General features: G+C 60.1%; 52 protein-coding genes and 2 pseudogenes (2 of these 54 cut by a window edge). 26 read left to right on the plus strand and 28 right to left on the minus strand.

Going from position 1 to position 57,671, the window contains the following annotated elements; genetic code table 11:
- From H8B20_RS04625 to H8B20_RS04685, 13 genes are all read left to right on the plus strand, one after another.
- On the plus strand, positions 1-289 hold the 3' end of the coding sequence (locus H8B20_RS04625; protein ID WP_210622469.1) for a GspE/PulE family protein. 1,418 nt of this gene lie to the left of the window's left edge; only the last 289 of its 1,707 coding nucleotides appear in the window; its start codon lies off the left edge, out of view; the stop codon is at positions 287-289.
- Positions 270-1,073 carry a hypothetical protein gene (locus H8B20_RS04630; RefSeq protein ID WP_115146744.1) on the plus strand — a complete coding sequence of 268 codons (804 nt, stop codon included), beginning with the start codon at positions 270-272 and terminating at the stop codon, positions 1,071-1,073. The genes H8B20_RS04625 and H8B20_RS04630 overlap by 20 nt, the downstream gene beginning before the upstream one ends.
- A 1-nt stretch (position 1,074) precedes the next feature.
- Entirely contained in the window at positions 1,075-1,620 is a 546-nt protein-coding gene (locus H8B20_RS04635; RefSeq protein WP_210622470.1) for a PilN domain-containing protein, read from the plus strand.
- A complete protein-coding gene (locus tag H8B20_RS04640; RefSeq protein WP_042559800.1) occupies positions 1,607-2,155 on the plus strand; it encodes a GspMb/PilO family protein in 549 nt (182 codons plus the stop codon). Before H8B20_RS04635 ends, H8B20_RS04640 begins: the two co-directional genes overlap by 14 nt.
- On the plus strand, positions 2,155-2,673 hold the full coding sequence (locus H8B20_RS04645; protein ID WP_210622471.1) for a hypothetical protein: 519 nt from the start codon (positions 2,155-2,157) through the stop codon (positions 2,671-2,673). Before H8B20_RS04640 ends, H8B20_RS04645 begins: the two co-directional genes overlap by 1 nt.
- The gene (locus tag H8B20_RS04650; RefSeq protein ID WP_210622472.1) at positions 2,670-4,517 is read left to right on the plus strand and encodes a secretin N-terminal domain-containing protein; all 1,848 of its coding nucleotides are present in this window, start codon (positions 2,670-2,672) and stop codon (positions 4,515-4,517) included. Before H8B20_RS04645 ends, H8B20_RS04650 begins: the two co-directional genes overlap by 4 nt.
- A 2-nt stretch (positions 4,518-4,519) precedes the next feature.
- Positions 4,520-4,993, plus strand: coding sequence for a type II secretion system protein (locus tag H8B20_RS04655; RefSeq protein WP_042559797.1), 474 nt, complete (start codon positions 4,520-4,522; stop codon positions 4,991-4,993).
- Between the two features lie 5 nt (positions 4,994-4,998).
- Positions 4,999-5,373 (plus strand): type II secretion system protein, encoded by a 375-nt coding sequence (locus tag H8B20_RS04660; RefSeq protein WP_007919395.1) that lies wholly within the window; start codon positions 4,999-5,001, stop codon positions 5,371-5,373.
- Positions 5,348-5,887, plus strand: a complete 540-nt coding sequence (locus H8B20_RS04665) for a type II secretion system protein (protein WP_042559796.1) — start codon at positions 5,348-5,350, stop codon at positions 5,885-5,887. Before H8B20_RS04660 ends, H8B20_RS04665 begins: the two co-directional genes overlap by 26 nt.
- Positions 5,884-6,276, plus strand: coding sequence for a curli production assembly/transport protein CsgE (gene csgE, locus H8B20_RS04670; protein WP_047300537.1), 393 nt, complete (start codon positions 5,884-5,886; stop codon positions 6,274-6,276). The genes H8B20_RS04665 and csgE overlap by 4 nt, the downstream gene beginning before the upstream one ends.
- Entirely contained in the window at positions 6,273-6,704 is a 432-nt protein-coding gene (locus tag H8B20_RS04675) for a curli assembly protein CsgF (protein ID WP_047300538.1), read from the plus strand. The genes csgE and H8B20_RS04675 overlap by 4 nt, the downstream gene beginning before the upstream one ends.
- 29 nt (positions 6,705-6,733) lie before the next feature.
- Positions 6,734-7,606, plus strand: coding sequence for a CsgG/HfaB family protein (locus H8B20_RS04680; protein WP_047300539.1), 873 nt, complete (start codon positions 6,734-6,736; stop codon positions 7,604-7,606).
- Positions 7,607-8,499: 893 nt separating this feature from the next.
- On the plus strand, positions 8,500-8,877 hold the full coding sequence (locus H8B20_RS04685; RefSeq protein WP_210622473.1) for a DUF6124 family protein: 378 nt from the start codon (positions 8,500-8,502) through the stop codon (positions 8,875-8,877).
- Between the two features lie 173 nt (positions 8,878-9,050).
- Here H8B20_RS04685 and H8B20_RS04690 read toward each other — a convergent pair whose 3' ends face one another.
- The 6 genes from H8B20_RS04690 to H8B20_RS04715 form a co-directional block, all read right to left on the minus strand.
- Complete coding sequence (locus H8B20_RS04690; protein WP_210622474.1) at positions 9,051-9,335, minus strand: type II toxin-antitoxin system RelE/ParE family toxin; 285 nt, start codon at positions 9,333-9,335, stop codon at positions 9,051-9,053.
- On the minus strand, positions 9,325-9,531 hold the full coding sequence (gene relB, locus H8B20_RS04695; RefSeq protein WP_042559790.1) for a type II toxin-antitoxin system RelB family antitoxin: 207 nt from the start codon (positions 9,529-9,531) through the stop codon (positions 9,325-9,327). The genes H8B20_RS04690 and relB overlap by 11 nt, the downstream gene beginning before the upstream one ends.
- A 276-nt stretch (positions 9,532-9,807) precedes the next feature.
- Positions 9,808-11,259 (minus strand): curlin, encoded by a 1,452-nt coding sequence (locus H8B20_RS04700; RefSeq protein ID WP_210622475.1) that lies wholly within the window; start codon positions 11,257-11,259, stop codon positions 9,808-9,810.
- Positions 11,260-11,287: 28 nt separating this feature from the next.
- Positions 11,288-11,752, minus strand: coding sequence for a curlin (locus tag H8B20_RS04705; RefSeq protein WP_042559788.1), 465 nt, complete (start codon positions 11,750-11,752; stop codon positions 11,288-11,290).
- 81 nt (positions 11,753-11,833) lie between these two features.
- Positions 11,834-14,065, minus strand: a complete 2,232-nt coding sequence (locus H8B20_RS04710) for an Ig-like domain-containing protein (RefSeq protein WP_210622476.1) — start codon at positions 14,063-14,065, stop codon at positions 11,834-11,836.
- A gap of 35 nt (positions 14,066-14,100) precedes the next feature.
- Complete coding sequence (locus tag H8B20_RS04715; RefSeq protein WP_210622477.1) at positions 14,101-15,447, minus strand: hypothetical protein; 1,347 nt, start codon at positions 15,445-15,447, stop codon at positions 14,101-14,103.
- 421 nt (positions 15,448-15,868) lie between these two features.
- On the opposite strand from H8B20_RS04715, the gene H8B20_RS04720 reads away from it, so the two are divergent.
- From H8B20_RS04720 to H8B20_RS04740, 5 genes are all read left to right on the plus strand, one after another.
- Positions 15,869-17,317, plus strand: coding sequence for a sensor histidine kinase (locus H8B20_RS04720; protein ID WP_210622478.1), 1,449 nt, complete (start codon positions 15,869-15,871; stop codon positions 17,315-17,317).
- Positions 17,318-17,553: 236 nt separating this feature from the next.
- Entirely contained in the window at positions 17,554-20,361 is a 2,808-nt protein-coding gene (locus tag H8B20_RS04725; RefSeq protein WP_210622479.1) for a multicopper oxidase domain-containing protein, read from the plus strand.
- Entirely contained in the window at positions 20,358-21,461 is a 1,104-nt protein-coding gene (locus tag H8B20_RS04730; RefSeq protein WP_210622480.1) for an SCO family protein, read from the plus strand. Before H8B20_RS04725 ends, H8B20_RS04730 begins: the two co-directional genes overlap by 4 nt.
- 104 nt (positions 21,462-21,565) lie before the next feature.
- A complete protein-coding gene (locus H8B20_RS04735) occupies positions 21,566-23,059 on the plus strand; it encodes a sensor histidine kinase (RefSeq protein ID WP_210622481.1) in 1,494 nt (497 codons plus the stop codon).
- Entirely contained in the window at positions 23,028-24,464 is a 1,437-nt protein-coding gene (locus tag H8B20_RS04740; protein ID WP_210622482.1) for a sigma-54-dependent transcriptional regulator, read from the plus strand. Before H8B20_RS04735 ends, H8B20_RS04740 begins: the two co-directional genes overlap by 32 nt.
- 123 nt (positions 24,465-24,587) lie before the next feature.
- Here H8B20_RS04740 and H8B20_RS04745 read toward each other — a convergent pair whose 3' ends face one another.
- Entirely contained in the window at positions 24,588-24,938 is a 351-nt protein-coding gene (locus H8B20_RS04745; RefSeq protein ID WP_042559780.1) for a hypothetical protein, read from the minus strand.
- A gap of 156 nt (positions 24,939-25,094) precedes the next feature.
- On the opposite strand from H8B20_RS04745, the gene H8B20_RS04750 reads away from it, so the two are divergent.
- Positions 25,095-25,892 carry a class I SAM-dependent methyltransferase gene (locus tag H8B20_RS04750; RefSeq protein WP_210622483.1) on the plus strand — a complete coding sequence of 266 codons (798 nt, stop codon included), beginning with the start codon at positions 25,095-25,097 and terminating at the stop codon, positions 25,890-25,892.
- Between the two features lie 138 nt (positions 25,893-26,030).
- Here H8B20_RS04750 and H8B20_RS04755 read toward each other — a convergent pair whose 3' ends face one another.
- From H8B20_RS04755 to H8B20_RS04835, 17 genes are all read right to left on the minus strand, one after another.
- Complete coding sequence (locus tag H8B20_RS04755) at positions 26,031-26,723, minus strand: GNAT family N-acetyltransferase (protein WP_210622484.1); 693 nt, start codon at positions 26,721-26,723, stop codon at positions 26,031-26,033.
- A gap of 113 nt (positions 26,724-26,836) precedes the next feature.
- Complete coding sequence (locus H8B20_RS04760; protein WP_210622485.1) at positions 26,837-27,628, minus strand: ChbG/HpnK family deacetylase; 792 nt, start codon at positions 27,626-27,628, stop codon at positions 26,837-26,839.
- On the minus strand, positions 27,600-28,787 hold the full coding sequence (locus tag H8B20_RS04765; RefSeq protein ID WP_210622486.1) for a GNAT family N-acetyltransferase: 1,188 nt from the start codon (positions 28,785-28,787) through the stop codon (positions 27,600-27,602). Before H8B20_RS04765 ends, H8B20_RS04760 begins: the two co-directional genes overlap by 29 nt.
- Positions 28,788-28,791: 4 nt before the next feature.
- The gene (locus tag H8B20_RS04770) at positions 28,792-29,481 is read right to left on the minus strand and encodes a GNAT family N-acetyltransferase (RefSeq protein WP_210622487.1); all 690 of its coding nucleotides are present in this window, start codon (positions 29,479-29,481) and stop codon (positions 28,792-28,794) included.
- Positions 29,482-29,549: 68 nt separating this feature from the next.
- Complete coding sequence (locus H8B20_RS04775; RefSeq protein ID WP_210622488.1) at positions 29,550-31,469, minus strand: hypothetical protein; 1,920 nt, start codon at positions 31,467-31,469, stop codon at positions 29,550-29,552.
- A complete protein-coding gene (locus H8B20_RS04780; protein ID WP_210622489.1) occupies positions 31,466-32,770 on the minus strand; it encodes a lipopolysaccharide biosynthesis protein in 1,305 nt (434 codons plus the stop codon). The genes H8B20_RS04775 and H8B20_RS04780 overlap by 4 nt, the downstream gene beginning before the upstream one ends.
- Entirely contained in the window at positions 32,767-33,768 is a 1,002-nt protein-coding gene (locus H8B20_RS04785; protein WP_042559775.1) for a polysaccharide deacetylase family protein, read from the minus strand. The genes H8B20_RS04780 and H8B20_RS04785 overlap by 4 nt, the downstream gene beginning before the upstream one ends.
- Positions 33,769-33,783: 15 nt before the next feature.
- Entirely contained in the window at positions 33,784-34,920 is a 1,137-nt protein-coding gene (locus H8B20_RS04790; RefSeq protein WP_210622490.1) for a glycosyltransferase, read from the minus strand.
- Entirely contained in the window at positions 34,913-35,881 is a 969-nt protein-coding gene (locus H8B20_RS04795) for a glycosyltransferase (RefSeq protein WP_210622491.1), read from the minus strand. Before H8B20_RS04795 ends, H8B20_RS04790 begins: the two co-directional genes overlap by 8 nt.
- Positions 35,878-37,251 carry an O-antigen ligase family protein gene (locus tag H8B20_RS04800; protein ID WP_210622492.1) on the minus strand — a complete coding sequence of 458 codons (1,374 nt, stop codon included), beginning with the start codon at positions 37,249-37,251 and terminating at the stop codon, positions 35,878-35,880. Before H8B20_RS04800 ends, H8B20_RS04795 begins: the two co-directional genes overlap by 4 nt.
- Positions 37,248-38,339: a glycosyltransferase family 4 protein gene (locus H8B20_RS04805; RefSeq protein ID WP_210622493.1), complete on the minus strand. Its 1,092-nt coding sequence runs from the start codon at positions 38,337-38,339 to the stop codon at positions 37,248-37,250. Before H8B20_RS04805 ends, H8B20_RS04800 begins: the two co-directional genes overlap by 4 nt.
- The gene (locus H8B20_RS04810) at positions 38,336-39,928 is read right to left on the minus strand and encodes a GumC family protein (protein ID WP_210622494.1); all 1,593 of its coding nucleotides are present in this window, start codon (positions 39,926-39,928) and stop codon (positions 38,336-38,338) included. Before H8B20_RS04810 ends, H8B20_RS04805 begins: the two co-directional genes overlap by 4 nt.
- Before the next feature lie 16 nt (positions 39,929-39,944).
- Positions 39,945-40,967, minus strand: a complete 1,023-nt coding sequence (locus H8B20_RS04815; RefSeq protein WP_200617046.1) for a polysaccharide biosynthesis/export family protein — start codon at positions 40,965-40,967, stop codon at positions 39,945-39,947.
- Positions 40,968-40,988: 21 nt separating this feature from the next.
- Positions 40,989-41,636 carry a CpsD/CapB family tyrosine-protein kinase gene (locus tag H8B20_RS04820; protein ID WP_042559768.1) on the minus strand — a complete coding sequence of 216 codons (648 nt, stop codon included), beginning with the start codon at positions 41,634-41,636 and terminating at the stop codon, positions 40,989-40,991.
- Positions 41,636-42,382: a sugar transferase gene (locus H8B20_RS04825; protein ID WP_042559767.1), complete on the minus strand. Its 747-nt coding sequence runs from the start codon at positions 42,380-42,382 to the stop codon at positions 41,636-41,638. Before H8B20_RS04825 ends, H8B20_RS04820 begins: the two co-directional genes overlap by 1 nt.
- An 18-nt stretch (positions 42,383-42,400) precedes the next feature.
- A complete protein-coding gene (locus tag H8B20_RS04830; protein WP_210622495.1) occupies positions 42,401-43,438 on the minus strand; it encodes an NAD-dependent epimerase in 1,038 nt (345 codons plus the stop codon).
- Positions 43,435-44,787 carry a UDP-glucose dehydrogenase family protein gene (locus H8B20_RS04835; RefSeq protein WP_210622496.1) on the minus strand — a complete coding sequence of 451 codons (1,353 nt, stop codon included), beginning with the start codon at positions 44,785-44,787 and terminating at the stop codon, positions 43,435-43,437. The genes H8B20_RS04830 and H8B20_RS04835 overlap by 4 nt, the downstream gene beginning before the upstream one ends.
- 388 nt (positions 44,788-45,175) lie before the next feature.
- On the opposite strand from H8B20_RS04835, the gene H8B20_RS04840 reads away from it, so the two are divergent.
- The 6 genes from H8B20_RS04840 to H8B20_RS04865 all read left to right on the plus strand — a co-directional run bounded on the left by H8B20_RS04840 (position 45,176) and on the right by H8B20_RS04865 (position 52,267).
- Positions 45,176-46,873 (plus strand): sulfatase-like hydrolase/transferase, encoded by a 1,698-nt coding sequence (locus tag H8B20_RS04840; protein WP_210622497.1) that lies wholly within the window; start codon positions 45,176-45,178, stop codon positions 46,871-46,873.
- Between the two features lie 198 nt (positions 46,874-47,071).
- The gene (locus H8B20_RS04845) at positions 47,072-47,725 is read left to right on the plus strand and encodes an ABC transporter ATP-binding protein (protein WP_210622498.1); all 654 of its coding nucleotides are present in this window, start codon (positions 47,072-47,074) and stop codon (positions 47,723-47,725) included.
- Positions 47,722-50,193 carry an FtsX-like permease family protein gene (locus H8B20_RS04850; RefSeq protein ID WP_210622499.1) on the plus strand — a complete coding sequence of 824 codons (2,472 nt, stop codon included), beginning with the start codon at positions 47,722-47,724 and terminating at the stop codon, positions 50,191-50,193. Before H8B20_RS04845 ends, H8B20_RS04850 begins: the two co-directional genes overlap by 4 nt.
- Positions 50,183-51,250, plus strand: coding sequence for a lipocalin-like domain-containing protein (locus H8B20_RS04855; RefSeq protein WP_210622500.1), 1,068 nt, complete (start codon positions 50,183-50,185; stop codon positions 51,248-51,250). Before H8B20_RS04850 ends, H8B20_RS04855 begins: the two co-directional genes overlap by 11 nt.
- Positions 51,251-51,413: 163 nt before the next feature.
- Complete coding sequence (locus H8B20_RS04860; protein WP_210622501.1) at positions 51,414-51,596, plus strand: hypothetical protein; 183 nt, start codon at positions 51,414-51,416, stop codon at positions 51,594-51,596.
- 86 nt (positions 51,597-51,682) lie between these two features.
- Positions 51,683-52,267, plus strand: a complete 585-nt coding sequence (locus tag H8B20_RS04865) for a hypothetical protein (protein ID WP_200617057.1) — start codon at positions 51,683-51,685, stop codon at positions 52,265-52,267.
- 342 nt (positions 52,268-52,609) lie between these two features.
- Here H8B20_RS04865 and H8B20_RS04870 read toward each other — a convergent pair whose 3' ends face one another.
- Positions 52,610-53,437: a glycosyltransferase family 2 protein gene (locus H8B20_RS04870; protein WP_210622502.1), complete on the minus strand. Its 828-nt coding sequence runs from the start codon at positions 53,435-53,437 to the stop codon at positions 52,610-52,612.
- 229 nt (positions 53,438-53,666) lie between these two features.
- Between H8B20_RS04870 and H8B20_RS04875 the strand changes: the two genes are divergently transcribed.
- Positions 53,667-54,479, plus strand: coding sequence for a VanW family protein (locus H8B20_RS04875; protein WP_210622503.1), 813 nt, complete (start codon positions 53,667-53,669; stop codon positions 54,477-54,479).
- An 88-nt stretch (positions 54,480-54,567) separates the two neighbouring features.
- Here the strand turns inward: H8B20_RS04875 and H8B20_RS04880 are convergent.
- The 3 genes and pseudogenes from H8B20_RS04880 to H8B20_RS28195 all read right to left on the minus strand — a co-directional run.
- Positions 54,568-54,734, minus strand: a pseudogene (locus tag H8B20_RS04880) (RHS repeat-associated core domain-containing protein); the annotation flags it as partial.
- Positions 54,735-54,867: 133 nt separating this feature from the next.
- Positions 54,868-55,362: a DUF2247 family protein gene (locus tag H8B20_RS04885; RefSeq protein ID WP_210622504.1), complete on the minus strand. Its 495-nt coding sequence runs from the start codon at positions 55,360-55,362 to the stop codon at positions 54,868-54,870.
- A gap of 6 nt (positions 55,363-55,368) precedes the next feature.
- Positions 55,369-57,671, minus strand: a pseudogene (locus H8B20_RS28195) (RHS repeat-associated core domain-containing protein) (its annotated part continues 850 nt past the right edge of the window); the annotation flags it as partial.

Consider the following 57,671-nt stretch of genomic DNA (forward strand, 5'->3'; position numbering starts at 1 on the left):
GCGCGCTTCGGGCCTTGATCCACAAAAAGTCGATCACTACCACTTCGTTCACGGCAAAGGCTGCGGCCACTGCCGGGGCAGCGGTTACCGCGGGCGCACGGCGATTGCCGAGCTGCTGCACCTGGACGACGAACTGCGCCAGATGATCGTCGAGCGCCAACCGATTACCAAAATCAAAGCCCTGGCGTGTGCCCGTGGTTTGCGCCTGTTGCGCGAATCTGCGCTGGAGCTGGTGGAGCAAGGTCGGACCACGCTGGAGGAGATCAATCGTGTCACTTTTATCGCGTGATCAATTTGTCGCCGTGCTCGGCGCCAGCGGTGTCGGCCTGGGGCAGCGGCGGGGCAGCGACACCCTGTGGCTGGGCAGCGTCGGCTACATCGACGAAGGCTTCCAGAGCTACGCGGTGGCGCTGGATACTCTGGACCGTCTGCTCGGTGAGCATGCCCGCGCCGGTGCCGAGTTGAGCGTGGTGATTTCCAGCCACTTCTGCCGGTTCTGTCTGGTGCCGTGGAGCGCGCATATCAGCAGCCCTGAGGAACTGCGCGGCTTCGCACAACTGTGTTTCGAAGACCTGTTCGGCGCGCCGACGCAAACCTGGGGGTTAGTGCTGTCCGCCGAACCGGCAGGGTGCGACCGCATCGCCAGCGCCTTGCCGCAAGACTTGCTTGATCGCCTGCGGGCCTTGGTCAGCGGTCGGCGTCTGCGCCTGCATTCGGTGCAGCCGTATCTGATGACGGCGTTCAATCGTTTCGACAAAAGCCTTGAGGCCGGCGACTTTTTGTTCGTCGTCGCCGAACCGCAACGCAGCGTCCTGCTGCTGGCGCGGGAAGGGCGCTGGGCCGGCGTGCGTTCCGTGGGCGGCAGCGACAGCGACGCAGCGCTCAATGCCTTGATCGGCCGCGAACGGCAATTGCAGGCGTCGACCAGCGAACGCGCCTTCAACGTTTATCTGCATGCACCGGCGCGCCTTGATGCACAGCCGCAAGTGGCGGGCGTGCAATTGCGCACTCTCGAAGACAACTCGATGACCGTGCGTGACGGCTTGTACGTCATGTCCCGGGCGGTGGCCTGACATGCGCGCCCTGAATCTCGACTTTCAGCCACGCCCACGTTCCGGCCCGTTGGGCTGGAGCCTGCTCGGCGGCGGTGTGTTGTTGGCGCTGCTGTGTCTGGGCGTGCAACAGCATCTCGATGCACAAGCCGAACTGCAGCAGGGGCACCTGCAAACCACCCAGCGCCAGCTCACCGGCGACAGCGTCGCCAAGACCATTCTCAGCCCGGCCGAAACCCGCGAGCAAGCGCAGAATCTCGCTGAAATGCGCAAGGTCTCGCAGCAGTTGCGCCGCCCTTGGGAGCGTCTGTTTGCGATGCTCGAAAGCATGCCGCGCGACGACATTGCCTTGCTGACCCTGACCCCGGATGCACGCAAGGGGCAAGTGCGGATCAGCGCTGAAGCGCGTGATCTGCCGGCGATGCTGGATTTCCACAAGCGCCTGGAGGCCAGTGACGAGCTGTCCGACGTGTCGTTGCTCAGCCATGAAATCGTCGTCAAATCGCCGGAACAACCGGTGCAATTCAATCTGTCGGCGACTTGGGAGATTGGCGATGCGAATCCCTAGACTGATCGTTCACGAGTATTTGCAAGGTCTCGGCCTGCCGGGCCTGGCCGGGCTGGCGCTGGTATTGATTGCACTGGCCTGGGCACTGGGCGGCTTGCTGCCGGGCTGGCAATCGTTGCAGCACCTCAGCCAACAGACGCAGGAAGCCAGTGCCTACCTGGCCAAGGTCGAGGACGGCAGCATCGCGCCGCCGGTGGTGCCGCAACGCCAACTCGATGATTTTCGCAACAAACTGCCGGCGCAGCCGCAGGCCACCGTGGCCATCGACCGCATCTACGCCCTTGCGGCGCAAGAACACATCACCCTGGCGCGCGGTGAGTACGCCCTCGGTATCGATCCGAAAACCCATCTGGCGCGTTATCAGATCCTCTTGCCGGTGCGCGGCAGTTACCCGCAACTGCGCCGCTTCCTGCATGCCTTGCTCGGCCAGTTGCCGGCGGTGGTGGTGGAAGACGTCGAGTTTCAACGCAAGAAGATTGGCGACACCGACCTCAACGGCCGGATCCGTATGACCCTTTATCTGTCGAGGTCGTGATGAATACCAAGCGCGTGACGGGTTGGGTGGCGTTCTTCGGCGTGACGGCCGCGCTGGCCTGGTTGCCGGAATATTTTTCGCCGAGCGACGACGCGGATTCGACTGATGTTGCCGTGGCCACCCCAGCGAAAACCGCCGCCCGTGGCGCCTTGCCGGCCAGCAACACAAAGGCCAAAACAGCGGCCATCAAGGACCTGACCCCAGCGGGCGATCTGTTCGCCGGGAAATCGTGGAAGGCCGCGCCAACCCTGGCCACGGTCACCGAAACAGCCGTCAACCTTACACCCGTGGTGCAAGCCCCGAGCCTGCCACCGGTGCCGTTTCAGTTCGTTGGCAAGCTGCATGACCGCAGCGACCTGCAGGTGTTTTTGCAGAACGGCGAAAAAATCTACGTCGTGCGCAACGGGGATGTGATCGACGACACCTGGAAGATCACCGGTATTTCCGATCTGGAACTGAGCCTGGTCTACCTGCCTTTGCATTTGTCGCAGACCTTGTCTGTGGGGAGTACGCAATGAACCGATCCCGTTTGCTGATGAGCCTTGGCCTGTGTGCGGGGCTGACCGCGTGCAGCTCCGCGCAAGTGGCCAACAAGGAAGCCGCCGACCTGATTGATCAGGGGCAGTACGAAGCGGGTCTGGCTCGGGTCGAGGAAGGCTTGCGCGAGAACCCGCGGGATACCGAACTGCACCTGCTGCTCAACAGCGGCCGAGCCAAGGCAATCACCGCACTGCTGACCTCGGGCGACACCGACCGCTCACGCCGCGATTTCGTTTCGGCCCGCACGGCTTACAGCCGCGTGCTGACCATCGAGCCGAACAACCGGCGCGCCCAGGATGCGCTGCGTCAACTCGAATACCTGCGCAGCATGGACGAGAAGCTCGAACTGGCCCGGGGTGACCTGCGTCGCGGCGACATCTACGGCGCCGATCGCCAGGTCAAACAGATCCTCGAACTCGACCCGGCCAACGAGGGCGCGCTGGAACTGCAAGGCAACATTCGTCTGGTGCAGAGCCGCAATGTGATTGCCTATCCGCAACTGCGCACCAAGCTCGACCGGCCGGTGACCCTGGAATTTCGCGACGCCAACCTCAAGACCATTTTCGAAGTGCTGTCGCAGGTCGCGGGGCTGAATTTCATCTTCGACAAAGACCTGCGTCCGGACATGAAAGCCACGATCTTCGTGCGTGACGTGCGCATCGAAGACGCGGTGACGCTGCTGCTGCAGCAAAACCAGTTGCACCAGAAAGTGGTCAACGAAAACACCTTGCTGATCTACCCGGACTCACCGCAGAAAGTGAAGGATTACCAGGAACTGGTAATGCGCACCTTCTACCTGACCAGCATTGACGCCAACACCGCGCTGAACATGGTCAAGACCATGCTCAAGACCCGCGACGTGTTCATCGACGAACGCCTCAACACCCTGACCATGCGCGATAGCGAAGATGCCGTGCGCATGGCCGAAAAGCTTCTGCAATCACAAGACCAGTCCAACCCCGAAGTGGTGCTCGAAGTGGAGGTGATGGAAGTCGCCACCCAGCGCATTCTCGACCTTGGCCTGCAATGGCCCAACACTTTCGGTGTGGTCAACAGCGACGGCTCGGCGGTGACCCTGCTCGATCAGCTCAAGGGCATCAACTCCAGCCGCATCAGCATCTCGCCATCGCCGCAAGCCAAGATCAACGCGCAGGACAACGACATCAATACCCTGGCAAGTCCGGTGATCCGGGTCAGCAACCGTGAGCAGGCGCGTATCCACATCGGTCAGCGCGTGCCGATCATCAGCGCCACCTCGGTACCCTCGACTCAGGGCCCGGTGATCACCGAAAGCGTCACTTATCTGGATGTCGGTCTCAAGCTTGAAGTACAGCCAACCGTGCACCTGAATAACGAAGTGGCGATCAAGATTGCCCTCGAAGTGAGTAACGCCACGCCGCTGGAACCGACCCGCCAGGGCACGATTCCGGTGCAGGTCGACACCCGCAACGCGCAGACCACGCTGCGCCTGCACGACGGCGAAACACAGATCCTCGCGGGGCTGATGCGCAACGACCACGGCGCGACCGGCAACAAAATTCCGGGTCTGGGTGATATTCCGGGTCTGGGCCGTTTGTTCGGCAGCAACAAGGACACCGTCGGCAAGTCGGAACTGGTGCTATCGATCACCCCACGGATCGTGCGCAACCTGCCATACCAGAGCCCGTCGGACATGGAGTTCTCCACCGGCACCGAAACCAGCATGCACATTCAGGCCCCTGATCGTTCGCAGAGCTACGTGATGCCGTCGCCTGCCGGACAGCCGCGTGCAGTCGGTGAGTCGGCCGTGGCCACCACCCGTGTCACCATCGAGAAGCCTTGATCATGAACGCCTCCCAGCGCGGTTTCACCCTGATCGAAGTCGTGGTGACGCTGGCCCTGATTGGCTTGCTGGCGAGCATGGCCGCACCGCTGACCGAGACCCTTGTGCGGCGTGGCAAGGAGCAGGAATTGCGCACCGCGCTGTATCAGATTCGCGACGGTATCGACGCCTACAAACGCGCATTCGATGCCGGTTACATCGAGAAGTCGCTGAACAGCAGCGGCTACCCGCCGAACCTGAAAGTACTGGTCGAAGGCGTGCGCGATGTGCGCAGTGCCAAAGGCGCCAAGTTCTACTTTCTGCGCCGTATCCCGCGTGATCCGCTGGTGCCGGCCAAACGTGATGACGAAGGGGGTTGGGGCATACGTGCCTACAACAGTTCGGCTCAAAATCCGCGCGATGGCGAGGACGTTTTCGACGTCTATTCCCACGCCCGCGGCAAGGGCCTCAACGGCATCGCCTACCGCGAGTGGTGAACCTCATGCGCCGCGAAAAAGGTTTTACTTTGCTGGAGCTGATGGTGGTGATGGCGATTATCGCCACGCTGATGACCATTGCGCTGCCGCGCTACTTCAACAGCCTTGAAGCGTCGAAAGAGACCACCTTGCGTCAGAGCCTGTCGGCGATGCGCGAAGCGCTGGATCACTTCTATGGCGACACCGGTCGCTATCCCGACTCCATCGAGCAATTGATCGAACAACGTTACTTGCGCAACGCACCACTGGATCCGATCACCGAGCGCAAAGACCAGTGGGTGCTGATCGCGCCACCGGACGGAGTGGCGGGCGGCGTGGCCGACATCAAGAGCGGTGCTACCGGGAGGGCGCGTGATGGCAGCCAGTATTCCGAGTGGTAAACACGCGCAGCAGGGCGGATTCACCTATCTGGGCGTGCTGTTTCTGATCGTCGTGATGGGCATGGGCCTGGCCAGTGCCGGCGAATTGTGGTCGACCGCTTCGCGCCGCGATCGCGAGAAGCAATTGCTCTGGGTCGGCACCCAATACGCTCAGGCGCTGCGCAGCTACTACCGCAGTTCGCCGGGGCTGGCGCAGTACCCGAAAGAGCTTGCCGACCTGCTCGACGATCAGCGTTTTCCCGAGGCCAGGCATCACCTGCGTCAGCTCTATCCGGACCCGATCGGCCAGGGCGAATGGGCATTGCAACGCGGTTTTGACGGGCGCATCACCGGTCTCAACAGCCCTTCGACCGAGGTGCCGATGAAGCAATCGGGCTTCCCCACGCAGTGGTCGGATTTCGAAGGCATGCAGCGTTATTCGGACTGGCAGTTCGTCGCTGAAAAAGCCTTCCTCGACGGCACCAGTGGCCCGGCCAAGGGGCAGTCGAACCTGCCGCAGGCGTTGCAGCCATGACTCGTCAATGGTGGTGCGCGCTGGCCCTAGGCGTGGTGGCGTGCTGCGCCCAGGGTAGTGAAGAAGACGAATTGATGGGCTTCATCGTCGACGACACGATCTCGCACATCGGCCACGACTTTTATTACTCGTTCAGTGAACGCCTGCGCGACACCAGCCCGATGGATTTCAACCTGGTGGTGCGCGAGCGCCCCGACGCGCGCTGGGGCAGCCTGGTGACCGTGGAATATCAGCAACGCCTGGTGTATCGGCGCTTCCTGCCACCGAACACCGTGGAGCTGAAGGAGGAGGCCTATGCGGCCGCCGACTGGGTTCGACGCCAGGTTGTCCAGCGCAAGCTGGAGGCACTGTTGCAGGACACCACCGACCTTGAGAAGGACGAATTATGAAAACCACAACGTTCTCACGGCGCAGCGGATTCTGGATCTCGGGGTTGTTGGTCGGCCTTGCCAGCGTTGTCGCCGCCCAGGCCACCGAGCTTGTCTACACGCCGGTCAATCCGTCGTTCGGCGGCAACCCGCTCAACGGCACCTGGCTGCTCAACAACGCCCAGGCACAAAACGATTACGACGATCCGGACCTCAAGAGCCGTTCGAGCGTGGCCGGCACTTCGGCGCTGGAGCGCTTCACCAGTCAATTGCAATCGCGACTGCTAGGGCAGTTGCTGGACAACATCTCCACCGGCAACACGGGGAGCCTGTCCACTGACTCTTTTATCGTCAACGTCATCGACGACTCCGGGGCACTGAGCATTGAAGTGACCGATCGAGTGACCGGTGAAATTTCGGAAATTCAGGTGAACGGCCTCAACCCATGACGGGATGACGGTTCCGGGGAGTGCTGGACATGAAAAAAATAATCGCGCTAGGGCTGATGTTGGCGACATTGCAAGGGTGCAGTCTGCGCGAGCCGATGTCGGCCGAGCAGGACACCGAAACCCCGACCCTGACACCACGGGCGTCCACCTACTATGACTTGCTGAAGATGCCGCGGCCCAAGGGCCGCTTGATGGCCGTGGTGTACGGTTTCCGTGATCAGACCGGGCAGTACAAACCGACGCCTGCCAGTTCGTTTTCCACCAGCGTGACTCAGGGGGCAGCGTCGATGTTGATGGACGCGATGCAGGCCAGTGGCTGGTTTGTGGTGCTGGAGCGTGAAGGGCTGCAGAACCTGCTGACTGAACGCAAGATCATTCGCGCGTCGCAGAAGAAGCCCAATACCCCGGTGAATATTCAGGGTGAGCTGCCACCGTTGCAGGCGGCGAACATGATGCTTGAGGGCGGGATCATCGCTTATGACACGAACGTGCGTAGCGGTGGGGAAGGGGCGCGGTATCTGGGGATCGATATTTCCCGGGAGTATCGGGTGGATCAGGTGACCGTGAATCTGCGCGCGGTGGATGTGCGTAGCGGGCAGGTGTTGTCGAATGTGATGACCAGCAAGACGATTTATTCGGTGGCGCGCAGTGCCGGGGTGTTCAAGTTTATCGAGTTCAAGAAGTTGCTTGAGGCCGAGGTGGGTTACACGACTAACGAGCCGGCGCAGCTTTGTGTGTTGTCGGCGATTGAGGCGGCGGTGGGGCATATGGTGGCTCAGGGGATTGAGCGGCGGTTGTGGCAGGTGGCGGGGGATAGTTCTTCGCCTTCGCAGGATGATGTTTTGAATCGGTATTTGAGTCAGAACAAGGTTGATCCGGAGGCTGAGGCTGACGCTGAGTGAACATGGCGGCCTTCGGGCCGACCAGGTTCTTGTTGATTGAGTACATATCCGTTGCTGCGGTAACGGCTGCTTAGGGTTCCGCCCTTACGGCGGGTCACTTTTGACAAACGCCTCAAAAGTAACCAAAAAGTCTTGCCCCAACGTTCGGCCCACTCGCTAAAGCTCGGGGTTCCTTCGCTCCGGGATTGATCCGGGGGCATCGCTTCCGGTTTGCTGCGCTGCACCTCCTTTCGATGTATGCGGCTTCGCCGCACGGCGCTACGCGCCTACGCCCCGGATCAATCCCTGCGCTCAGCCTGCCGACGGGGCCGGTGGATCAAGATCAAAAGCAGCAGCCGAGCTAACGCTCATCCTGTTGAGTGGTGAGGAGCACAGCGTGGTCGGCTTTGAATTTGTGGTGGATTTGCCCCTCACCCCAGCCCTCTCCCGGAGGGAGAGGGGGCCGATGTGTGTGCTTTTCAAAGTCCGAGTTCAACGCGATATTGCACGTCGGCGTACTTCCACCAATCAACTCGGTCAGTCCCCTCTCCCTCTGGGAGAGGGCTAGGGTGAGGGCTACGATCTGAAGTTTGTTTAAAAAAGTGTCTGAATCGGCGGAACCTTCCCACAATGTTTTCAGGTTGTCCGTCGGACGTGCGGTCTCTAGCCTGTGTTCGTCGCTGCCAAATCAGCGACCGGGATTGGAAACCCCGACGTGAACCGAGCGCATTAGCGCTTTTCATGACGTATGCTTGCGCACCTTTATTGTGTGCACTCCGTTATGGCGGCTGTGCGCGGGAGACCTTCGGGTCAACCGGGTTCTCCGTTCCCCGGGTTTCCAGCCTGCGTACAGCTGCCACCTATTCGTTCGGAAACCGAATGGGCCAGCTCCACTTCAGGATCGGAGATTCACCATGAAAAAACCAACCCCCAACCCGCCAGAATCCGAAGCCACCCCCGACACCACTTCCCCCTACGCCTCAGTCGACAGCAAAAAACTCCACGAAGCCGCCGACCGTGCCCTCGATTTCTACCTCAATCCCACCGCCCACATCATGTCCAGCGGCAACGAGCCGGAACCCATGTACCTCGCCAATCCCAGGTACAACACCGAATCCCTGCTCGCCAACGCCAGCGAAACCCTCGGCTCGGCCACTGAAATGCTCAACAACTTCGCCGCCTCGCTGCCTGCTTCACACCGAAAAACGGCCCTCGGTATCGCACAAGTCGTGATGCTGGGTGAGCTGGCGGTGAATCAAGCGCTGGATCACGTCGAGTTGAAGGATGGCTAATTAGATCGTTCCCACGCTCCACTTGGGAATGCAGCTCCTGAGGCTCTGCGTCAAATTCGCAATTTGGAACGCGGAGCGTCCCGAGAGGCATTCCCACGCAGAGCGTGGGAACGATCAAAAAACCGTACCTCCACGGGAAGCAAGGTTTCTTGTGTTGAGACGAGGATGCGATCTTAACCGGGGTCGCGTCGAGGGTACTCCTGACGCGTATGCAAGATGCTCACAATCTCAATTTGCTCCGCCACTTGATAAACGACGAGATAGTTCGGGCTTACCACAATCTCTCGAGTGCCGGGAGAGCGGCCTTTGCGATACAGGTGTGGATGCCAACAAAGCGCAGACGTAGTTTTTACGACGGACTTGTGAAGTGCAGTCGCCGCTACAAAATTTCGCTCGCCAATGTACTTCAGGATTTTCGAGAGTTCGACCCGGGCCTTGGGTCGCCACTTAATCTGCATCAGCGCTTTTGCGCATTGATTCCATCAAGGCATTCATTTCCTCCATCACTTGCTCATGGGGAATACTCGGACGCGGATCATCGAGAGAGGCCTGTACTTCGGCCCGAAACCAACGGTCATAACTCGCAGCCTGCTCCTCGGGATCAAGATCCGAAACAACCGGGCACAGTGGGTCGATCAAAGGCGGGTCGATCATAGAACCTCCGGGTTTGGTACCTCGAAGTCTATTCGTTAATGGTATCGCTGTCGTCGCTGTCTGGAGGAATTGCATGTAGGCCAAGCTCCATGAGGATCAAGTTGTCCCGGCAAATCCTAGAGCCTGCACTTCCGACGGCCAACCGCCAGAACTTGTCAGAAAACTCCCCGAATTTCTGAAAACATTCCGTTTTCCGTAGGACGCAACTCAAACGTCAGCGCAAAAAAAACCGCGACCCCCTTCACCAGAGAATCGCGGCCCATCAACACCCAACCCCTACTGCTGCAACACACTCGCCTGGTTAGCCGACCCAAACTGCTGAATATTCGCCGTTTGCGTTACGCCACTCTGATCGACATTGGCAATGTTGCCCATCCCGCCTTGCGTTACATACGCCACGTTCATGGTGTCAGCCTGTTTGACCGTGATCATGTTGTCGCTGCCATACAGCTGCGCGGTGTACGCCTGGTTGCCGGTGCCGGACTGATCGAATTCTGCACTGTTGCCAGTGCCGTTCGACGAGCCCTGGATCAGGTTGGTGGTGCCGCGCTGATCGGAGATCAGGATGTTGTCGCTGCCGTTCTGATCAAAATACAGCTCGTTATAGGAATCAGCCTGTTTGACCGTGGTTTTGTTGCCAGTGCCGGTCTGGCTGGTGGTCATGATCTGGCCGACGCCATCCTGGGTGAAGTTGGCGATGTTGCCAGTGCCGGCCTGGGTGACGGTGGCGCGCTGGTTGCTGCCGAATTGGCCGCCGGATTGCGGGCCTTTCCAGTTGCTGGCGTAGACCTTGTTGTCGTTGCCCACGGAGGTGGCATTGAGCACGTGGCTGTCGCCGTTCTGGTAGGTGAAGTGCACGTTGCCGTTGCCGACTTGATACAGCGCCAGGGTCGAGTTGACTGACTCGAACTGGTCGGCATAGATCGCGTTGGTGTTGCCGATCTGGGTGACGGCGGCGTTGTTGTTTTCGCCGAAGCTTTGGTCGACCACGGTTTCGTTGCTGTCGCCGTATTGGTTGATGGTGGCTTGGCTGGCCAGTTGCGAGTCTTGCCAGACTTCGCTGCCGTTCATGTTGCCCAACTGGTTGACGGTGATGTTGCCGCCAGTGCCGTTGCGCTGGTCGGCGTAGACGTAGTTATTTTCGCCGGCCTGGTTGATGCCGATCTGCCCGCCGTTGTGGAGGACCTGCTCGGCGGTGCCGTAGTTGGCGGTGCCGTATTGGGTGATCACCGAACTGTTGCCGCTGCCTTCATAGAGTTGTTCGATGTTGGCTTCGTTGCTGTCGCCGAACTGCAAGGTTTTGCCTTCGCTGCCGTTCTGCGAGTCCTGATAGACGAACGAGAAGTTGCCGGTGCCTTGCTGCTGTTGCAGCGCCTGGTTGCCGGCGCCGAAGCCGAGCGACTGGCTGGCGTGGCTGGTGTTGAACGCGCCGACCTGTTGCTGGTTGATCACACTGTTGTTTTCGAACAGTTGCTCGGCGTAACCGGCGTTGTAGTCACCGGCCGCGTCCTGAGTGATGACACTGGTGGCGGTGTCCTGCACGGCAGCAGCGTCGTTGCCCTGACCGAGTTGGGTCTGGGTAGCGCTGCTGAACGGGGCGCCGGTCTGCTTCACATCGGCGATGTTGGCGGTACCGGACTGGTTTTGAGTGGAGAGGCTGTCGTCGGCCATGGCCTGGGCACTGATCATGACCAGGATCGCGGCGGTGAGGGGCGTCAATTTGAACATGATGGAATCTCCAAAGGGTTGCAGTGCTTTAGCGGTATTGCTTGACCGAGACGCTCATGCCGTTGCCCGACTGGGTCACGGCGCTTTGCAGCCCCGCGCCCGCCTGCTCGATGCTGGCGTCGTTGTTGTTGCCGTTTTGCGAAATCTGCGCGCGGTTGTGGTTGCCGTTTTGCGTGATTGAGGCGGCATTGCCGTAACCGTTCTGAGTGATCAAAGCCATCAGGTCGCTGCCTTGTTGCAGGATGTACGCCTCCTGATTGCTGCCCGATTGCACGATCCGCCCGAGCAGCGACTGACCGTTCTGTTGCAGCAGGGCGACGTTGGCCTGGCCGATCTGCTCGATCAGGGCTTGCTGGCCCACGGGGGGTGGCAGTTCGCCGAGGTCGATGCTGGTGGGCGCGAGGTCATCGTTCTCCATCAAATCGTCGGCGCGTACACCCGCACTGGCGCACAAGGCGAGCAGGCAAAGCAGGGCGGCGGTCGGCGTGTTCATGGCGTTGTCCTGTGTGGATGTGGCCGAGCTTTTGCCCCACCCACCCGAAAGTGGGTGGGGCGCATGCCGGTATTAACGGAGCTAGAGCGTGTTCACCGAGACCGTGCGCACGGTGCCCTGGGATGAACGGATGGTCGCCGTCGGGTTAGCCGATGGCACTATCAACGTGTTGGCCAGCGTCAGCCGCCAGCGTCCGGTCACCGGTACCGTGGTCGTGCCCAGCGTTACCAGCCCGGTCGGGGTGGTGACCTGCACGGTAATGGTGTTGCCGGTGGTCACCGATGAGGTGCCGGTGAAGTCCCAGTTGAAGCGACCGCCGGACCGCGCCTGCACCGTCGATGCGGTGACCGCGAAGGTCTCTGTCGCTGGTCGTGGCGACACTTGCACGGTGACGGTCGCCGGGGTCGACAGGGCGCCGAAGCTGTCCCGGGCGATGTAGGTGAACGTCGTGGTGAAGGCGGTGGTCACGGTGGCCGGCGGGGTGTAGTTGATCACCGTGCCGTCGGTGTTGACCGTGCCGCGGCCGACAGCCGGTTGGGTCAGGCTGTTGACCGCAAGCGGTACGTTGCCTTCCGGATCGGTGTCGTTGGCCAGCACGTTGATCGGGATCGCTACGCCCAGTGTGGCGACGCTATCGGCGACGGCGGTCGGTGCCCGGTTTGGCGCGACGGTAATCGTCACGGTTGCCGGGTTGGCCGAAGCCAGGCCTTTGGCGTCCTGTGCTTTGTAGGTGAAGGTTGTGGTCAGTGGCACGTTCACCACGGCTGGCGGGGTGTAGACCACGGCGGCAGAACCGCTGAGTGCGACGGTGCCTTGGCCTGCGGCGGGTTGGGTCAACGCGGTGATACCCAGTGGTGTGTCGCCGTCAGGATCGCTGTCGTTGGTCAACAGGCTGAGGGTAATCGGTACACCGAAGGTGGTGCTGCCGGTGTCGGCGTTGGTGATCGGCGCCTGGTTTTCACCAGTGTCCGGCGCGGTGCCGACGACAACAACCGCCTCGCTATCGCTGCCGCCGGCGGCGGATTTTACCGTCACGGTAGCCGGTGGCTGAGTCAGGTCGGCGACGGTGATCCGTTGCAGGGTGCCGGTTTTCGACAGGCGTCCGTAACCCTGGGCAACCATGTCTGGTACCGCGACTTCATCGGTCGAAGTGGCTTCGATCAGCAGGCTGTGGTTGGCCCAGTTGTAGCGCGCGGTCTGTATTTTCACCACGTCGGTGAGCTTGGCCGATACGGCGGTTGGACGTGTGGTGCCGGTCGGGTTGGTCGCGGTCACGACGATGACTGGCGGCACAGTCCCGCTGCCCAGACGTTGGCCGAAGAACAGTCCATTGTTGTCGCCCAGCATATCGGTCTGGCACGGTGTCTGCGGTGGGCCGGGCAGCAGCGCAACGCTTTCGCGAAAACACAGGGTCGAACTGTTATCCGCCTTGGCGAATACTTCGGCACGCACGCCAGCGGCGGTACGGCGATAGGTGGCGCGGTCGATTTCGACCTGGGTTTGCTGGCGGTTGTCGAGCACCTTGCCAGACAGGCTGAACACACTGGACTGGATGGTCCCGGCCGGCCCGGTGATGCGCACGAAGTTGGTGTTGAACGGGCTGCCGGTCACCGCTTCATTGAGGTTCGGGTCGCCGACGTAGGTTTCGGTGGCGCCGGTGTCCGGGTTGACCTCGGTGTAAGGGCCGTTGACGCTGCGCAGGAACGGCCCGATCGCGCCGGTGAGTGCACCGCTGAAGTTGCCCGGCGCACCAATGCCGATGTCACGGGTGATGTTGATCGCACGTCGACCGGGTGTGGTGACGTTGACCGTTTCCACGCCATACGGGTGGGTGATGGTGTAGGTACCGGCGCTGGGTACCGAGACACGAATGCGGATCCGCGCGAAGCTTGCCTGATCACCGTCGATCGGATTCTCCGAGGCAAACGCCGCTTCTATCCCGGCCACGTACGCTTCCAGTTCATAGCCGCTGTTGCCGATCTGCGGGATCGTCGTTTCTGCCAGGAACCAGAATGCTTCCGGCGGCCAGTTGTCAGGGAAAATCATCGGCTGGGCGTCGTCGTAGATGCCCGGCTCGGCCAGCAGAATGCACATGTAGGCCGGTGGGACGCTGGCCGGCACCCGCGAGCTGGCAGCGCGTGACTGGCAAAGCTCCATCGACAGTTGATTGTTGTCCTGATACCACATCGGGAATTTCCCGGTGGCGAAGGTGTAGGGGCCGGGGTCGACGGCGGCGAGTTGCGCGTAGGCACTGCCGGTCAGCGAGAGAGTCAGCCCGAGCGCGTTGAGCGCGAAGCGTGGCCACTTGTTCATGATGCCTCCTGATACGGATCTGGGCATGTGAGCGTTCATTGCACGATGACCACTTCTTCGGTATCGCTGCCGCCGTTGGACGACGTCACCAAAACCCTGGACGGTGGAATCGGCGAGATCCCGGTGGCCAGGGTTTTCACCGCGCCGTCGCCGCCCAGCGCACCGATGGCGGCGCCACTGCCGGAGGAGGCGGTGAGTACGGGGGGCGAGGTTTCGTCGCTGGTCGAGGCCACCACGGTCAGTTGCCCGGAGCTCAGGCTGTACTGGGCGCTCTGGATAATCACCAGATCGGTCAGGACCATCGGCAGGGTGGTCGGCGTGCTGCTGGCGATCGCCAGATGGTTGTCGGCGGTCACTTGCAACGTGGTCGGCAAGGTTGGGTTGACTGAGGACTGCGCGTACCAACTGCCGGTGCTGTTGGCTTCGGTCATGTTCAGCACTGGGGTGCTGCTGGTGATTGCTGCGGTGCCGGGCGCAGGCGGCGCAAGGACGAACACGTCTTGCTGGGCCACAGGCGTGCTTTCACCGGCCTTGCGCGAGTAGGTGCTGCGCTGCGTGATCATTGGCGTTGGTCGCACGACGGTCGACAACTTGCCGGAGACCGCAAACGTGGTCGTGCGCAAATCCAGACCGTTAGGGCCTTCGATCCGTACGTAGTTGGTGTTGAACGGACTGCCGGTGACCGGCTCACTGAGGTTCGGGTCGCCAATGAATTGTTCGGCGGCGCCGGTCAGCGGATTGGTCTCGGTGTACGGCCCGTTGACGCTGCGCAGGAACGGCCCGATGTCACCCTTGAGCGCACCGTCGTAGGTTTGAGGGGTGCCGATGCCGATGTCGCGGGTCATGTTGATCGCGCGCCGGCCGGGTGTGTCGATGTTGAACACTTCGACGCCGTAGGGGTGGGTGATCACGTAGGTGCCGGCGGTCGGCACATCGACCCGAATGCGCACGCGCGCGAAGCTGACCTGATCGCCTTCGACCGGCTCTTCGGCGGCGAACGCGGCTTCGATGGCGCTCACGTAACCGAGGTCGATCCCGCGTGCCGCATCGACCAGTGCAGTTTCGCCAGTGAACCAGAACGCTTCATCGGGGAAGTTGGTGGGGAAAACGATTGGCTGCGCGTCGTCGAACACACCGGGGGTCGGCAGCAGCGAGCACATGTACGAAGGCGCGCCGGGTGCGCTGGGCACTCGCGAGCTGAGCGCTTTGGACAGGCACAAATCGAGCGTGCGACCGTGGGAGTCCTGATACCAGCTGGCGAAACCACCGTTGGCCGGGGTGTAGGGGCCGGGGTCAACAGCAAACAAAGCGGCCTGTGCGATGCCCTGAGCCAAGGCGCTCACGACCAGGACGGTCGCGGTTTTGGACAGTAAAGGGTGCATGAGTTAAGCCCTCTATCAAAGTACCTGCCCCTTGGGGGTGGGTCAGTTGCAGAGGGCCTGTACACCTTCCATGCCAAGGTCTGTCGAATGGGCTTGAAAGGCCCGAATTAGAGGGGTTATGGCGCTTGGAGGCCTGGCAGAGGCCCGGGCTGTATAGGGCGTCAGTCCCCAGCATTGGGGCCGGTGGGGATCAATGCCGAAGGCCAGTCGAATGCAAACCCTGTGGGAGCCTGGCTTGCCAGCGATAGCGGACTTCCAGCCCCGAATATGTCGCCATACGCACCGCCATCGCTGGCAAGCCAGCTCCCACAGGGTCTTGTGGTGTTTGGGCCATCAGCGCAAGCAGGCGCGTGGCCCCGCATTCGGGCAAACACCCAACCGTGGGCTATAACCCTATAGGGAAGTTTCGGGAAGTCGCGCCATGAACATGCAGTCGAAATCACTTCCAGTCGATGAGAGCAGCCTGCGGCCAGGCCCGCGAACGAAGCCGTTCAATCTGTTGCGCTGGTTTTCGTTGATCAGCATGGCGGTGATCGGCACGGTCGCCGTGGCACTCGGTGCGGTGTCGACACGATTTGTGATTGAGGAAAGCGTGCAGCGCGATGCGTTGCTCACGGCGCAGTTTATTCAGGCCATCGCTTCGGCCGAGGTACGCCACGTTTCGATTCCCAATGTGCGGACGATGGGCGAGCTGCTTGATCCGCTACAGGACAAGGATTTTCCCGACGTCAACCCGCAAGCGCGGGCTGATGCGCGAGGCGAGTTTCTTGATCACATCGAGCATTTGCCTGACGTGATCCTCGCCAATATCTACTCGCTCGACCGGCGAGTGATCTGGTCAACCAACCCCGAGCTGATCGGCACCAGCATTCACGCCGACGAAGACCTCGATCGGGCCTTCAATCAAAAGATTCCGGTGTCGGCCAGCTATCACGGCGTCGAAGAGGACCGCGCCGAGCAGAAATTCGTCGTGCCGCCGCAATACATCTTCATCGAGAACTACATCCCGCTGTTCGACGCCGAAGGCAAGAACGTCACGGCGATGGTCGAGATCTACAAGGAACCCAAAGACCTGATCGCGCGCATGGAGCGCGGCATGGTCCTGATCTGGCTGGCCACGGCCCTTGGCGGCGGGCTGATTTATCTGGGCTTGTACTGGATCGTGCGGCGCGCGGCGATATTGTTGGCGGCGCAGCAAAAGCAACTGATTGCCAACGAAACATTTGTTGCGCTGGGCGAGATGTCCTCGGCAGTGGCGCACAGTCTGCGTAACCCCTTGGCGACCATCCGCTCGAGTGCCGAGCTGGCGCTGGAGTTCGATGCTGGGCCGGCGGAGAAAAACATCAAGGACATCATCGGCCAGGTTGACCGCATGTCGAAATGGGTGAGGGAGCTGCTGCAATCCCTGCGGCCACTCAACGATGATCCGGAGCCGGTAAACCTGGTGGCGGCTCTGCATGAAAGTCTGGTCGCCTTCGAGCAACAGATTGCCAAAAACCAGGTACAGGTGGCGTTTCGTCCGCAGAACACGCCGATGGTCCTCAGCCAGCCGGTGCAACTGACGCAGATCCTCAACAGCCTGCTGGCCAATGCCCTGGAAGCGATGGACAAGGGCGGCACGCTGACCATCAGCCTTGAGCCGGTCGACAACCGCAGCGTCAGCGTGGTGCTCAGCGACACGGGCAAAGGCATGAGCGAAGAGCAACGGACCATGGCCTTCCGGCCGTTTTTCACTACCAAACAGGGCGGGCTCGGCGTCGGCCTGGTGCTGGTCAAACGGATCATGGAGCGCTATGGCGGTGGTGTGACCCTCGACAGCCGTGAAGGCGAGGGCACCTCCGTGCGTCTGGCCTTTCAACGCGTCCCCTGACGACAACTTTCCCGTAGAGGGGGTGCCGAAGGCTCGGGCCGCGTTCGGCAGCGGCTGCACAGGTTTATAGACGCCGAAAAAATTTATGAACTTCCCCCATCAATGGGTGTCAAGCCCCAGTCGCCGGGGAGTGGGGAACACCCCAGCGCTTCCAAATGCCTGTTACAACTGGAAATAATTTATTGGCGCAGTAGTTGCAAAACACCATCACCCCTTCCCGAATGAGGCGGCTGGTGATGGACAGAACGACGCGCTACCCCGACAAGCTGTTCCTGCTGACGCCGTTGAGCGTCTTCCTGATGTTGACCCTGGGCCATGTCGGCGGACTTGGAGCGAGTCCGATTGATGACGAAAACCAGCCCGAGCCTTCCGACCCTTCGTCTTACAATGACGAGCCTGAAGACCGCGCCGGCGCCCTCAACAATCTGCTGACCCTGCCCGAGGCCAACGAAGACTCCTTCGATCTGCCCGACGGCGTCAAAGGTTCACGGGACACGCCGCGCGCTGAAAACATCCTGCCGCCCACCGTGCAAACCAGTTTCAACTACCCCACCAACGGCAAGCCGAGCCCGCTTTACGGTGCGCAGCCGTTTACTCAGCAACTGGTGTTGTTCGAAGAGTTCGGCCCGGAAAAACTCGATCCGACCACCCCGGCTGCGCCGCTCGGCTTTCCGCCGGCAGCGATTGGCCCGGCACCGGCGCAGGATCCGAACAACATCGCGCGCAGCGCGCCACCCGGCATCGCACTCGACGCGTTCTTGCGCCAACCGGGGCTGACGCCGTTTCCCAGCCAGTTTGCCAACGTGATCGACCGCAATCCGTGGCAGGCGCAGATCGAAGTATTCCTCAACCGCCATATCGGTTCGTCCGCCGAAGGCCGGCCACCGGGCAAAGGCTGGTCCCACCAGCGCTGGAACGAGTTCTACCCGCAAGTCGCCTACAAAACCGTGCAGACCGGTGCGCGCCTCAACGGCGGCCTGCGCGACAGTCGACAAATGCACGGTTACGCCGTGGGCGAATTCGGCCCCGGTGGCCTGTATCACAACGTCGCCGGGATGCCGCTGACCGATGGCACCGCCAAAGGTGTCGACCCGCGTTTCCACCCGGCCATGCCCGCGCAAAACCACAACTCGGTCTGGACGTTCGACGGCACTTTACCGCCCAAACTGTTGATGGTGCGTTACGGCCAACCGGTGCTGATGCGTCACTACAACGGCTTGCCGATCGACCCTTCGGCGAACCGTGGTTTTGGTCTGCACACCATCAGCACCCACGAACACAACGGCCATGCACCAGCGGAAAGCGACGGCTATGCCAACGCGTTTTTCTTTCCCGGCCAGTTCTACGACTATCGCTGGCCGATCCAGCTCGCCGGTTACGACAGCATCAACACCAAGGCTGAAGACCCGCGCGCAGCGTTCCCTTGCGCACCGGGCGAAACCCTGTGGGTCAACGACCTGCAACCAGGGAAAAAGACCTGCGACCACGGCACCATCAAGATCCGTGGTGACTGGCGCGAAACCATGAGCACCCACTGGTTCCACGATCACATGCTCGATTTCACCGCGCAGAACGTCTACAAGGGCAACGCGGCGATGATGAACTACTACAGCGCGCTCGATCGCGGCAACGAATCGGTGAACGATGGGGTCAACCTGCGCCTGCCCAGCGGCAGCGCCTTGCCGTGGGGCAACCGCGACTACGACGTCAACCTGGTGTTCGCCGACAAGGCCTGGGATCAGCAAGGTCAGTTGTGGTTCAACCCGTTCAACACTGACGGCTTCATCGGTGATCAGATGCTGGTCAACTGGCAGTGGAAACCGGCCCTCGACGTGCGTGCGCGCAGCTATCGCCTGCGCATCCTCAACGGCTCGGTGTCGCGCTACTTCAAACTCGCGCTGGTGCGCGAAATCAAGGGCACCAGCGGCGAATACCCTGGGCCGAAAAACACCGGTGTTTCCTATAGCCGCGTGCCGTTTCACATGATCGCCAACGACGGCAACATCATGGAGCACAGCGTGCCGTTCGACGGCTCGATGGATCTGGACGCCGATGGCGACAAACAGAACCACAACGCGATTCTGCCGACCCAGGGCATCGCCGAGCGCTTCGACATCATCGTCAACTTCGGCAAAAACGGCATCAAGCCCGGCGACAAGCTGTTCTTCGTCAACCTGCAGGCGCACGACGACGGCAAAGGTCCCAAAGAAGTGGTCCCGCTGGCCGACGTGCTCTCCGAGAAATATCTGGCAGTGATCAAGCAGACCAGCAAAGGCCCGCAGTGGGACAAAGGCGATCCGGCGGTGGGCAAAGTCTTGCAGTTCAACGTCAAGGCGTTCACTGGTCAGGATCTGGCCATGGACCCGGCAGCTTACGAACCGGCCAAACCGGGCAAGGCCGAAGGTATGGTGATGATCCCGCTGAAGATCCACCGCGACAACGCTGCCGACAAGGCGCTGCTGGCCAATGCCCGTCACCGCACCTTCACGTTCGGCCGTACCGATGGCACCGATCTGGCGCCGTGGACGGTCAAGACCGATGGCGGTTTCGGCTTCCACATGGACCCGCGCCGACTCAACGCCTCGACCAAACTGGCCAGCGGCCCGACCGATGCCGGTATAGCCGGGTTCGGCACCCTCGAGGTGTGGAACATCAAGGCTGGCGGCAAGGGCTGGAGCCATCCGGTGCACGTGCATTTCGAGGAGGGGATCATCCTCAGTCGGGGCGGTAAAGCCCCGCCGGAATGGGAAAAATGGGCACGCAAGGACGTCTATCGCATCGGTTCGGAAAACGACGGGCTGGACAGCGTGGAGATGGCGATCAACTTCCGCGAATTTGCCGGGACGTACATGGAGCACTGTCACAACACGCAACACGAGGACAACTCGATGCTGCTGCGTTGGGACCTGGAAAAACCAGGTCAACTGCAACTGATGCCGACCCCACTGCCGAGCTGGGATGGCGTGCGCTACGTCAACTCCGCCGCGCTGCCGACCTTCCGTACTGGCGACGGCTTCGGCCCGCAAGTGGTGGTCAAGCCATGAACCGCCGGCACGGTGACAGCCAACCGGTGCATACCCCGCACTCCCGGGCGCTGGGCATGCACCTGGTGCTGGTGCTGGTGGCCTGCGTGCTCGGCAGCCGCGTGCTGCTCGCGCATCAGGCCAGCGTCGACGCAATGGCCGCGACCAGCGAATCCGCCACCCCGTGGGGTGGCGACTATTTCCCCAATACCCTGCTGATCGATCAGGACGGTCAGCAGGTGCATTTTTTCGATGACCTGATCAAAGACAAAGTGGTGGTGATCAATTTTATCTTCACCTCGTGCAGCGACTCCTGCCCACTGGAAACCGCACGTTTGCGCCAAGTGCAGCAACTGCTGGGAGAGCGGGTCGGACAGGACATCTTCTTTTACTCGATCAGCATCGACCCGCTCAGCGATACGCCCGAAGTGCTCAAGGCGTACGCTCAACGGTTCAAGGTCGGGCCTGGCTGGAAGTTTCTCACCGGCGAGTTCACCGATGTCACCGAATTGCGCAAGAAACTCGGGCTGTTCATCGACGGCGTCGACAACGGCCGTGCCAAGGATCACAACCTGAGCCTGATCGTCGGCAACCAGACCACCGGGCGCTGGATGAAAGCCTCGCCCTTTGAAAACCCGTGGATTCTCGCCGATCAACTGGCCAACACCTTGCAGAACTGGAAGCAGGCCAGCGTCGAACAAAGTTACGCCGATGCGCCACAAATCCGCCCGCCGAGCAGCGGCGAAGAACTGTTCCGCACCCGCTGCGCTTCCTGTCATAGCCTCGGCCCACAGGATGGCGAGGGCATCGGCATGCGCAATATCGGCCCGGATCTGCTCGGCGTGACCCGTCAGCGTGACCCGGTCTGGCTCAATCGCTGGATCCGCGAACCGGATCGGATGCTGGCGGAAAAAGACCCGATTGCCCTGCAACTGTTCGAACAATACCAGCGTATTTCGATGCCTAACCTGCGCCTGGACGAGCTGTCGGCGCAGTCGATCATCGATTATCTGGACGACGAAACCGAGCGTCAGCACCCCACCGTTCATCCGATCGCCGACGGTGTGTCAACGCCTGTAAAGCCAGGTTCCTCAGGCGCAACGGTGAGCCGTATGCAATAGCGGCAAATTAGCATCATTGAACCGTGTGTTGCGGTCATTGCCACCTACACTCACACGTACCGGCGGCCGCAACCTATTTGATACAAGCACTCCAGGGCACGTCCATGCAGCGACTGGAATCACAAAAAATATCGACTCCGAGCGCAACGGCAGAGGCCAGCAGAGGCTGGCGCGGGCAGTTCAATTTGCTGCGCTGGTTTTCGCTTGGCAGTTTTCTGATCATCGCGGCCGTAGCGCTGGGGTTGGGCTATATCTCCACGCGTTTCGTGGTCACCGAAAGCGTTGAGCGTGATGCGCTGCTCACCGCGCAATTCGTCCAGGCCATCGGCGCAGCCGAGATGCGCCACGCCAAAATCAATCCGAACCGCACCATGGGCGAAATGCTCGACCCACGCGAAGACAACAGTTACCCCGACGTCAATCCGGGGGTGCAAGCTGCGGCGCGCATTGAGTTTCTCGATCATGTCGAACATTTGCCCGACGTTCTGCTGGCCACCGTTTATGCACTCGATCGCACGATCATCTGGTCAACCAACCCGGAGCTGATCAACGTCAGGATTGAAGACGATGAAGAGCTGGACGAGTCGTTCGAAATGAAAGTCCCGGTAGCCTCCAGCTACCACAAGATCGACGACGAGAAGCCTGAGCAGCGGCTGTCGCGCGAGCCGAAATACCTGTTTATCGAGAACTACATCCCGATGTTCAATGCCGACCAAAGCAAAGTCGTCGCCATGGTCGAGATCTACAAGGAACCGTCGGATCTTGTCGACCGGATCGACCGTGGATTCGCCTCGATCTGGGTGGCGACGCTGCTCGGCGGCGCAGCGATTTATCTCGCGCTGTTCTGGATCGTCCGCCGCACCGCAACGTTGCTGCAAAGCCAGCAGCAGCAACTGATCAGCAACGAAACCTTTGTCGCGCTGGGGGAAATGTCCTCAGCGGTGGCGCACAGCCTGCGCAATCCGCTAGCGACCATTCGCTCCAGCGCCGAACTGGCTCAGGAAATCGCCAGCGACGGCGCCCAGCGCAATATCGGCGACATCATCAGCCAGGTGGATCGCATGTCACGCTGGGTGCGCGAGTTGCTGGTGTCGTTACGGCCTATGAGTGACGACGGTGAAGCGGTGGACTTGCTCGCGACGGTCGAAGACACCCTCGGCGCGTTTGAGGCGCTGATTCGACGCAACGGGGTTGTCGTGCGATTCACCCCGCAAAATTGCCCGCCCATCGTCAGTCAGCAGGTGCTGCTCACGCAAATTCTCAACAGCCTGTTTGCCAACGCCCTCGAGGCGATGCCCAAGGGCGGGGTGTTAACGGTGGAGATCGAAACGCCCCAGCCCCGTCAGGTGCGCATGACCCTGAGCGACACTGGCAAAGGCATGAGCGCGCAACAGCAACTGTTGGTGTTCAAACCGTTTTTTACCACCAAGCAGGGCGGACTCGGCGTGGGTCTTGCATTGGTCAGAAGAATCATGGAGCGTTTTCAGGGTTCGGTCGTCTTGACCAGCCGCGAGCAGGAGGGAACCCGCGTCAGTCTCAACTTTAAAGTGGCATCGGGAGGGGAATATGGAACACAGCATTCTGCTGGTCGAGGATGACGAACTGTTGGCCGACAATATTCAGACCTACCTGGAGCGCAAAGACTTCGAGGTGACTGTCTGCCATTCGGCCGAAGACGCGCTGGGGCAACTGGAAACCTTTATGCCCGACATCGTGCTGACCGACAACTCGCTGCCGGGCATGAGTGGACACGACCTGATCCAGAAGCTGCGCATCAGCGCGCCAGATCTCAAAGTGATCATGATGACCGGCTACGGCAACGTCGAAGATGCCGTGGTGGCAATGAAAGAGGGCGCCTTTCATTACGTCACCAAACCGGTCGCATTGCCCGAACTCAAATTGCTCCTCGACAAGGCCCTGGCCACCGAGCGAATGGAGCGCACGCTGTCGTTTTATCAGGACCGCGAGGCGCAGAAATCCGGGGTGCAGGCGTTGATCGGCGAATCAGCGCCGATGCAGTACTTGAAGAACACCATCGGGCAGTTGCTCGACGCCGAACGCCGCATTGCCAACACCGATCTGCCGCCGGTACTGGTTGAAGGCGAAACCGGCACCGGCAAAGAATTGGTGGCCCGTGCATTGCACTTCGACGGCCCGCGCAGCAAAGGCCCGTTTATTGAATTCAACTGCGCGTCAATTCCGTCGAATCTGGTGGAGTCCGAGTTATTCGGTCATGAAAAAGGCGCGTTCACCGACGCCAAGGATCGGCGGGTCGGTCTGGTGGAAGCGGCGGACGGCGGCACGCTGTTTCTCGATGAAGTCGGCGAAATGGACCTGCTGTTGCAGGCCAAGCTCTTGAAGCTGCTGGAAGATCGCACCATTCGTCGTGTGGGTTCGGTGAAGGAGCGCAAAGTCAATTTGCGGGTGATCAGCGCGACCAACTGCAACCTTGAGCAAATGGTGCAGCTGGGTAAATTCCGGCGGGATCTGTTCTTCCGGTTGCGGATCATTTCGATCAAGGTCCCGCGTCTGCACGCTCGTGGCGAAGACATCTTGCTGCTGGCCCGGCACTTCCTCGCCAGCCATGGCAAGCGCTATGGCAAACCGCATCTGCATTTCAGTGATCAGGCCGAAGAGTTGCTGCTCAGTTACACCTGGCCGGGCAACGTGCGCGAGTTGCGCAACATGCTTGAGCAAACCGTGCTACTGGCGCCGAACGACACCATCGCCGCGCATCAGTTGAATGTCTGTGTGAGCCTGTGCGACGAGTTGCCGCCGCAGCATCAGCATTACGAACCGGCGCCGCATTACGAGCCGCGTCCGGCCAGCAACATGGAGTCGATGAACCTGCCGGAAGTCGAGCGCGACATGGTGCGCAAAATGCTCGACAAGACCGACTGGAACGTCACCAAGTCCGCCCGCTTGCTGGGCCTGAGCCGCGACATGCTGCGTTATCGCATTGAAAAACTCGGCCTGGCCCGACCGGACAAACGCCAGTGGTAACCGGTGAGCTTTGGGCACCACAAAACCCTGTGGGAGCGGGCTTGCCCGCGAAGGCGTCCTGTCAGTCAACTGATATGGCGACTGACACTCCGTCATCGCGGGCAAGCCCGGCTCCCACAGGGTTTAGTGTTGGTTCGGTGGGGCGAGGCAAGCCAACAGGCACGTCGGATCCAGCACCTCATCATTCACATAAATCCCGCGCTCGGCATCGTACGTGCGGACAAACACTCGCACCGTCGCATCCGCCACGGTCGGCAGTTGCGAATCGCGAAACACGTGGCGATCCGGGATGACCACGAAATCCTGCGGCGCGGTGTCATCAAACGGCCGTGGCGGCTGCGCGGACAACGACGGCGGAGCGGGGTGGGCGAAGGGCTGGTTCGGCCCGTAGTAGATAAAATTGCTGTCCAGCGCGTGCGCCTGTGTGGCGGCGAGCAGACAACCGGTCAACAACAGCCGTTCGAACATTTGCATGGCGGCACCTGCGAGTGCGGTTTTCCCCAAGGCTATTAACTATAGCTGCCCTGCGGCAGGTCCTACAGCGTTGGCTTACAAGTTTGCAACAACCGCAACTGGCGGGCTGATTTAGACTCGGATCCGCTCAATCACGAGCATCGTCCGGAGTGCGCCATGGAAGTGCCAAACAATAAAACCGCCATCGAAAGCAATCGGCAGGCGTGGAACGATTCCGCCCGTCACCATCAGGATTCGCCTGACTGGCAGGCGTTGCTCAGCGAAGTCGCTCAGGCGGACTTCTCCTGTCTTGATGGGACTTTGAGCGGATTGCTGGCGGTCGACGGTAAAGACGTGATTCAACTGGGCTGCAACAACGGCCGCGAAAGCCTGTCGCTATTCGCCCTTGGTGCGCGCAGTGTGGTCGGTGTCGATCAATCGGCGGCGTTCCTCGAACAGGCGCGTGAGTTGAACAAGCGTTCACCGCACAGTGCTGAATTCATCGAAAGCGATATCCATCATTTGCCGGCGACCTTGCACAACCGCTTCGACGTCGCGCTGATCACCATCGGCGTACTGAACTGGATGCCCGACATTGGCGAATTTTTCCGCCACGTCGCGCAGGTTCTGAAACCGGGCGGACAACTGGTGATCTACGAAACCCATCCGTTTCTGGAAATGGTCGACCCTGACGGCGAAGACCCGTATCGCCTCGCGACTTCGTACTTCCGCGCAGAGCCGTTCGTGCAGGAAGAGCCGATCGTCTATGTCGGCAAGGTCGAACAGCAGGCGGCGAAATCCTACTGGTTCGTGCACACCCTCGGCGCGATCTTCAGCGGCGCCATCGGGGCAGGGCTGAACATTGCGCACTTCAAGGAATATGCGCATTCGAATCGGGAAGAGTTGTACGACCAATACCTGAACCAGCAAGCGCAGTTGCCGATGTGTTTCACCCTGGTTGCCACCCAGGCCTGAAGTTTTCCATTGTGACAAATGACCTCTTCGCGAGCAGGCTCGCTCCCACATTGAATGCGTGCATGACGCACATCCAGTGTGGGAGCGAGCCTGCTCGCGAAGGCGGCCTCATGATTGCCACAATATTTCAGAGCTGAATCAAGCCCCCGCCGCCGCGCTCACGGTCGGCCGGCCCGGTTTGCGCAGTGGGTCAAGCCGTGAGCCCTCATAACGGGTTTCGCGGAAGAATTTCCAGCGGCCGAACAGGCAGTAGACGTGAGTGACGCGTCCCTGCTCGTGGTAGCCCATGCGGATGTGCAGCTTCAGCGCCGGGATGTTGTGGGTTTCGCAAACGTCGACCACTTTGTTGCAGCCCTGCGCGGCCATGGCTTCCCAGAGGGCGACTTGCACGTCCACCGACAGGCTGCTGCCGAAATAGGCGCGGATCATTTCGCCACCGAATTCGAAGAACTCGCCGGGTAAGACCTTGAACACGCAGCCGTAATAGTGGCGGTCGTGATAATCGCGAATGCTCCCCCAGATGAAGCCCACTGCATGGCCGTCCGCATCGAGGTACATGTGCCCGGTGTGACCTTCGGCGGCCAGTTCGGCCATGGTTTCCACGCGATCACCAAAGTGCTTGGCGAACGCCCCGGCGTTCTGCGGCGTGATGTCCACCTTGCGCAGGCCTTCATAGGGCCGCAGCTTGTGCGGCGGCACCGGGCTGACCAGGTCGCGCTCCATCCACAACAATTCCCAGTGAAAGAACACGTAACGTTTCCACAACGTGCTGAAGGTGCGCCCGAGGCCTTTTTGCCGGATGCGTTCTTGTAGTTTTTCGATCACGCTCATGATGCCCTCCGAGGCCGGAGCCAGGGTGTTGTGGATGATGCTTGGGTGGGTATAGATCAAGCCTTTCAATTCATTTCAAAGTGCCATTTTCGAAGGATTGCAAGTTATGTAACTCAATCGAGTGCTGCCGTACCGCGTGCAAACTCCTTGTTCAGATCGGCATAGGAAACCCGCGCAACGCCGGTCAGACGGTGCTCTAGCACAAGGCTCAGAGACTCGTGGGGGGCGAGATAGGCATCGCCGAAATCAGCCCCGAGTTGTGTGGGATGCGCGACGATTTCCAGCACGCCATCGATCTGCACGCTGTTGCTGCGCAGATCCACCGGCGTGCAGACGTAATCGGCGGTGATCCCGGCCAGACTGTGCAAGCGCCAATTGAGCAAACCTTTGAACACGCGTTTGGCCAGATTGAGGTTTTGCCCCAGATTGCGCGCCAGGCGAATCGGTACACCTTGATGCGCGGCGAAGCGGGCGACGATCTCGCCGATCGGCCAGATGTTGTGCACGTGCTGGTGTGAATCGATATGGCTCGGCCGCATGCCGTGGTCGACACAACGTTGCCATTGCGCCTGCAACTCATCGTGCACCGCGTCGCGATCCTCACGACTGAGCCGCAGCCTGTGACGCGCGAGGCTGAGGTCGAACACGCCGTGGCTGTCGCAAAACGTTTGGCGCGCGACAATCCTCTGACTCAGGGGGCGCCCGTAAGTCAGGTTGAAGTGCAAGCCGATCCGGCCTGTCAGCGCGGGATGCCGGGCCATGGCGCAGGCTGCTTCGAACGCCGGCATGTTGGCCATGGCGGTGGCGGAACTGATGATCCCGGCCTGGAACGCCGCGAAGATCACCGCGTTCTCGTTCGGGCTGAGGCCGAAATCGTCAGCGTTGACGATGACTTGGCGAGGCATGTTCGCCCTCCGGGGTGATCGCGACAGGTTTGACGGTGGGTGCAACGGGTTTGGCCGCACGTCGGGCTCGCCACTGTTGCACGGTCGGTTTGAGTCGATGCCACAGGCGCAACGCCAGGCCCAGCGCCAGGCCACTGGGTCGCCAGGAATAGAAACTCCAGCGCCAGTGCTCCAGTTGCCCGGTCATGCGTTCATGCAGTTGATGGCTGGAGTTTTCCAGGCTCACGCGCGAGGCATCGATCCAGCGCCAATGCTCGTCCAGGCCCCAGCGAATCCATTCCTCCAGCAACACCCGGCCACTGCCCAGATCAGCGTATTGCGGCAGGAAGGCGAGGTTGTAATCGTAGAGCCGGCTCTGTTCGAGCAGGCCGAGGCGATAGCTGATGCAACGCCCGTTCAGCTCCAGCGTGACCAGCCGCACCAGGCCCTGGCCGGCGAGGGCGATGAAGGCACGCTCGATCAGTTGCCGACTTCGATCACTGGCAAAAATGCCGACACCTTCGTCACCTTTCCAGCTCACCGCTTCGACTTCGCTGATGGCGTGCAGCAATGGGCCCATCGACATCGCGTCAGGAACGATGCGCCGTACTTCGGCGCCACACGCCGCAATTCGCTTGCGCGCCCGCCGCAGTTTATAGCGTGGATCGCCGGAGACTTCCTGGTGATCGGCCTCACTGATCAAGTGCACCGGCACTCGACAACTCAGGCGTCGTTCACCCGTGGAGCTGCGGGCCATCCATTCGGTGAGGGCGCTTTCTTCACCGGCAGGTTCGGACAATTCGTTGAGTTGCAGCAACGCATGGGGCACTCGCTGATGGATCAACGCCAAGGCGTTGCACATGTCCTCACTGCCCAGCAATGACAGCAGCGCCAGTCGATCGGCCAACGGATAGCCCAAATGATGCAGCACCCGAAACGGCACGCCAAAGTAGCGCTCGCGACTCGCCACCAACGGCAGGCACAGCTGCAACTCGTCCGCGTCCCAACCCAGCAGAATGTGCAAGCGCTCACGCTCGCCAAGTGTCTGCTCGGCCGCGCACAACCAACCGAGGTGGTTGAACGGTGTGTGGTCCGTCACCCGCAGGCGCAATGCTTCATACGCCGCTGCCGGAAAATCGGCGGCGCACAATGAAGTGCGCCATTCGAATCGCATCACCATAAGCTCAGTTCACCGTGGCCGTTACGGGTGGGCGGGAAGGTTTGCGCAGCGCTTCCAGGCGCGAGCCGCTGTAGCGGGTCTCGCGGTAGAAGCGCCAGCGGCCGAACAGCATGTACACATTCATGATCCGTTGCTGTTCGGTATAGCCCATGCGCAGGTGCAGCTTGAGCGCCGGGATGTTATGGAATTCGCAGACGTCGACGACTTTGTCGCAGCCTTGCGCGGCCATGGCTTTCCACAGCGCCAGCTGCACATCTACTGACAGTTCGGTGCCCCAGTAGGCACGGGTCAGTTCGCCGCCGAACTCGAAGAACTCGCCGGCATTCACCGGGAACAGGCAGCCGTAGTAATGCCGGTCGAAATAGTCCCGCACGGTGCCCCAGATGAACGCCACGGCATCGCCCTGATCGTCCAGGTGCATGTGCCCGGTATGCCCTTCGTTGGCCAGTTCGGCCATGGTGCCGACGCGGTCGCCGAAATAACGGGCGAAGGCGCTGGCGTTGTCTGCCGTGATCTTCACCACCCGCAATGGCGGATAAGGTTTAAGGCTGTGCGGCGGTACCGGGCTGGCCAGATCGCGCTCCATCCAAAGCAGTTCCTGGTGGGCAAAGACGTAATGGTTCCAGGCTTTTTTTACGGTGGCAGTGAGTCCTTTCTGCCGTAGATGTTCAGTGAGGTTACGCAGCAGTTTCATGGTATTCACTCCTGATGACGACGCATCGCGCGGCTCAAGGCTCGCGCGGCAGAACATCAAAAGGGCGGTCATGAGGCGCTCCAGTGCAGGGCGAACAGGGTTTGTCCTGGCACCGCGAAACGCACGCGACCGTCCTCGCAGTGAAACGGTGCATCGCGGCTGCGGTTGTCGGCGCCGAAATAACGCAACGCGCCTTTGTTCAACGGGCACCTGACACCGCTCAGTTCCACACGCTGCAATCGCGTGCCTTTGTTCACCCCGAGCAAGCCACGCTGCTCGCCGTCGGCCATCGCCAGTACATCGACTTCAAAACCATCGTTGTCCAGCTGCAGCACTTGCTGCAGCCAATGCTGCGCGATGAATTGCTGGGCCAGCCCCACCGGTTTCAGTTCGAAATGATCGTCGCCGAGCACTCGCAACATGCCCTTGGGGTACTGCGGCTCATCGGCGGCCTGGAACCAGTTGAGCATCGTCAGCAAACCATCCTGCGAGGCGTTGATCACCACTGATGCCCACCACAGCGAGGCGTAATGGGTGTCCTGATCGTAGAGGCTGAGGCTGGAGCCGCTGGACATATTGGTCTGATCGAGCAGCAAGGCTTTGCGCGGCTGGCCATTGCCATCGAGGCCGACCAGTTCGGCAGCGCGTCGCACGCTGTCGCGGTAGACGCGGGTGGCGAGCAGGTCGCGGATCATCCATTCGTGCCACGCGAGCGCATCGACCTGATCGGCGGACTCACTCAGCAAACGCCGCGCCCAATCGATGCCGCGCTTGTCCGCCGCGTTGTCGGCGAACGGCCCGTTGACCAGCCGTGAACTGGCCGGCATGGCGATGCGCACGCCGGCCCTGGCATTCGCCGGATCACTGCGCACTTGCCGGGCCATGCTGGTGAAAATCGCCTGGTACTGCGCATAGCTCGAATAATTGAGGTTCGGCTCATCGGCGAAACCGATGTAGTGCGTGCCTTTGCCACCCAGTGCCCGAGTGCCGGAAAGCCACGCATCGAGGCCGCTGTTGCTTTGTACGTCGGCGCGCAGATCGGCCTGCCGCTGACTGCCGGCGAGCAGGGTGATGTCCTGTCGGATGCCGAAACGCTCCTGATAAACCTGACGGAACGCGTCTTCGAAATGCGGGTTCTTCGCCGTGACGTCGACGAAGCTGTAGTAACTCGCCGCCGTCGGTTTCAGCGCATCGAGCGCGGCATGACTGGCCGGCGGCGGCATCACGTAAGGCAGGGCAATGCCTAGATCGGGCGTTCGGCCGAGGACTTTGTCGTGCAGAACCAGGTGAATCTGGCCGACGTCTTCGCGCAGCGGTTTGAGCTGCTGCGCAGTTTGCGCAAACAGGTTGGCGGTGCCGTCGAGCCAGAACGCCGCTTTGCCGCTCCCTTGCAATCGCAAGCGCCAGACTTGTTCTTGTTGGCTGACCGGCAGTGCGACCTGATCGAACTGCCAATAGGCGCGATAGGGTTTCAGTGCCAGCGTCAGCGTTTGCTTATCGCCGACCCGCTGTGCCTGCAAACCGCTGACGCCGCCATGAAACTTGCCGGCCAGCACCGCGCGCTCGCCGGCGGCTACTTTGAAATACAACTCGTCGCCGTTACGCGTTTCGGCGCTGAAATGCACTTTGGCCGGGGCGAACAGCGCCACGGTTTTTTCGTCATGTTCAATCCGATAACCACGAAAGCTATAGCCGGGGATTTCCAGTCGACTGCTTGCAGCCCCGGGCAGCAAAGTCCAGGTCTGCGAACCGCGAGTTTCGCTGGCTTGGATCAGCCGTTCGCCCTGCAATTTGCCCTGACCGTCGAGCAGATACAGATGTTCTTCATTGGCCTCGGCCTGCCATGCCGGCACCCATCGCACTGTCACGGTATCCGGGCGATCCGCTTGCAGGTACAGACTGCCGTCGCGGATCTCGCCCCAGCGCATCGACGCGGCGAAGGCGTCGAGCGACAGGCTGACGCCGAACAGCAGGGCCAGGCCTTTCATGCGGCCCTCCGTTGCAGGATCTGCAGCATCGGCAGCACGTCACGGGGCAGGATGATCAGGGTGTGCCAGAACGCAACGCCGCTCAAACGGCAATAGAGCACCAGCATCGCCACGGTCACCGCCAGATAGGCAATCGACGATGCCGCTGCGGCGCCGACGATGCCGTAAGCCGGAATCAACACCAGGTTCAGCGCCAGATTGAGCAGGGCGCCGAGGCCCATCAGCAACGACACCGTGCCAGGGCGATCCTTGCCAATCAGATCCAGACGCAGAATGCTCGCGTAGCACAGACCCAGCAGGCCCGGCAGCAAGGCCAGCAGCGCCGGATAGGCCGGTTGATACGCCACGCCGAACAGCGTGATGATCAACCATTCGCCGATCACGGCCATGGTCAGGCAGGCGCCCAGCATCACCGTGGCGGTCAGGCGCAGGGCCAGCGGGGTGACTTTGTCCATGCCTGCGTCCTGTTGCAGCAGGCGCTTCATCAGCGGCGTCGTCACGGCCTCGGGAACGATCAGCAGCAGTTCGGCGGCGGCGCTGGCCATGGCGTAATGGCCGAGCGCGGTGCTGCCCAGCAGGGCGCCGATGAACAGGTAATCCGAGCGCAGAATCACTTGCTGGAACAACAGGTCCGGATGGCTGCGGGCGCTGAAGCGCAGCAGCTCGTTCTGGCTGGCACGGTCCCATTGCAGCTGCATCGGTTGCGCACGTTTGAGCCAGACCCAACCGGCCAGGACCACCAGACTTATCCCGGCCAGCCAACTGATCAGCGCCGCTTCCAGCGCAGCACTTTTCCACATCCAGAACAGCGCAAGAAACAGCAGCAGCGGCGCCAGCGATTCGGTCAGGCGCAAGACGTTGAACGCGACCACGCCGCCGGAAGCGTTGTGCAGGGTCAGCAAGCCGCTTTTCAGCACCGTCAACGGCACCGCCAGCAGCAACAGCCAGGCGAGCAGACCGAGTTGCATTGTGATGTCGAGTTCAGTACCGAACTCACGTACCAGCGCCACCACCAGCAAGGTCAGCAGTCCCGCCAGCAGACAGCCGAACACCAGCACCTGAGCGAGCAGCAAGCCCATCGGCCGTTGCTTGGCGGCTTGATAACCGACCGCCGAATTCAGCCCGCCACTGGTGGCGGCGCTGATCAGGTCGGGCAAGGTACTCAGTAGCGCAAACAAACCACGCTCACTGGGCCCGAGGATTCGCGCCAGCAACACGTTGCGCAGCAGGCGCAGGGCGATCATCGCCAGTTTGGTGCCCATGCTCAGCGCCAAATGTTTGAGATAGTGGTTACGGCTCATGGCCGTGCCCCGCGATAAATCCGCCACGACAGCAGTTCCGGATTGCGCGCGCTGCGTTGACTGACGCCGAAACGCGGCAGGTTCAGCGGGTCGCCTTCACCGCGATAAATGCCGGTGCCGGTGCCCAGCGCAAACGGGTAATCGTGATCGGCAATCTGTTGGCGCACGCGTTCATCGTTGTCGCCATTGGGGTAGCAATACACCGGTAAGGGCCGGTTGCAGCCGTTGTACAGGGCATCGCGGCTGCGCTTGATTTCTTCGTCCAGGCGCACATCATCCAGACCCGTGAGGATCGCGTGACTGGCGCCGTGCGGGCCGAACCGCACCAGCCCCGAAGCTTCGAGTGCGCGCACCTGATGCCAGTCCAGCGCTTGCGGTTGCGAGTCCTGCGGGCATTCGTCGGTCAGGCGATCCAGCTCGTGCGGTGCAAGCCTCTTGAGGCTTTGCAGGTAATGCAGCAGCGCCAGACTTCGGCGGTCGACATCGATGTCATCGACCAGCACCGGCAAGGGATGACCGCAGACGCGCAGGCATTCAATCAAATGCATCCGCGCCTTGTCGCCATGGCTGCCCCACAGTGTTTCGCCCAGGCTTTCCCACCAGAAGCGCTGGTGGCTGCCGATGAAGTCGGTGGAGAGGAAAATGCTCGCCGGCACCTGGTGTTTTTGCAGCAGCGGGAAGGCGTTGACCGCGTTGTCACGCCAGCCGTCGTCGAAGGTCAGTGCAACGCGTGGCCGTTCGGTGCGCAGCGAATTGGGCTGCAGAATCTCCATCAACGGCACGCAATCGAAATGCCTGCGCAGCCACACCAGCAAGTGCTCGAACGCTTTCGGGCCGACGCACAATTCGTTGCGGTGCGGCAGGTCGGCGGCGCGGTCGTTGGCCAGCACCCGATGCAGCATCAGGATCACCCCGGCGCCGTGCAGCTGATTGCGGCCCACGGACGAATTGAGATAGAGCCAGCCACTGGTGCGTTTGAGTAGTTGTTTGATCGCCATGGCCTGAGTCCTTTTTTATCGGTTCTGTTCCGGATTCCACTGGGCATACCGCTGGCCGCGCAGGAACTGCCACAGGCCGAGGCTCATACCCGCCAGGGTGATCAGCAAAAACGCCGCCAGACGGAAGGGTTTGGGCAAGCGGTGTTGCGAATCGAGCAGGCCGGCGATGGCGATCGTGTAGCCGATCAACTGCGCGATCAGGCTCAAGCGATAGAAGCCGTGTTCTTGCCACAGCCAGAAGTTGCTCAGCAGCAACGGCAGCAACAGCACGGGCGCCAGTCGGCGGATCAATTTGTGGCTGATCAAGGCGATCGAATACAGGCCATGCTTGAACGGATTGAGCAGCTCGCTGCGTTGCGCCAGGCTCTGCAAGCCGCCGACGGTAACGCGCTGACGCCGGCGAAATTGCTTGCCCGCCTCGTCGACGCCATGGTCGATCACTTGCGCTTCGGGCACGTAGACGATGCGTTTGCGTGCCACCGGAGCGCAGGTACTGATAAAGAAATCGTCGTTGACCTCGGCCGGTACGTTCTGGAACAACTCGCGGCGCAGAGCGAGCAGAGCACCATCGGCGGAGACCATGCAACCGGTGCGATTCTCCATACGGCGCAACCAGCCTTCGTAATGCCGATACAGGCTGTCACCGACGCTCAGGCCCCCGCCGGTGACCGGAATCACCATGTGCCCGGCACAGGCGCCAACTTGCGGATCGCTCAACGGCGCGAGCAAGTGGCCGAGGGTGTCGCGTGACCATTGATTGTCGGCATCGGTGAACACCAGAATATCGCCGGTACTCAGCGCGGCGCCGGCATTCAGCGTCGCGGCCTTGCCCTGGCGGGGCAGGTCGAGCACGGTGATGCGCGGGTCGACCACTTTGCGCGCGCAAGCCACGGTGTCATCTGTCGAGCCATCGCTGGCGAGGATGATCTGCAACGTTGCCGGCTGATAATCCTGAGCCAGCAGCGTGCGCAACTTGTGCTCGATGTGCCGCGCCTCGTTGTGCGCGGCAACCACGATGCTGATGTTCAGCGGCGGCGCCGGAGTATGGCGCCAGGCCGGGAACAGCGGCGCCAGTAGCGTCAGCAGCAGCGGATAGCCGAGATAGGCGTAGACCGGCAGTAACAGGCACATCCAGAAAATGAACTCAGCCACGGGCAGGCCTCCTGGCGTTCCAATGACACAGGCTCAGAATGAACGCGGCACCGGCCAGGTGCAGGCGCATCCAGTGCAAGCCCCACAATTGCAGGGTCAGGCCGCTGTTTCGGTGTTTGATGCTCTGGCGAATGCTCAATACCAGGCCCGGCAGCAGGGTCAAGAAGACCATCAGTGACGCGTGATGCGGGAAGCCGTCGAGCAGTGCCGAAATCGCCAGAAAATCCAGAACCCACACCGCGATCGACAGCAGGGGGAAGCGCAGCAGGCGCAGGCTCAAGCCATGGGTACGCAGCAGTTGCAGATGACTGCCCTGACGCCACATCTCCTTGCCCATCCACTCGCGCCAGTTCATTTCGTAGCCCCAATGCAACGCGACCTGCTCATTGACCGATAGCAGGCGTGCACCGTGCTCGCGCAGGCGCAAGGTGAACTCCTTGTCTTCGCCGGTACGCAGGCTTTCGTTGAAACCGCCGACCTTGTCGAACCAGTGCCGGCGCATCAACAGGTTGGAACTGGGCAGCCAATCGACGACATGGCTGGCGTGGCTGGTTGGGCGCAACGTGCGGCGCTGCCATGCGGTGGCGTACCACGGCGCGGCGGCGGGCGTGTGCAGATCGAGGCCAAAAACATCGGCCTGGCCGCTGGCTTCGATGTCCAGCAGTGGGGTGAGCCAGTCTTCCGGCATCTCGACGTCTGCGTCGATGAACGCCAGCCATTCACCGCTGGCGATCGCCGTGCCGCGATTGCGCAACGCGCCGATCAACAGGCCCGGCATCACCAACACCTGAGCGCCGAACTGGCGGGCAATCTGCGGGCCCTGATCGCTCGAACCGTTGTCGACCACGATCAATTCGCACTCGACATTAGCGGCGTGCGCGGCTTTTTGCGCGGCGAGCAGCGTGCGGCCAATGTGCCGGGCCTCGTTGTACATCGGAATGACGATACTGATCCGGCTCATGCGCGGGCCTCCTTCGTCAATGGCGCTTGTTCGGCTTTGAGGCGCAGCACGCTCGTCATGGCGAGCATGATCCACACGTATTTCTGGTTCGGTGCGCTGAGGAACATCAGAAACAGCGTCAGCGACAGAAAACTCACACCCAGATGCGTCATCAGATCCGCCTGCTGCCAGTCGCGGCGCAGCATCCAGGCGGCCCGCGCACGAATCAGGTTGTACAACCCAAGGCCGAGCATCCCGACAAACAGCAGTCCGGCAGGGACCCCGAGTTCGCTGAAGATTTCCAGGTAGGTGTTGTGTGCACGGCGGTACAGGTCGCCGATCTTGCGGTTGGCGGAAAACGCCTTGGCGTATCCGGTCGTCGCGTAGTGCAACGGGAAAGTCCCGGGGCCGGAGCCGAGCAGCGGGTTCTCGCGGATCATCTGGCTGCCGACCACGATGTACGAGGCGCGGCGACCCAGGGATTCGTCGTTGTGGCCCTTGGCGCCCGCGCTCAGCACGCTCAGCGATTGAATGCGCGCGAGGTAACCGGCAGGCATCGCATAGATCGCCAACGGAATCACGATGGCCGCGCCAAGCATGGCAAAACCCAAATGCCGTGGGCGAATCCGCGTCAGTTGCGCGCGGTAGTGCCAGCAGCCGATCAACAGACTCAGCGCCAGCACCACCAGCCCGGAACGCGACTCGGTTTTGGTCATGCCGCCCAACAGCAGCAGGCAGCAACCGCCCCAGAACAACCGATGCCACAGGTTCGGGCTGCGGATCACCAGCAGCAGGCCCAGCGGAATGGCGAAAGCGATCAGCAGGGCGAACGCGTTGGGATCTTCAAGCAGCCCGGCGGCGCGGCCCTGGTCCTGGAATTTGCTTGAGAACATCGCCATGGCGCAGGTGGTGCTGACCGCCAGGGTCACCAATCGGGCGAACAGGTCGAGGTTAAGCTCGCGGCCGATCAGCAGGGTGATGACAAACAGGATCAGACCGACACCGAGTTCGCGCAGGTGCCCCAGCGACATGCCCATGTCATCGGTGTTGAACAGGCTCAGAAAGTACAGAACCATGAACCAGATCAGGTAGCGCCAGATATTACTGCGCAGGCGCTCCGAGGGAATCTGGTGCAGCGCCAGTTGCAGCATCAGGATCACCGCCAGTGATGCGCCGATCAGCTTGCTTCCGGACAGTATGTTGTCCTTGAAAAAACCTTCGAACGGCACCAGGACGGCGATGCCGAGCAAGCCCCAGGACGGCTTGCGATACAACACGGCAAACCCTACCAGACCCAGGACTGCCCCCGGCGCCAGATACGGATAAGGGCTGGCCAGCAAAGCAATGCAGACCAGACTGAGCAGACTGACGATCGAGAGCGGGAAAATCATGCGCGTGCCTCCCGTGCCGTGCGGATGTACAGCTGCGACCAGCGCTCAGCAAGAGCCTTGAGGTCGTAGCGATCCAGTTGCGTGCGTTTTGCGTTATCACGCAGTTGCCGCGCCAGTTTCGGCTCAGTCAACAGCGTGTCGAGCTGACGGGCGAGGGCCGCGCTGTCGACGGGTTCGACGAGCAAACCGTTGTGTCGGTGTTCCAGCACATCGGGAATCCCGCCAACGCCAAACGCCACCACCGGCACACCGGCCTGCATCGCCTCCAGCAAAATCATCGGCGTACCCTCGGTGCGCGAGCTGATCACCAGCGCATCGAGTTGCTGCCACCACGGTTGCATGGCGATCTGGTAACCCGGCAGACGAATCCGTTGCTGCAAGCCAGCGGCATCGATTCGCGCCTGCAATACCTCGCGTTCCGGGCCGTCGCCGAGCATCACCGCATCCAGTTGCGCATGTTGATGACACAGCGGGATCAGCGCATCGAGAAACAGATCCGGGCCTTTCTCGCTGCTCAGACGCCCGACATAACCCGCGAGCCAGCGCTGCCGACCGACGTCATGCACCAGCGCCGCCGCGGCTGGCAAACCATTGGGAATTACCTGCAGCTTCTCCGCCCGTACGCTGGCCTGACGGTGCAGCAGCGCGATACTTTCCGCGACGCAGACCACCCGATCTACCGAGGCGGTGCGGCACAGTTGCAGGCTCAGCCAGGTGTAGAACTTTTGCTTGCGGCTGCGCGGGGTGAAGCCGTGTTGGGTGATCACCAGCGGCAGGCGCAACAACGTCGCGCCGACCCAGCCAAACAACAGGCCTTTGAAGTTGTGGGTGTTGATCAGCGGCTGCTCGCTTTGCCGCTGCCGCAAGTGCCGCAGCAACTCCCCCAGCCCGGCACAGCCCCGGCAGTCCACCCCGGCCTCACGAAACCGCGCGATAAGCTCTGCTGGGGCGTCGAGGAACAGCACCTGATGCTGCCCCGGCGTCGCCAGGCAATGATCCAGCAACATCCGTTCAGCCCCATAGAAACCGCCGCTGCTGAGCAAATGAATGATCGGCAGGGCGGCGTTCGGGGCGGGCGCCGTGTTCAATTGCGCACCCAGTGCAGGAAGCTTGGCACCGTCCAGTTCTTGTGCGGATTGCTTGGCAGCACATTCTGGTCGTTGATCACCAACAGCACCGGCAAGCCCAGTTCGTGGCTGATTTGCGCCGGGTGTTTGAAGCGGTGATCGAAGAACTCACGCACGTAGACCAGCGCGATCGCCAGCAACAGACCGGTGAGCAGGCCGAACGGGATAATCAGCCCCGGTTTCGGGAAGGCCGCCTCGGTCGGTTCAAACGGCGGGCTGAGTACCCGGGCGTTGGACAGGTCGTCGTTGAGCGAGCGGGTGGTGCTGCTTTCGGCAAAGCGCTGGGCATAGGTCGAAAAAGCGGCGTGCATCGCATCAATTTCGGTGTCCATCTGCCGCAGCTTGCTCTGGGTTTGCTGCAACTCGTGGATACGGTTCTTGAACTCGGTGATGCGCGCGGTTTTCTGGTCGATCACCTGCTTGACCACGGCCAGATCGGCAGTACGCTCCTGGATGCGGTTGCTCACCACTTTGAGGAACTGCTGACGGGTGCGGGCGATTTGCTCGCGGGTCAGCAGCATCGGTTCACTGCCAGGCTGGAAGACCGCCAGGTCGTTCATGTAACGGCTGACCTGCGTGGTCAGTTGTTCGCCCATCTGTTTGATTTCCCGGTCCTCGAACGCCACGTTGTCGACGGTGGTGGTGAAGGTGAAGGGGAAGGTGTAATCGTTGAGCTTGCTGCTACTGGCGGCGGCCATAGCGGTTTTCAGGTATTCGAGCCAGCGCTGGCTCTGCAACAGGCGATCCTGATACAGGTTCAGCGCCTGCTCTTCGGTGTTGATCGCGTTCAGGCGGAAGGTGATCTCTTCCTTCGGATCCGAGGCGCCGACACTTTCCAGCAAGGCCTGACGGTTGCCTTCCAGACCATCGAGACGCACTTGATAGAGGTGCTTCTTCGATTCGTAGAAGGACTGCGGCAGGTCGATCGATTGCAGCGCCTGACGGCTGACCAGATAGTTCTGCAGCAGGGCACTGACAAACGTCGTGCCTTGATGCGGGTCCGGGAAGCTGTAGATGATCGAGATCACGTTGGAGCCGGGCAGGGTCTCGATCTTCAGGCTATCGATGGCCTGTTGGGTCAGCGCATCGAGCGTGGTGTCACGCACCGGATCGGTCTCCAGCCCGAGCATGTTGCGCGTCGGGTTGATCACGTATTCGCGCAGTGGCGAACTGACGTAGCGCTTGAACGGCTCGCTCACCAGTTTGCTGAAGATGCCCGGCGAAGGCGTGTATTCGCCCTTGTCGCGCAACTCGCTGATGGTCTGGCGGATCAGCGCTGGCGACCGGAGGATGTTGCTCTCGGTTTCCATGTCCGCCAGCGACGGCGGAATGAACGTGGCGTTGTCCACCGTCAGCGACGTGGTGGCGTCACCCTGGGAGAGTTTTTTCGACTGAACGATCACCTGCGCGGTGATATCGAAGCTCTGTTTGAGCACCAATGGCAGCAGTAGGGCGATGACTGCAAAGATCAGGAAGACCCGTTTCACCAGTTGCTTGTTGGCGAAGAAGATCCTGAAGAACTCGTGCAGGTAGTTTTCCTTTGGGTTCATGTCGGTCACCTGAGAGTTAGTTATCACTGTCTTTGTTGTCGACGCGGTAGCCGAAGCTGAAGCCCACGCCCTGGAACAACACTACGTCCGCCAGTTGCCGAGCCAGTTCACCGGCGCTGGCCAGTTTGGTTTTCGGCACAAAAAGCATGTCGTCGGGTTGCAGATAAGCGATTTGCGAAGCATCGCCGGACAAGGCTTTTTCGACGTCGTAGTGCACTGCCTGCACCTGATTGCCGTTGCGGCGCATGATCACCACCGAGTCCAGTCGCGCCTTGACGTTAGTGCCGCGCGCCAGGGTCAGCGCCTCAAGCACCGAGACGGGTCGACGGATCGGGTAGGAACCCGGTTGGCCGACTTCGCCGAGCACGTAAATCTCATTGCCGGCGGTGGACTTGAGCAGCACGTCCACCGTCATACGGCCCGGCAGTTGCGCGTACTTCTGATTAAGGAAGGTTTCCAGCTGATTGATGGTCATGCCTTGTAGCGGTACGGCGCCGATTTCCGGAAAACTGGCGTAGCCGTCAGTGCCGACGGTGATCTCGCGGCTCATGCCGGTGGCCGGGTGGTTCAGTGCATTTTTCAGGTTCTGTTCGTTGGTCAACGGGCTGATGATCTGCACCGTCAGCTGATTGCGGTTGGGCTGGAACAGTTGTTTGCGCTGATAGACCCGCTGGATTTCCTGCCGCGCCTCATCGCTGGTCAGCCCGGCGATTTTCACCGAGGTGTTGGCGCCCGGCAGTTCGATGGTGCCGTCGGGCAGCACCAGTTGATTGCCGTTGAGCTGGCTGGCAGCGGTGAAATTCAGGCCGATCTGATCACCCGACTGCACGCGGTAGGCCTCCGAGCCGCTGGTGCTGATGCGGAAGATCACGTCCAGCACATCCTGCGGGCGCAGGGTCTGCTCGATCTTCGGCATATCGGTTGCCTGGGCGTTGGCCGGGGTGGCGGTGAGGATATTCACCGGCATGTTGCGGGTATCGGAATTGCTGGAGCAGCCCGCAAGCGGCAGCAAGAGCAAGACAAGCATTTTGGCGTTCATGGCGTCATCCTTTGCGGTTGCTCACAGATTTTTGTAAAGCCACTTGGGCATGTAGTACTTGCGCCGGTTGAACACGCTGCCGACCACTTTTGCCCCGGCCTGGGTAAGGCGTTGCACGGCCGCCTGGGCGACTTCCCAGCGGGTGTCTTCAGCGCGAACCACGAACACCACGCCATCGACCTGAGTGCTGATGACCAGCGTGTCGGCGGCGGAATACACCGCGTCGCCATCGATCACCACGAAGCGGTACCGGCTGCCCAACTGATCGAGCAACGGGCTCAGGCGCTCGGCGGTCAGGTGTTCCATGGTGCGGATCGGCCGGCCGTTGGGCAGCACGTCGAATGGCAGGCTCGAAATCTGCACCACGCAGTCCTGCAACAGCGGCGGGTTGTCCGGGTTGAACAGCAGGTCGCGCAGGCCGCGCTCCTTGCTCAGGTTCATCTGCTGGGTCAGGTTGCTCGCCGATTGGCTGGCGTCGACCAGCAGCACCTGGCCGCTGCTCATCTGCGCCAGTTGACTGGCCAGTGCCAGCGCGCTGGTGGTGGTGCCGGCGCCGGGGTTGGCGGCGGTCAGGAACAGAATCCGCAGATCCAGATCCAGCACGGTCGAGGTCAGGTTCGATTCGCTGGGGTTGGCGATGCTCAGGCTTTTATTGGTTGAACCGTCCATTAGCTTGCTCCGTGGCCGCTGAATACTTTGAAGGGGGTTTTCAACAGGATCTTCAGATCAAGCAGAAGGCTCTGCTCGGCGATATAGCTGAGGTCCAACTCAACGCGCTGGTCGAAGTCGATGTTGCTGCGTCCGGAGATCTGCCACAGGCCGGTCATTCCGGGATAGATGCTCAAGCGAGCGAGGTGATTGTCCTTGTAGCGGTAAGCATTGAATGAGGTCGGACGGGGGCCGACCAGACGCATGTCGCCGCTGATCACGTTGATCAGGTTGGGCAGTTCGTCGAGGCTGGTGCGGCGCAAAAAGCCGCCGATGCCGGTGATTCTCGGGTCCTTGTCGATCTTGAAATCAATCGCGTCGGCCCCGTGCTTGTTCAGGTGGCGCAACGATTCCTTGAGGTCTTCGGCGTTGGCGACCATGGTGCGGAATTTGTACATGCCGAATTTGCGCCCGCGATAACCGGTGCGTTTCTGCACGAACATCACCGGCCCCGGGCTGGTGAACTTGACGGCCAGCGCCAGGCCGATCAACAGCGGCGAAAACACCAACAGAATCGCCAGGGCGCCGAGACAAGCCACAATCCGATTGGTCCGCGACACCTGCCATGGCCGGCCACCGTCACGGCCAGTGACCCAACCGCGACCCTGGCGATGAATCGCGGCATCGAGGCGCATGCGGTGCTCGGGGTCTATGCGCTTGTCACGACGCAGTTCCTGCATCGGCATCGCTTTCTCATGTCCAGTCATAACGTTCTCCACTGATGGTCAGCCGCGTGCGGCGCGTGGGCGATAGGCAGTTGGGTAGTAGTCACGGAACCAGGCGATGAAGCGCCCGAGTCCGTCATCCAGCGCTATCCGGGGCTGAAAACCGGTGGCCTGGGCCAGATCGCTGGCCTCGGCACAAGTGTTGAGGACGTCGCCCGGCTGCAAGGGCAGCAGCTCGACCACGGCTTTTTGACCGAGGTGTTTTTCGATCAGCGCCAGGTAGGTTTTCAGTTCCACCGGGTGCTGGCCGCCGATGTTGAACAGCCGCCACGGAGCCATGCTGCTGGCGGGATCGGGCTGTTCGCGGTTCCATTCAGGGTTGACTTGTGGCGGTTGCGGGATGAGGCGGGCGATGCTTTCGATGATGTCGTCGATGTAGGTGAAATCGCGCTGATGCTCGCCGTAGTTGAACAGCTTCAGCGGTTGCCCCTCGCTGATCGCCTTGGCGAACTGGATCGGCGACATGTCCGGCCGGCCCCACGGCCCGTACACGGTAAAAAAACGCAGCCCGGTGCAGGGAATGCCAAACAGGTGGCTGTAGCTGTGGGCCATCAGTTCGTTGGCTTTCTTGGTCGCTGCGTACAGCGACAGCGGATGATTGACGCCGTCCTTCACCGAATACGGCGTGGTCTGGTTGGCGCCATACACCGAACTCGACGAGGCGTAGATCAGGTGCTCGACCGGATGCTGCCGGCAGCTCTCCAGAATGTTGAGGAAACCCTGCAGATTGCTGTCCAGGTACGCCCGCGGATTCTCCAGCGAATAACGCACCCCGGCTTGCGCGGCGAGGTGGATGACCACTTGCGGACATTCCCGGACGAACAGCGCTTCGATGGCCGACGCATCGGCCAGGTCAACCGTAGCGAGCTGGAAATCGCCGACCTGCTCGCGCACCCATTGCACGCGATCGTGCTTGAGTTGCGGATCGTAGTAGGCGTTGAAATTATCCAGACCGACCACTGTGTGTCCGTCGCGCATCAGCCGCAAAACGCAATGGGCACCAATGAAGCCGGCCGCGCCGGTGACCAGGATTTTCATGGGCGCAGCCCTTCGGGGGCGATGTGGCGCAGGCCGATGCCGCTGTAATGCAGGCCTGCAGCGGCCAGATGTTCCGGGTTGTAAAGGTTGCGTCCGTCAATCACCACCCGCGCCCGCAGCTTGCTGGCCAGCCACTCGAAATCCACCACACGGAAGTTTTTCCACTCGGTGCAGATCACCAGCGCATCGGCATCTTCCAGCGTGTCGTCACGGGTGGCGCACAGGTGCAAATCGTTGCGGTAGCCATAGAGGCGCCGGCACTCGGACATGGCTTCCGGGTCGTACGCCTGCACGCTGGCACCTTCGGCCCACAGCGCATCCATCAAGTAACGGCTGGGGGCTTCACGCATGTCGTCGGTATTGGGCTTGAACGCCAGGCCCCAGATCGCGATGGACTTGCCGGCCAGGCCCTGGGGGAACTGCGCTTTCAGTTTGCTGAAGAGGATGTGCCGCTGACTGTCGTTGACGTCGGTGACGCTGCGCAGCAGTTTCAACGGCATGCCGTTGTGTTCGGCGGTGTGCAGCAGGGCGCGCAGATCCTTGGGAAAACACGAGCCGCCGAAGCCGCAGCCTGGATAGATAAAGTGATAGCCGATGCGCGGGTCGGAACCGATGCCCTTGCGTACTGATTCGATGTCAGCGCCCAGCAACTCGGTGAGGTTGGCCAGCTCGTTCATGAAGCTGATGCGCGTGGCGAGCATCGCGTTGGCCGCGTATTTGGTCAGCTCGGCGCTGCGGTTATCCATGAACATGAGTTTTTCGTGGTTGCGGCAGAAGGGCGCGTACAGCTCGCTCATTTGCTCGCGGGCCTCTTCATCGCGGGTGCCGACGATGATCCGGTCGGGGCGCATGCAATCGGCGAGGGCGCTGCCTTCTTTGAGGAATTCGGGGTTGGAGACCACGCGCACGTTCAAATCGGTCCTGGCGCGGCGCAGCAATTCGCTGTTGGCGGTGGCGAGGACTTGATCGGCGGTACCGACCGGCACCGTGGATTTGATGATCAGGGTACGATCGGCCTCCATTAACCCGGCGATCTGCCGGGCAACGTTGAGCACATGGCTGAGGTCAGCGGAGCCGTCTTCATCGGCCGGGGTGCCGACCGCGATGAAAATCAGCTCGGCGTGTTCGACCGCGTCGCCGGCCTGAGTGCTGAACAGAAGGCGCGCAGTCTTGATGTTTTCTTCAAGTGCGCTGGACAGCCCTGGTTCGCTAATGGGCGGCACGGCTTGTTGCAGTTGTTTAATCTTCTTCGGGTCTACGTCAACGCATAAAACCCGATGGCCGACATCTGCAAGTGCAGCAGCTTGTATAAGTCCAACATAGCCCGTGCCAAATACGCTCACGTCCATCTGCGCACCCTCGATAGAGCGAAAAGAAGAAGTTTTTAGAAGACCGTAGAAGGGGTATAGCGCAGTGTTTGAAAAGCGTGTCAGCAAAATGACATGTTGCACCTGTATAACACTTGAGGGTTTTTTGGCGATTGGCCATCAAGTCATTGCTGCGATTGGATTTGTTGATTTTTTGCAGATTTGTTCAGATTTAGAATAAGCGATAAACGGTTGTAAGCCTTACATTTAAAGGCTTCTGGAGCTGAAGGTGTGTCAGATTTGAGTCAACTTTTTTTTGACGCTTTACCGGACAATCAGTCAATTCTTGCGCTTTGATGGCTGGGTGCTAGTGTCAGGTTTTACCCGACAAACCTTTGACTCCCTGCCTTTTTGCACGACCGGTATCGCCATGTTCAGATATGCGAAAGAACTGCTTTTAATTATCTATTTGTTGTTTTACTCCGCTTATTACATTGAGCGGGTAAATGCTATCGGCCTGGGTTTTTCTATACTTCTTTTTGGCGCGATGTTTTTGGCGCTAACTTTGGCGTTATATCTAACGGCGTATGTACGGCAGACACTCGTTCGACATCTATTCGCATTGGTGATGTTTGGTTCGGCGGTGTTTTTCGACATCTATACCCGGGTCACCGCGGATTACCTGAGCTACAGCAATTTCGTCTCGCTGGTGTATTCCGGCGGCTTCATTCAGGAAGCGGCGTACCAGTACCGGGACGCAATCATCCACAGCGCGCTCCATGGCCTGCTGCTGTTGTTTGCCATCGGTCTCAAGCCGCGCCATTCGCTCATGGTGCCGAACGCGTTGCGCGTGGCGGCGCCGTTGTGTGGCGTGCTGCTGCTCAGCGCGGTGCTGTTTTTGCGCGCGGGCGAGGGTGCCCGGGGTTTGCCGATCATGTACACACCGTTGGCCTATCTGAACCTGTTTGCCTATGAAGCGCTGCACAACACCGTCGGCCCGCGTGAGCCGGTCACGCTGGCGCGCAGTTCGCAAGCGGTGGGGCACGACATCGTGCTGATCATCGACGAAAGCATCTCCGGCAATTATCTGGATATCAACGCGCCGTTTGGCGTGCACAGCAACCTCAAACAGCCCCACGCAGGCGTCGACATCTTCAATTACGGTTATGCCGCGTCCATCGCCAATTGCAGCGCCGACACCAACATCACCCTGCGCTACGGCGGCACCCGCGCCGACTACATGCGCATCAACAGCACCCTGCCGTCGATCTGGCAGTACGCAAAAAAGGCCGGCCTGCGCACGGTGTACATCGACGCCCAACGTACCGGTGGCAACCTGCAGAACCTGATGAACGACGCCGAGAAAAAGGACATCGACGAGTTTGTCCAATTCGACCGCACCAGCGTGCGCGACCGCGATATGGCCGCGGCCGCGAAGCTGATTGAGTTGCTCAACGACGACAAGCCCGAGCTGATCCTGATCAACAAGGTCGGCGCGCATTTTCCGGTGCACGACAAATACCCGGATGCCTTCATGGCCTACCGCCCGACCTTGCCGCGAGGGCAGTTCACGGAAGTCGCCGATACCGGTGAGCGCGATGGTTTCAATGGTCAGGTGGATGACTGGGTGCTTTACCGCAACGCCTACAAAAACACGGTTTTATGGAACGTCGGCGAGTTTTTCGCGCGGGTGTTGGCCAAGGGTAATCTGAACAATGCACTGCTGATCTATACCTCCGATCACGGGCAGGATCTGCACGAACGCGGTAACCCGGGGCTCAATACCCATTGCGGCGGGGATCCGGTGGAGGAGGAGGGCCTGGTGCCGCTGGTGGTGATTCAGGGCCGCGATCTGAAAACCTTCGACTGGTCGGCGCAGTTGGCGGCGAATAAGGATCGCTCCAGTCACTACAACATCTTCCCGACGCTGTTGCAGTTGATGGGTTATGACCTGGCGGGCATCGAATCGGTGTACGGCAAGCCGCTGACGGTGCCGACGGTGGATGAGTTCACCTTCAACTATCGCTTCAATGCGCGGTTGGGGGCCAAGCCGGAGTGGAAACATATTGATCTGGGCAGCATTGTGACGCCGACGCAGGCGCCGGCGAGTGTGGCGGCGGGGCAGTAGGTTTTGTATGGACAGAACTGGCCTCATCGCTGGCAAGCCAGCTCCCAGAGTAATTGAGGGTGTTCACACTATGGCGTTCACCCTCGCACCCTGTGGGAGCTGGCTTGCCAGCGATGAGGCCGTGTGATTCAACGCAGGATTCAGGTCTGTCACCGTCATCCGCTATTCTTGCCCCACACTGACTCATCAGGTGGCGGCATGCTCCAGATCCAAAACGTTTGCAAAAGTTACCTTACCCCCCAAGGCCCGTTACCCGTGCTGCAAGGCGTCGACCTGACGCTGGAACCCGGGAGCAGTCTGGCGTTGATGGGCGAATCCGGCAGTGGCAAAAGCACCTTGCTGCACTTGATCGCCGGTCTCGACAAGGTCGACAGCGGCAGCATTCGCGGCGGCGAGCAGCGGCTCGAAAGCATGAACGAAGCGCAACTGGCCAACTGGCGGCGCACGGAAATCGGCTTGGTGTTCCAGCAGTTCAACCTGATCGGAAGCTTGCGCGTCGAAGACAATCTGGCGTTTCAGGCGCGCCTGGCCGGGCGTCACGATCCGCGTTGGCAAGGGCATCTGGTGCAACGTCTGGGCCTGGGCGATTTGCTCAAACGCTATCCCGAGCAGCTCTCGGGCGGCCAGCAGCAGCGTGTCGCGTTGGGCCGGGCGCTGGCCTCGCAGCCGAAACTGCTGTTGGCCGACGAACCGACCGGCAGCCTCGATGAAGCGACCAGTGACGAAGTGCTGCGATTGTTGCTGGAACTGCTCGACGACACGCCGACGACCTTGCTGATGGTCACTCACAGCCCTCGGGTGGCGGCGCGGTTGGCGCAGCGGGTGGTGCTGTCCAGCGGACGTTTGACGTGATTGTCTTCCGGCAAACCCTGCGTGCGCTGCTCAGCCATTGGCAACGGCACCCGGTGCAGTTTTTCAGTGTGCTGACCGGGTTGTGGCTGGCCACCAGCCTGTTGACTGGTGTTGAGGCGCTGAACAGTCAGGCTCGCGACAGCTACGCTCGCGCCAGCCAACTGATCGGCGGCGAACCGCAAGCCAGCCTCAGTACACCGAGCGGTGCGACGTTCCCCCAACAATGGTTCATCGACCTGCGGCGCCAGGGCTGGCCGGTGTCGCCACTGTTGAATGGACGCTTGAGCCTCAAGGATCACGACAATCAACGCCTGCAACTGATGGGCATCGAACCGGTGTCGCTGCCTGCGGATTCCGCTGTGGCCGGGCAGGCGATGCCGATCGAGCGTGTCGTCGAATTCTTCACGCCGCCGGGCAGTACGTGGATTTCCCCGGAAACCCTGCAGGCCCTGAACCTGCGCGAAGGCGCTACGCCGCAAACGGTCAGTGGCCAGACGTTGCCGCCGTTGCTGGCGCAAAAGGACATGGCGCCGGGCGTGTTATTGGTCGACATCGGCGTCGCGCAAACCCTGCTCGAACAACCCGGACAACTCTCGCGTTTGCTGTTGCCCAAGGATTTTCACGGCGACTTGCCGGCCACGCTCAAAGGCCAGTTGCAGCTTAAAAGCAGTGGCGAGGAAAACAATCTGGCGCGCCTGACCGAGAGCTTTCACCTCAATCTTGATGCTATGGGTTTTCTGTCGTTTGTTGTCGGCTTATTCATCGTGCATGCGGCCATCGGCCTGGCGCTGGAGCAACGGCGCGGCTTGCTGCGCACATTGCGTGCCTGCGGGGTCAGCGCGCGGATGTTGATGGGTTGCCTGATTTTCGAATTGGGTGTGCTGGCGCTGATCGGCGGAGTGTTCGGGGTGATCAGCGGTTACTGGCTGGCCAGTGTGTTGCTGCCGGATGTCGCCGCCAGCCTGCGCGGGTTGTACGGCGCAGAAGTGGCGGGGCAGTTGCGTCTGAGCCCTTGGTGGTGGTTCAGCGGGATCGGTTTGAGCCTGCTCGGCGCCTTGCTGGCCGGTGCCAACAGCCTGCTTCGCGCAGCCCGTTTGCCGCTGCTGGCGGTGGCGGATCCGCAAGCCTGGCATGAGCAATACACGCGCTGGTTGCGGCGTCAGGGCTGGCTGGCCCTGGTGTTGGGCGTGATTGCGCTGGTGGCGTTGCTTTGGGGCGACAGCCTGGCCAGCGGTTTTGTGCTGATGGCGGGGTTGCTGCTCGGCGCCGCGCTGGCCTTGCCGGTGCTGTTGAGTGGCGTGTTGAATCAACTGCTCGGGCGCAGTCGTTCGGTGCTCGGCCAATGGTTTCTCGCCGACTGCCGCCAGCAATTGCCGGCACTGAGCCTGGCGCTGATGGCGTTGCTTCTGGCGCTGGCGGCCAATATCGGCGCTGGCAGCATGACCGCCGGTTTTCGCCAGACTTTCAACGATTGGCTCGAACAACGCCTGAGCGCCGAGCTTTACATCAATCCGAGCAGCCCGGCCCAGGCCCGCGAGATGTCCACTTGGCTGAAACAGCAGCCACTGGTGACGGCGGTGCTGCCCAACTGGCAAGTCGCGGTCACGTTGCAAGGCTGGCCGGCGGATGTCTACGGGGTGATTGATCATCCTTATTATCGCCAGCACTGGCCATTGCTCGATGCCAGTGGCGGTGATCCATGGGCGCATCTGGCGACGGATGATGCAGTGATGCTCAGCGAGCAACTCGCCCGCCGCCTGCAGGTGCGCGCCGGTGATCGCCTGACAATTCCTGCACCGAATGGCGCGTGGTCGCCGCGCGTGGTCGGCATCTACGCCGATTACGGCAATCCCAAGGGGCACTTGCTGGTCAACAGCAACCATCTGCTGCGCGGATGGCCGCAGTTGACGCCGAACCGTTTCAATCTGCGTATCGACCCAGAGAACATTCCGCCATTTCTGAATGCATTACAGGCGCGTTTTCAATTCGATGACAGCCGCATCGTCGATCAGGCGCGGCTCAAGGGCTGGTCGGTTGAAGTGTTCGAACGCACCTTCGCCGCCACGGCGGCTTTGAACACCTTGACCCTGGCGGTCGCGGGTGTGGCACTGTTTATCAGCCTGTTGACCCAGAGCCAAAGCCGCCTCGGCCAACTCGCGCCGTTGTGGGCGCTGGGCGTGACACGGCGCCAATTGATGCTGCTCAACCTCGGCCAGACCTGGCTGTTGGCGGTGCTGACGCTGGTGTTGGCGCTGCCGCTGGGTATTGCGCTGGCGTGGTGTCTGGACGCGGTGATCAACGTGCAGGCGTTTGGCTGGCGTCTGCCGTTGCGCGTGTTCCCTTGGCAACTTTTGCAACTGATGGGGCTGGCGTTGCTGGCCACATTGCTGGCGTCGGCGTGGCCGTTGTATTCGCTGTACCGCACGCAACCGGCGGATCTGCTGAGGACGTTTGCCCATGAGGACTGACTTCGTTGTGCTGATGGTTCTGCTGTTGCTCGGCGGCTGCGATCAGTCAGTGCCCGAGCAAAAGGGCTTTGCCGGGATGGGCAATCAGGCACAGGCATTTACGCCGGTGGTGCCGGGGCGGGTGTTCAGCTTTCCGGCGGATCACGGCGCCCATGAGGGTTTTCGCATTGAGTGGTGGTACGTCACCGCCAATCTCAAGGATCAGCAGGGCAATGATTTCGGCGTGCAGTGGACGCTGTTTCGCAGCGCCCTCAAACCGGTGCCGGAGCAGGCAGGTTGGGGCAGTCAAACGATTTGGCTGGGCCATGCGGCAGTGACTTCGGCAACGACGCATCATGCCGCCGAGCGTTATGCCCGTGGCGGCGTTGGTCAGGCCGGCGTGCGTTTGGCGCCGTTCGAGGCGTGGATCGATGATTGGCAGTTCAGCAGTCAGGCGGTCGATCCTTTGACTGACTTGCAACTCAGTGCGCGCGATAGATCATTTGCCTATCAACTGCATCTCACCTCCAGCCGTCCGTTGGTGCTGCAGGGCGACAAGGGGTTCAGCCAGAAATCCGAACAAGGGCAGGCATCGTATTACTACAGCCAACCGTTTTTTCAGGCCAGTGGCACGCTGCAGATCGATGGCAAGACTTACACCGTCAGCGGTCCTGCCTGGCTCGACCGCGAGTGGAGCAGCCAGCCGCTGACAGCCAGCCAGACTGGCTGGGACTGGTTCTCTTTGCACCTGGACAGCGGCGAACACCTGATGCTTTATCGCATGCGCCAGAAGGAGGGCGCGCCGTACCTGACCGGCACCTGGATCGGCGCTGACGGCCAGACGCAAACGCTGCATAGCGAGCAGATCAAACTTGTCGCGCAAGACACCGCCAAGGTCGCCGGCCGCGCGATGCCGGTGCGCTGGACGATCAGCATTCCAGACAAGCACCTCGACATCAGCCTCTCGGCGCTCAACCCCAACGCATGGATGGACCTGCGCATTCCCTATTGGGAAGGCCCGGTGCGTGTCAGCGGCAGCCACGGCGGCAAGGGGTATCTGGAAATGACCGGGTACTGATGTGACTTCTGCGTGGATCCGGTTGAACTCCATTTGGCCGTCGAACCTCTACAAAAGGTACTTCCTGTTGAGGACCAGAGATGAGCGACGACCTGCACAAGGATTCTCCCGCCGTAAACGTGGCCCGCGAACTTGACGACCCTGAAGCCTGAGGACAACACCGATGAAACCTGAATCTGAAAACCAGCATCCTGACGAAGCCCGGCCAGCGGGGGAAACCGAGCGCGACAACGACGCGCTGCGTCCTACCGATCCGAAGCAGCGTGAAGAGAGCGCTAAAGGCACGGCCAGTGGCGAATCGACCGCACAGGAAACCGCCGCGCCACAAACCAAAGCCAAGCCCTGACCAGCGTCTATGCTCAGTGACACACCCCGGGCCTGAAATGATTCCGGCGTCGGGTGCTGCCACTCAACGACAGGGAGAGTACGCTTATGAAGCTTCATGCAATCGCCAGGTCCATCGCCCTCGCAACGCTGCTGTCTGCCTCCAGTCTCTCTGCGTTTGCCGCCGACATACCGCTGTCGGCAACGGTTGAAGCCGACAAAGTCACCACCAAAGTATTAGCGGTTGATGCGCAGAATCATCAGGTTGTGCTGGAAGGCGCCGAAGGCAAGCAGGTTCACGTACAGCTCACGGAGAAGGCGAAAAACCTCGCCAATCTGAAGGTTGGCGACCAGGTTACCGTTGAGGTCATGCGCTCCGTTGCGGCCTATCTCGATACCGATGTGGATAAAGGTCTGCCTGGCACCACCGAGCGAACCGGCGAGCTGCGCAATGCCCCGGGCAGCAGCAATCCCGGCGGCGAGGCTTACCGTCAGGTCCAGGTGCAATTGAAAATCACCAAAATTGATTTGAAGACAAATCAGGTGACGCTGCAGAACCCTGCCGGCGTATCGAAAACCCTCAACGTCGAACGGCCTGAAATTCAGGACAAACTGAAAAATCTCAAAGTCGGACAGAGCGTTGTAGTCACTTATACCGATGTATTAAAAGTGACCAGTCAGCACGAAAATTGAGTTATAGCTCTACAGGATGACTGCTCTTGTACAGTCTTTGTATTAGAGTAGTCATACTATTAGTTGGTTGTGGGGGCTCTGAAAGTTTCGTGAAAGGTTTATGTGGGGTTTCATCGATAAATATCTATTAACTTTCTTGTACATAATATTTACATTGAAGTATGGCGACATATCCGCCAACTTCTATTAAAATCCTTCGCGTTCGCCCAGTGTCAGGGCTCTTTACCGGTGCATGGATTGCCAGGCCATTACACTGGGCGAACACCTCCATCGGAGCAAATGTATACAATTTCAGTTAAAAAAAAGGGTGACTTTTAAAGTCACCCTTTTTATTGCCGTGAGTTAAACCGATGTTTGTATCCCGCGTTTGTCTCGCTGTCCCTGGAAACGCTCGATAGTCGCCTGGTACATTTTCGTCCGACGGTGATTTTTCCCGTAGGTGCCTGCAGCGGCGACCGTTCCTGCCTGGATGTGATCGAGATAACGGAAGATCTTGCGCGGCGACAGCAGTTTGATGCCGTATCCAAGGCTCACCATTCGATCCTGCAGCGTGTAACCGGGTACGCGGTCATCCATGCAGAAGTGCAGGCCATGAGACTTCATCAGTCGCACGTTCCACAACGTACAGAAACTTTTCAGGTGAGTTTCCTTATAAGGTCTTGGCGGTTTGGATTTCATCCCCAGACGAACTTTTGCCTGACGAACATAATGCTTGCAAAAGCGTGAAGTTAAACGCCAGGTGTCCCGGACAACCCCCCGATTGATTTGCTCGACACAACCAACTGCGGCGATGTCCGCACTTTTTGTGCACTCGCGCAGCATCATTTCAAACACTTCTTTGTCATAGACGAAGGTGTCGGTGTGGAGCAAAAACAAGTAATCGGTTTCAACCTCTTCCAGCGCCAGATCAAGTGCCTTGCCATGGGCAATATGGCCCGCTTCTTTGCCCGGAGAAGGCCGCTCGATCAAGTTGATCCAGTCGAGCGAACGCAAGTAATCCAGACTCTCATCCGCGGAATCGTTGTCCACCACCCACACTGGAATGCGCTTTTCCTGGGCGTGCTGTTGCAATAGTTCCAGGCACATCCGAGTAATGTCGGCGGTCTTGTAATTGACCAGGACAAGGCTGAAGTTCGGCTGTGGTTGGGTTGGCAGATTAAACGCACTCATAACAGAAAGACTCATCCACGGTTCAATGACGACAGGGGGCTCATGGACCGGGATAGTAGCGATGCAACCTTAGCCGAAACTTAATTTGCAGGTCTGGCAGCGCTTCAGAATGTGTCGAAGTGAGTCGAGAGAAAGCCGCTGTATTTGCTTGGCGCGCTCGGGTTACAGGCTAGAATGCCCGCTCAATTCACGATCCAAGGAAGAAGCGGCGATCGCCGTTGCGTCACGGATGAAACCACTTTCCCTCTACCACCCGGCCTTGTACTGGCTGCGCGTGTGGCAAAAAAGACTGTTTCGGCACATTGCCTGGCATTGCTCCAGCAAGCGTTACGCACGACCCGTTGTGTCGACCGAACGCCTGCCATTTCGCTACCTCAAACACACCTCGAAACTCATCCGTAAACTCGGCGACTCCGACCTCGCCCTGCAACACAACAAAGTCATCAACCTCAAACTCGCCGTCGCTGCCATCGACGGCGTCATCATCGCGCCTGGCGAACATTTCTCCTTCTGCCGCCTCGTCGGCCGCCCAACGCGTAAACGTGGCTACGTTGAAGGGATGGAATTGTCCTTCGGCGAGGCCCGCACCGGCGTCGGTGGCGGAATATGCCAATTGAGCAATCTGATTCATTGGATGGCCATACATTCACCGTTGGTGGTGGTTGAGCGCTCCAATCACAGCTTCGATCCGTTTCCGGATGAGGGACGAGTACTGCCGTTTGGCTCCGGTGCGGCGATTTTCTATAACTACATTGACCTGGTGCTGCATAACCCGACAGACCGGTGTTTTCAGTTGAAGTTGAATGTCGGGCAGACGCAACTGGAAGGGGAGTTGTTATGTGATCAGGTGCGGGCGTATCGGTATCACGTTTTCCAGGAAGGGCATCGGTTTGCGCGCGAAGGGGAGCGGGTATATCGGGAGAATGAGATCTGGCGGGAAGTTCGGGAAAAGGGGCAGGTGGGGGCATTGGTGATGCGCGAAAGGCTTTATCGCAATCGTGTGGTGGTCAAGTATGCGGTGGCGGAAGAGTTGATCGGATAGGGCACGCGCAAATACGCTTTGCTGACGATGGCGCGCCAGATCTGATCAGTTTCTGAAATACAGCTCGTCGAGCTGGCGTCTGCGTATCCAGCTTTATCGGATCCGCTGTCAGAACCGTCAGGTGTCCGGATTGTAGTAGCGGTCGCGATTGGAGTGCAGGCCTGTCTCTGCGTCGGAGTACTGACCCTGAAAGCGCAGCGGATTTTCGGTTTCGCTAACGTCCAATGCGGCAAGGTTTCCGTACGCGTAGTACTTCGTGTAACCGTTGTTTAAGTAAAAAAGGGGAACCCCTGAAACTCCCCAGGGTTTCTTGTTTTTGGGAAGTTTAAGCTGGTTTTTTTTTAGTTTTTAAGAATATACATGTGTTGATTTATTCTATCGGGCTGCTTCAGTGGGATTCCTTGGAGAACAATTCTTCATAGTCGGATAAGGCGGTTTTCCAATTTTCATAAAGTCGATTTTCAGATCCTTCTACGCCGTCAGGTAAAGGCATGTACCTGACTAGCGGTGCGATTTCTTCTGGGTAGTCAAAGTCGGAATATAATTCTTCTATTATTTGAAGTGGATCTTCAAATTGTTCTTTATTTTCTAATAGGTGCGATAGGAGCAGAAAAATCCAAGGTTTGGTTACGTCTATTTCTTCTTGCGAATTTTTTTTGGCTAGAGACTGGAGCAGGACTCTTATTGAGTTTTGCTCGGTCGGGGCCATTGTGGCAATTTCATATGCCTGTTCTGGGGATGAATTCGTCAAGCTGTCACAAATGTAACTCGAGACACCTTGTTCGTCGATATATCCTTTGTCGAGGCCAAATAGAAGTTGAGCCCAATTTAACCAAGGAGTTTTGGAGAATATGTAATGTCCGTCAAGCGGCAGTAATGTCATTTTCTTCTACTTTGGAAGTCTTGATGGGATTTGGTTTGGAGTACCGGTTATTCTTCCGTCTGGTATAAATCTTTGGTGTGTCAATTCCATTTTGGAATTTACGATCCACTCAAAAATTCCGGATCTATCATTCATCGATCCAGGCATCTGTGTAAGCGTATTGTTTGTACCATCCCCACCACGAAGAGGAAATACCCGACCTTTTTCAGGTATTTGGTCAATAACATAGCTAGGCGCTCGATGCATCGGATCCTCTTTCAGTGCGCTACCGATCGGTTGAGCAGCTTTAATCTCATCTGCTGCATACCCTGCACAAAGTCGTTCAAATAGAGCAACGTTGTAACCAGATTGGTCCTGGGGGCGCGGTAAGTTGGGTGAGCCTTCATCAACAGCCGCTTTAGGTGACGGGCTCTTTGCGCTGCTTGATGATGACGAGCTGTCGCCGGGACAGCTACTTAATCCCAACGGATCCACCCACCCCGTAGGGTTAGGCACGTACTGGTAGCTATTCAACCCACCCGCAAGCTTGATCGGATCCGGCGTCAGAAACCGCCCAGTGCCCGGATTGTAGTAGCGGTGCCGGTTGTAATGTAACCCCGTCTCAGCATCGAAATACTGGCCCTGGAAGCGTAGCGGGTTGTCGATCTCGGACACATCCAGCGCGGCGAGATTACCGCACGATACTTCGCCGACCACATGATCTCGCCACTGTAATCGGTGAGTTCCTGCGGCGTGCCAAGGTGGTCGAGTTGGTAGTAGAACGGCGTGGCCTTGCGCGGGCCTTCGCCATCGAGCATCACTAATGGCCGGAAGCTGCCGGGTTCGTAGATGTAACTGCGATAACGATTCTCTGCGCTTTCCGCGATCAGACGTTCGCCTTGCCACAGGAATTCGGTGGTGTGACCGTCGACGGTCTTTTCGATGCGTCGCCCAAAGGCGTCGTATTTGTAGCTGGCATTGCTGCCGCCCGGCAGGCTGACGCCGATGAGCCGATGCTGGCAGTCGTAACGGTATTCGGTGACGAGTTTCTGACCAGTGCCGCGACGTTCGCGGATCAGGTTGCCGTAGGCGTCGTAGTCGTAGTGGCGGTCGCCCTGCATGAGCAAGCGGTTGCCTTTGACGTTGGCGAGGTTGGCGGTGCCTTCGTTGTTCTGGCCGAGCAGGTTGCCTGCCGGGTCGTGGGCGAAGCTTTCCGGTGTGGCGCCGCGTACGCTGATCAGGCGGTCGAGCGGGTCGTAGTGGTAGCTGCGGTTACCTTTACGACTGTCGTCGACGCCAGCGAGGTTACCGTTGGCGTCGTAGTTGTAGCGACGCTGGAACAGATTTTTGTCTCGCTGCCCGACAGTGTGTGCTTGCAGGCGGCCCTGTTCATCGTACTGGTATTGGCTAAGCAGCAATCCTTGTTGGCGCTGTTGTTCGCGACCGGCGCTGAACTGATGAGCCGTCAGGCGGGAGCCGTTGAGGTCAATGCTGCTTAGCTGACCGCCGGGTAGATGGCGGTAATCGAGTTTGCTGCCATCGGGGAGGCGGCAGTGTTTGAGTTGTCCACCTCTGTCGTATTCGTAACGGGTGCCCCAGCCTTGGTGCTCAGTGATCAGGCGATCCTGCACGTCGTATTCGTAGGCGAGAGGCCAGTTGCCGTCGTCGACATTTCGTAGCTGTAATGAGTTTCCTTACCAGTGGCGAGATTTTTTCTGGCAGCGGTACAGACGCGTTGCGATTTATGCCGGGATGGTAAGAGAGGGAGAGATTATTAATTCATAAAATAAATCTCCCCCCTTTTCGTGTTTCTGCTTTCGGATTAATTCAAGCTTCGAACCGGTGAACAGTCACTTCGCTTTCAAGCTGGTAACCAGAGATGAAGTCGGATAAATCGGAGTTCATTAAACGGCCCGAGGCGTCGCGCTGATACTCGCTGACCAGTTCGCTGCCATCGGCGCCAAACTCGGTCTTTTTCAACAACTGACCGTTGAGGTCGTACTCATAGGCTGTTCGGCGACCATCGAAACCGGTTTCCTGCTGAATCAAGCCGTTCGAGTAGTAGTCGAGTTGATAGCGTTCGCCGCGCTCGTTCTCAATCTCGGTGAGATTGAGTTGCGAGTTGTCGTAACGGTAGCGCAGTTGGCTGCCGTCCGGATTGATGCGGCGGTTGACCAGGTCCAGGTTGTCGGCGTACTCGTAGCGAGTGATGCGTCCGAGCTCGTCAGGTTCGGCGGTGACTCGGCCATACGGGTTATAGGTGAAAGCACGGGTGGCGCCGCCGGGCAGGGTGACTTGGGTCAGACGATCAGCAGCGTCCCATTGGTAAT

This window comes from Pseudomonas sp. P42, from assembly GCF_017973755.1.
GTDB lineage: Bacteria > Pseudomonadota > Gammaproteobacteria > Pseudomonadales > Pseudomonadaceae > Aquipseudomonas > Aquipseudomonas iridis.

Coding starts and splice junctions, on each gene's coding strand:
- H8B20_RS04635 (WP_210622470.1), top strand. CDS start 1,075: ATGCGCGCCCTGAATCTCGACTTTCAGCCACGCCCACGTTCCGGCCCG.
- H8B20_RS04640 (WP_042559800.1), top strand. CDS start 1,607: ATGCGAATCCCTAGACTGATCGTTCACGAGTATTTGCAAGGTCTCGGC.
- H8B20_RS04645 (WP_210622471.1), top strand. CDS start 2,155: ATGAATACCAAGCGCGTGACGGGTTGGGTGGCGTTCTTCGGCGTGACG.
- H8B20_RS04650 (WP_210622472.1), top strand. CDS start 2,670: ATGAACCGATCCCGTTTGCTGATGAGCCTTGGCCTGTGTGCGGGGCTG.
- H8B20_RS04655 (WP_042559797.1), top strand. CDS start 4,520: ATGAACGCCTCCCAGCGCGGTTTCACCCTGATCGAAGTCGTGGTGACG.
- H8B20_RS04660 (WP_007919395.1), top strand. CDS start 4,999: ATGCGCCGCGAAAAAGGTTTTACTTTGCTGGAGCTGATGGTGGTGATG.
- H8B20_RS04665 (WP_042559796.1), top strand. CDS start 5,348: ATGGCAGCCAGTATTCCGAGTGGTAAACACGCGCAGCAGGGCGGATTC.
- csgE (WP_047300537.1), top strand. CDS start 5,884: ATGACTCGTCAATGGTGGTGCGCGCTGGCCCTAGGCGTGGTGGCGTGC.
- H8B20_RS04675 (WP_047300538.1), top strand. CDS start 6,273: ATGAAAACCACAACGTTCTCACGGCGCAGCGGATTCTGGATCTCGGGG.
- H8B20_RS04680 (WP_047300539.1), top strand. CDS start 6,734: ATGAAAAAAATAATCGCGCTAGGGCTGATGTTGGCGACATTGCAAGGG.
- H8B20_RS04685 (WP_210622473.1), top strand. CDS start 8,500: ATGAAAAAACCAACCCCCAACCCGCCAGAATCCGAAGCCACCCCCGAC.
- H8B20_RS04690 (WP_210622474.1), bottom strand. CDS start 9,335: ATGCAGATTAAGTGGCGACCCAAGGCCCGGGTCGAACTCTCGAAAATC.
- relB (WP_042559790.1), bottom strand. CDS start 9,531: ATGATCGACCCGCCTTTGATCGACCCACTGTGCCCGGTTGTTTCGGAT.
- H8B20_RS04700 (WP_210622475.1), bottom strand. CDS start 11,259: ATGTTCAAATTGACGCCCCTCACCGCCGCGATCCTGGTCATGATCAGT.
- H8B20_RS04705 (WP_042559788.1), bottom strand. CDS start 11,752: ATGAACACGCCGACCGCCGCCCTGCTTTGCCTGCTCGCCTTGTGCGCC.
- H8B20_RS04710 (WP_210622476.1), bottom strand. CDS start 14,065: ATGAACAAGTGGCCACGCTTCGCGCTCAACGCGCTCGGGCTGACTCTC.
- H8B20_RS04715 (WP_210622477.1), bottom strand. CDS start 15,447: ATGCACCCTTTACTGTCCAAAACCGCGACCGTCCTGGTCGTGAGCGCC.
- H8B20_RS04720 (WP_210622478.1), top strand. CDS start 15,869: ATGAACATGCAGTCGAAATCACTTCCAGTCGATGAGAGCAGCCTGCGG.
- H8B20_RS04725 (WP_210622479.1), top strand. CDS start 17,554: ATGGACAGAACGACGCGCTACCCCGACAAGCTGTTCCTGCTGACGCCG.
- H8B20_RS04730 (WP_210622480.1), top strand. CDS start 20,358: ATGAACCGCCGGCACGGTGACAGCCAACCGGTGCATACCCCGCACTCC.
- H8B20_RS04735 (WP_210622481.1), top strand. CDS start 21,566: ATGCAGCGACTGGAATCACAAAAAATATCGACTCCGAGCGCAACGGCA.
- H8B20_RS04740 (WP_210622482.1), top strand. CDS start 23,028: ATGGAACACAGCATTCTGCTGGTCGAGGATGACGAACTGTTGGCCGAC.
- H8B20_RS04745 (WP_042559780.1), bottom strand. CDS start 24,938: ATGCAAATGTTCGAACGGCTGTTGTTGACCGGTTGTCTGCTCGCCGCC.
- H8B20_RS04750 (WP_210622483.1), top strand. CDS start 25,095: ATGGAAGTGCCAAACAATAAAACCGCCATCGAAAGCAATCGGCAGGCG.
- H8B20_RS04755 (WP_210622484.1), bottom strand. CDS start 26,723: ATGAGCGTGATCGAAAAACTACAAGAACGCATCCGGCAAAAAGGCCTC.
- H8B20_RS04760 (WP_210622485.1), bottom strand. CDS start 27,628: ATGCCTCGCCAAGTCATCGTCAACGCTGACGATTTCGGCCTCAGCCCG.
- H8B20_RS04765 (WP_210622486.1), bottom strand. CDS start 28,787: ATGGTGATGCGATTCGAATGGCGCACTTCATTGTGCGCCGCCGATTTT.
- H8B20_RS04770 (WP_210622487.1), bottom strand. CDS start 29,481: ATGAAACTGCTGCGTAACCTCACTGAACATCTACGGCAGAAAGGACTC.
- H8B20_RS04775 (WP_210622488.1), bottom strand. CDS start 31,469: ATGAAAGGCCTGGCCCTGCTGTTCGGCGTCAGCCTGTCGCTCGACGCC.
- H8B20_RS04780 (WP_210622489.1), bottom strand. CDS start 32,770: ATGAGCCGTAACCACTATCTCAAACATTTGGCGCTGAGCATGGGCACC.
- H8B20_RS04785 (WP_042559775.1), bottom strand. CDS start 33,768: ATGGCGATCAAACAACTACTCAAACGCACCAGTGGCTGGCTCTATCTC.
- H8B20_RS04795 (WP_210622491.1), bottom strand. CDS start 35,881: ATGAGCCGGATCAGTATCGTCATTCCGATGTACAACGAGGCCCGGCAC.
- H8B20_RS04800 (WP_210622492.1), bottom strand. CDS start 37,251: ATGATTTTCCCGCTCTCGATCGTCAGTCTGCTCAGTCTGGTCTGCATT.
- H8B20_RS04810 (WP_210622494.1), bottom strand. CDS start 39,928: ATGAACCCAAAGGAAAACTACCTGCACGAGTTCTTCAGGATCTTCTTC.
- H8B20_RS04815 (WP_200617046.1), bottom strand. CDS start 40,967: ATGAACGCCAAAATGCTTGTCTTGCTCTTGCTGCCGCTTGCGGGCTGC.
- H8B20_RS04820 (WP_042559768.1), bottom strand. CDS start 41,636: ATGGACGGTTCAACCAATAAAAGCCTGAGCATCGCCAACCCCAGCGAA.
- H8B20_RS04825 (WP_042559767.1), bottom strand. CDS start 42,382: ATGACTGGACATGAGAAAGCGATGCCGATGCAGGAACTGCGTCGTGAC.
- H8B20_RS04830 (WP_210622495.1), bottom strand. CDS start 43,438: ATGAAAATCCTGGTCACCGGCGCGGCCGGCTTCATTGGTGCCCATTGC.
- H8B20_RS04835 (WP_210622496.1), bottom strand. CDS start 44,787: ATGGACGTGAGCGTATTTGGCACGGGCTATGTTGGACTTATACAAGCT.
- H8B20_RS04840 (WP_210622497.1), top strand. CDS start 45,176: ATGTTCAGATATGCGAAAGAACTGCTTTTAATTATCTATTTGTTGTTT.
- H8B20_RS04845 (WP_210622498.1), top strand. CDS start 47,072: ATGCTCCAGATCCAAAACGTTTGCAAAAGTTACCTTACCCCCCAAGGC.
- H8B20_RS04855 (WP_210622500.1), top strand. CDS start 50,183: ATGAGGACTGACTTCGTTGTGCTGATGGTTCTGCTGTTGCTCGGCGGC.
- H8B20_RS04860 (WP_210622501.1), top strand. CDS start 51,414: ATGAAACCTGAATCTGAAAACCAGCATCCTGACGAAGCCCGGCCAGCG.
- H8B20_RS04865 (WP_200617057.1), top strand. CDS start 51,683: ATGAAGCTTCATGCAATCGCCAGGTCCATCGCCCTCGCAACGCTGCTG.
- H8B20_RS04870 (WP_210622502.1), bottom strand. CDS start 53,437: ATGAGTGCGTTTAATCTGCCAACCCAACCACAGCCGAACTTCAGCCTT.
- H8B20_RS04875 (WP_210622503.1), top strand. CDS start 53,667: ATGAAACCACTTTCCCTCTACCACCCGGCCTTGTACTGGCTGCGCGTG.
- H8B20_RS04885 (WP_210622504.1), bottom strand. CDS start 55,362: ATGACATTACTGCCGCTTGACGGACATTACATATTCTCCAAAACTCCT.